A 45,434-nucleotide genomic window follows, 5' to 3' on the forward strand; every position below is an offset into this window, starting at 1 on the left:
ACGGCCGGCCGGATCGCCCCGGGCCACCGCGCCGACCTCACGGCCCTCGGCATCGACCCGGCGGCGGCCCCGGCCGACGAACTGGCCGAGGCCCCGGTCCGGCTGACTGTGACGGGTGGTCATGTGGTCCACCACGAACAGTGACACGGCCTCGCCCCGACAGACGCGTGCACGCGCACCAGCATGACCAGGATGTCGACGACCCCGCCGTCGCTGACGACGGCGAGGGCTGCGCCGGGGCCGCGCGGCGCGCTGCCGCCGGCGGCTGAGCGATCGCGGTCAGCCCATCGGGGGTGGCTCCTCCGGGACCGTGAGCAGCGTCAGATGGGCCAGGTCTCCCGGTGGTGGCGTCGTCACCGACCACAGCGGCGCGGGGGTTCCGTCGGCGACCGCGGCCGGGGCGTCGGTCAGCCTCATCCGCTCGCGCAGCCGGCCGTAGAAGTCCATCGGGCCCAGCCGGACGGCCCGCAGCCGGTGCGGAGCGGCGTACACGCCGATCCAGTCCCCGGGGTTGAGCACCCCCCGCACCTGACCGTCGATGCTGACCGCGGCCTGGCCCGACCCTTCGAGCACGCGCAGGCCGACCGGCTCGTCGGGGGCCGTGACGACCGAGCGGTTGAACGCCATGTGCGGCGCCACCGGCGTGAACACCAGGGCGTCCGCGCGGGGCGAGACGACGGGTCCGCCGGCGGCGAAGCTGTAGGCGGTCGAGCCGGTCGGCGTGGCGACCAGCAGGGCGTCGGCGGAGTAGGACGCCAGGAGCCGGCCCGAGACGTAGACGCCGACGGAGACCTGGCGGTCCCTGGAGAGCTTCTCCAGCACGACGTCGTTGAGGGCGACGACCTTCAGGGGGATGCCCCACTCGTCGTCGACCTGGCAGTCGGGGACCACCTGCGGAGACGGCAGGAGCGGCCCGCGGCCGTACTGCATCAGGGCCTCCATGCTCGCCGGCACTCGCAGACGGCAGGAGGCGCGCAGGGTGAGCAGCATACGGCTGTCGATCCTGAACCGGTCTTCCCGCACCGCGTCCAGCGCCGAGCGCACCGTGGCGGCGGAGACCTCCGTCAGGAAACCGACCCTGCCCAGGTCGACCCCGAGGACCAGGGCGTCGTGCTCCGCGGCCAGCCGGGCGCCGCGCAGAAAGGTGCCGTCGCCGCCCAGGGTGACGATGAGGTCGGGGTCGCCCGCGGCATCGACCTCATCCTGGGCGCTGCGCCGCCGTCCTTCGGCCCAGACATCGATGTCCGTGCACCGTACGGCGTGCTCCTCGCACCACGCCCGGACCGCACGGGCCGCCTCCACGGCCTCCGCACGCCCGCCGTGCACGACCAGGCCGAGCCGGCTCACCGTCATCTCTGCCTCCTCGACGTCACGTCACTCGCTCCGGCACGGGGACGTCTCATCGAGTCGATCACAACATCACACTCCATGCGCGGTCGTGCGGCACATGGATGCCCTCTCCGGGGGACCTGCCGTCATTCTCCGTTCATACGGGCTTTGTTGTGACATGTACTGACTAAGTCGAAGAATGATGCCATGAGCGAATCCGAGCAGCCCCGCCACCATCACGGCGCCCGCGGCATCGTCGAGCGGATCACCGAGCACCACGAGCAGGCCGTAAGGCGCCGCGAGGAGGAGGCCCTCGCCGAGGCCGCCGAGAGCGCCGCTTTCGATCTCGGCGCCGACATCGCGCTGCCCACGGCGGGGCACGGCCCCGTGGGCTACGACATCGAAGCAGACCTCGGCACCGACAAGGAGCCCCCGGAGCTCCGTTCCTAGGGGCTCCTCAAGGGAGGAGGGGCGACCGCTCAGGCACGGACCAGGGGCGTGTCGACCAGGTGCTCGGCCAGGAACCACGCCTGCAGTTCGCCGGTCCGGATCACCTGGGAGACGAGCAGGTCGTTGGTGCCGTCGTCGCCCAGCTCGCCGGTGCGGGACGCCGCGTCATGGACGTCCGCGAGAATGGTCTCGTGGGCCTCCAGCAGCCGGGACAGCATGGCGGGCACCTCCTCCACCCCGTCCGGCGGGCGCGGAATCGACGTGATCTCCGCGACGTGCCGGGGATCTCCCACCGCGACACCGCCGAGGGTCTGGACCCGCTCGGCGAGGGCGTCGACGAGGGCGAGCTGTTCCCCCGCGTGCTTGTCCAGCACCAGGTGCAGCTGGTAGAAGGTCGCCCCGCGCATCAGCCAGTGGTGCTTCTTGTAGAGGCCGTAGAGGATCTGCGTGTCCGCCAGGACCTTGTTCAGCCGCTGGCAGGAGTACATGCGTGTCTCGTAGGACAGGCCGAGCGGGAACTGCTTGACGGTTCCGAACTCCTGGATGATCTCGCCCTTCTGATGCAGCCACGGCTGGCTGCTCACGTGCGGGGAGCTGGTGGTCATGGGTCCGCCTCCTGCGGTTCGGGGGTTCGTCGTACATAGGTGACCGTGCGGACGTGATCGGCGATCGCGTCCGCACGGCCAGAGGTGGCACCCGGTCAGCTCGTCGCGCGCACCGCGTCGAGGATCACGCCGGCGGTCTTCTTCGGCTGGGAGACCGCGATGGCGTGCGAGGCGCCCTCGATCTCGACGACGGTGGCCCCGGCCCGCTTCGCGCCGAACAGCTGGACCTCGGCATCGATGGCCTGGTCGGCCCCGGCCACGACCGCCCAGGACGGCTTGGTCTTCCACGCCGCCGCAGCCGCGGTCTCGGTGAAGGCCGAGGCGGCGAGCGGACGCTGCGCCACCGCGAGCACCTTGGTGACGGCCTCGGGGACGTCGGCCGCGAAGATGGCGGGGAACGCCTCGGGGGTGATGGTGACCTCGACGGCCGGGTCCGCGCCCTCGACGGGGTACGTGGCCTGCTTGAGGTTGCTGACCAGCGGCGAGTCGGGGAACCTGCCCTGCAGCTCGCCGAGGCTCTCGCCCTCCTCCAGGACGTAGGCCGCGACGTAGACCAGCCCGACGACGTTCTCCGTGACACCGGCCACGGTGATCAGCGCACCGCCGTAGGAGTGGCCGACCAGGACGACGGGACCGTCGATCTGGGCGGCGACAGAGGCGATGTAGGCGGCGTCGGACGCCAGGCCCCGCAGCGGGTTGGGCGGAGCCACCACGGGAACGCCCTCCTTCTGCAGTTCCTCGATGACCCCGGTCCAGCTCGCCGCGTCGGCGAACGCGCCGTGGACGAGGACCACCGTGGGTGTGGACGTGCTCATGTCTGTATCTCCTCGGATGCTCGGAACTGCCCGCTTCAGGCCGTGTGCAGCGCGGCGCGCAGAGTGGTGACGGACATGGTGATGGCGGCTTCGGCGGCGTGGGTCCCGCGCAGGGCGTTGAGCATCACGAAGTCGTGGATGATGCCCTGGAAGCGCACCGCGGTGACCGGAACGCCGGCCTCGCGCAGCTTGTTCGCGTACGCCTCGCCCTCGTCCCGCAGCACGTCCGCCTCGCCGGTGATGACCAGGGCCGGGGGCAGGCCCGTGAGCTGGTCGGTGGTGGCGCGCAGCGGCGACGCGGTGATCTGGGCGCGTTCGGCCTCGTCGGTCGTGTACTGGTCCCAGAACCACTGCATGCCGTCACGGCGCAGGAAGTAGCCTTCTGCGAACTGGTGGTACGAACCGGTGTCGAAGGCGGCGTCCGTGACCGGGTAGAACAGCACCTGCTGCACCAACGGGACGTCACCGCGCTGCTTGGCCATCAGCGTCAGCGCGGCGGACATGTTGCCGCCCACGGAGTCGCCGGCGACGGCCAGCCGGGAGCCGTCGAGCCCCTTGCTCGCACCCTGCTGGACGACCCACTGGGCGACGGCGTAGTTCTGCTCGATGGCGACGGGATAGCGGGCCTCGGGAGAGAGGTCGTATTCGGGGAAGACCACGGCGGCGCCGGCGCCGACGGCGAGTTCCCGGACCAGGCGGTCATGGGTATGGGCGTTGCCGAACACCCAGCCCGCGCCGTGGATGTAGAGGATCACCGGCAGGGTGTCCGCGGCGCCGGCGGGCTTGACGATACGCGCCCGGACGCTGCCCGTCGGACCGCCCGGGACGGTGATCCACTCCTCGTCGACCGCCGGCTTCTCGATCGGGCCGGACTGCACCTCGTCGACGGCCTTGCGCCCCTCCGCCGGGGGCAGGTCGAACAGGTACGGAGGGTTGGCTGTGGCCTCCGCGAAGGCGGCTGCCGCGGGTTCCAGTACCGGCTGGACCGGCTCGACGGCATCGGACATGTGTGTCTCCTGGTGTGTCGTGCGCTGCGCCGGGCTTTCCGGCGTGAAACGACCCCGGGCCGTGCGCAGAGCACTCCGGTGCCGCCGCTCGCCACGCTAAATCCGTCGGGCGGTGGGGAATTGTCCGCCAGCGCACCACGACTGGTCCCACAACGCACGGATCCTTCCGCCGGTCCGGGTAACGGCGGTGAGGGGGACGGCCTGTGCGCTCTGAGGACGAATCGAGTGCACGGACAGGACACAGGAGTCCCTTTTCCCGGGGCAGGCTGAGCGCCGGTGGGAAACCGAATTCTTACGTCCCCAAGGGGGTTGCGAAAGGTGTCACCCATACCCGTCGGCGGGCTGGTTCCGCACGCCGTCGACGATGCCGCGGACCTCGTCGTCCGCAACGCGAAGGTCCACACCGGTGACCCGCACCGCCCGCAGGCCGAGGCGCTCGCCGTGCGCGCCGGCGTCATCACGGTCGTCGGGGACGACAAGGACGTCGCCCCGCACATCGGCGCGGGCACGAAGGTGGTCGACGCGCTCGGCCGCCGGATGGTGCCCGGCCTCAACGACGCCCATCTGCATGTGATCCGGGGCGGCCTGAACTACGTGCTGGAACTGCGCTGGGACGGCGTTCCCACGCTGCGGCAGGGCCTGGCGATGCTGCGTGAGCAGGCGGCCCGGACCCCGAAGGGCCAGTGGGTGCGTGTGGTGGGTGGCTGGTCGGCCGAGCAGTTCGCCGAACGGCGTCTGCCGACCGTCGCCGAACTGAACGCCGCAGCCCCGGACACCCCCGTGTTCGTCCTGCACCTGTACCAGTCGGCCGTGCTCAACCGGGCGGCGCTGAAGGCCGCCGGGTTCACGAAGGACACCCCCGATCCCAAGGGCGGCCAGATCGTGCGCGGCCGGGACGGGGAGCCGACGGGCATGCTGCTGGCCGCGCCCAGCGCCCTCATCCTGTACTCGACCCTGGCCAAGGCGCCGGTGCTGGACGGCGAGCACCGGAAGACCTCGACCCGGCATTTCCTGCGCGAACTCAACCGGTTCGGACTGACCTCGGCCATCGACGCCGCCGGCGGATTCCAGAACTTCCCCGACAACTACGCCACCGTCATCGAACTGGCCGAGGCCGGTGAGTTGTCGCTGCGTATCGCCTATCACCTTTTCCCCCAGACGCCCGGCCAGGAGATCGACGACCTCGCCCGCTGGATCGAAATGGCCCGCCCCGAGGACGGGGACGCATGGCTGCGGCTCAACGGCGCGGGCGAGAACCTCACGTGGGCGGCGGCGGATTTCGAGAACTTCACGCAGCCCCGTCCGGAACTCACCCCCGACTACGAGGCGGAGTTCGAGAAGGCGGTGCGTCTCCTCATGGAGAACGGCTGGGGATTCCGGCTGCATGCCACGTATGACGAGACCATTCGCCGCGACCTCGCGGTCTTCGAGAAACTGGCCGCGGAAGGGCTTTTCCCGGCCGGAAACCGCTGGCTCTTCGACCATGCGGAAACCGTGTCCGCGGACAGCCTCGACCGCATCGCCGCCCTCGGCGGGGCGATGTCCGTGCAGAACCGGCTGTCCTTCCAGGGCGAGGCGTTCCTGCGCCGCTACGGACCCGGCGCCGCCGCGGACGCCCCGCCCGTCCGGGCCATGCTGGAGCGCGGACTGACCGTCGGCGGCGGCACGGACGCCACCCGGGTCTCCACGTACAACCCCTGGGTGGCCCTGCACTGGCTGGTCAGCGGCCGCACCGCCGGCGATCTCGCCCTCCGTCCGCCGGAGAACCGCGTCGACCGGCAGACCGCACTGGCGATGTTCACCCGGGCGGGCGCCGCGCTGACCGGCGAGGAGGACGTCAAGGGCGTCCTGCGCCCCGGCTGCTACGCCGACCTGGCGGTCCTGTCGGACGACTACTTCACGGTCGCGGAACCGGACATCGCCCACATCGAGTCCCTGCTGACGGTCACCGGCGGCCGGATCGTGTACGCCGCCGCCGAGTACGAGGGCCTCGACGAGGAACTGCCTCCCGTCAGCCCCGAGTGGAGCCCGGTCGCCCACTTCGGCGGCTATCAGGCGTCCCGGCGGTCGGCCCGTCCCGGCGCCCGTCAGGCCGAACTGCTCGGTCAGGCAATCGCCGAGTCGGAGCGGCACCGTCAGTGGCGCGCCCGGCGCGGCCTCACCCCCGAGACCGCCGTCCCGCTGACGGATCCCTGCTTCGTTCTCTGACTCCTGCGAACTCCCGGCAGGGGCCGGGCGCTTGGGCCGCCCCGGCCGGGACACCACCCCAGGCTCCGTCCACCGGACGGTTCTTCACCACGGCGCGGGCGGCCGTCCGCGCCGGCACTCACACCGAAAGGCTCACTTCTCATGGTCGACATCGCCGAGGTCACCGCGGCTCCCAGCCCCGACCTGCTCACCCCCGACAACTGCGCGGTGCTGTTCGTGGACCACCAGCCGCAGATGTTCTTCGGCACCGGCAGCGGCGACCGCTCCGCGATCATCAACTCCACCGTGGGCCTGGCCAAGGCCGCCAGGACGTTCGACGTGCCGGTCGTGCTGAGCACCGTGGCCGCCGAGTCCTTCTCCGGCCCGATCATGCCCCAGCTGGCCGCGGTCTTCCCCGACCAGAAGATCATCGACCGTTCCACCATGAACGCCTGGGAGGACGTCGCCTTCGTCGAGGCCGTCAAGGCGACCGGGCGCAAGAAGCTCGTCATCGCCGGCCTGTGGACCGAGGTCTGCGTCGTCCTGCCCACGCTGTCCGCGATCGCCCAGGGCTACGAGGTGTACGTGGTCACCGACGCGTCCGGCGGTGTCAGCCCGCAGGCCCACGAACACGCCGTGCAGCGCATGGTCCAGGGCGGTGCGATTCCGGTGACGTGGGTGCAGGTGCTGCTGGAGCTCCAGCGGGACTGGGCCCGTACGGAGACGTACGGGGCCGTCACCGACGTGGTGAAGGAGCACGGCGGGGCGTACGGCCTCGGCATCGTCTACGCCCAGGCCGTCATCGGCGCCCACGCCGCCGGCTGACGCACGGCACACGACGGAACGTCAGGAACAGGCAGGAACACGATGGATGCTGGACTGCTGGTCCTCCGCCTGGTGGTGGGGCTGCTCATCGCCGGGCACGGCGTGCAGAAGGTGAGCTTCCGGCTCGGAGGCAACGGATTGGCGGGCGGGACCGAGGAGTTCCGCCGCGACGGATTCCGCGGCGGCCCGCTGACCGCGCTCGCCGCGGGCGGCAGTCAGATCGGTGCCGGCCTGTTCCTGACGGCCGGGCTGCTGACGCCCCTGGCGGCGATGGCCGCGATGGGCGTGATGACGGTCGCCGGCACCGTCAAGTGGCCCAAGGGGCTGTGGGTGCAGAACGACGGTTACGAGTACCCCCTGGTCCTCGTCGCCGTCTGCGCGGCGCTGGCCCTGACCGGGCCGGGCCGCTGGTCCGTGGACGACGCGCTCGGTCTGACGCCCTGGCCGGTGTGGCTCGCGGTGGCCGCGATCCTGGTAGGACCGCTGAGCGGCCTGCTCACCCGCCTGGTGCTGCACCGTCCGGCCGCCGCTGCGGAAGGGAACCGGTATGCGCGCGCTGCTGACTGACGCCTTCCGCACGATCGTGCCGCGCGCAGGCGACCGGCACGGTCCGCTGCCTCCGCTGATGCTGGCCCTGACCGTGGTCACCGGGGTGGTCGACGCGGTGAGCTACCTGGCCCTCGGGCACGTCTTCGTGGCCAACATGACCGGCAACGTGGTCTTTCTGGGCTTCGCGCTGGCGGGCGCCGACGGTCTGTCCGCACCCGCCTCCGTCGTCTCGCTCGTGGCGTTCCTCCTCGGCGCGCTGGCGGGCGGACGGCTGGGCACGCGGTTCGCCGCCCACCGCGGCCACCTGCTGGGGGCGGCCACGGCCCTCCAGACGGTTCTGGTCGCCGTGCCCCTGGTCGTCGCCGCGGTGACGGACGGCAGGGTCGGCACCGGCGTCCAGTACACCCTGATCGTGTTCCTGGGCCTCGCCATGGGCCTGCAGAACGCGGTCGCCCGGCGCCTGGGCGTCCCGGACCTCACCACCACCGTCCTGACACTGACCCTGACGGGGCTGGCCGCGGACTCCCACCCGGCCGGCGGCGCGGCACCCCGGCCCGGGCGCCGGATCGTGTCCGTGCTGGCGATGTTCCTCGGGGCGCTGGTCGGCGGCCTGCTCCTGGTGCACGACCAACTGGTGCTCGCGCTGGGTCTGTCGCTGCTGCTGATCGCGGTCACCTCGGTGACCGCCTACCGCCTCTCGGCCTCCGGTCCCGCCTGGACCCGGCCGCCGTCCTGAGGCGCGGGCGCCGCCGGTTGCGGGGCGCACCGGTCCGCGGTGTCCTGTCCGTCACGGTCGATCCGCTCGACCGTGACGGCTTCGTCGTACCCGGCGTCGTACCCGGCCCGGCGGATCAGCGTCGGCCGGCCCGCGCGGCCCGGCCTGCCGTGTCCCGCCACTCGCTGGGAGACATGCCGTAGGCGGCGCGGAAGACCCTGCTGAAGTGCGCGGCGCTCAGGAAGCCCCAGCGGTTGGCGATCGCCGCGATGGTCCGGTGTCCCCGGGTGTGCAGCATGAGTTCACGTCGGCACTCCTCGAGCCGGCGGCGCTGGATCCACCGGCCGACCGTCGTGCCCTCGTCCTTGAACAGCTTGTGCAGGTACCGGACGGATATGTAGTGGGCGCCGGCGATCGTCTCCGGTGACAGGTCGGGGTCCGCCAGATGCAGCTCGACGTACTCCCGGATCCGCGTCATCAGCGGTGACGGGGCGTCGGGTGTGCCCGGCCCGTCCCCGCCCAGCTGCTCCACGGCGAGGGTGGCCAGGAGGTTCACGGCGTTCCGGGCGAGCATCTCGCCGACCGGAGGGCGGGACGCGGCGGCGGTGTCGGCGAGGTCGGACAGGAACGGCGACAGCAGGGCGCCCAGCCGGGAGGTGCGGGCCACCGGCGTACTCATGAGCCGGTGCACGTCGGGCTCCTCCAGCCCGAGCGATTCGCGCGACACGAGGAACACCTTGGTGCGGAACCGCTCCGGGAAGTCCAGCGTCGTCGGGTGGTGGAGGTCGTAGAAGCAGATGTCTCCCGGGCCGAGGGAGACGTCCACGGGTTCCTGCGGGGTGGGTGTGCCGTGGCCGCCGCGAATGCCCACGAAGAGATACTCGCCGCCGGCCCGGGCGGTCAGCCGGAGCGGCCGCCGGGCCGGGCGGGGACCGTCGCCCGCCGGGCCGGGCGACGGGTGCGGCCGCTTCTCCCTGGGCAGGTCCGTGGCCGGCGCGTCGGTGACGACGATGTCGAGGCCCCCGGGCATCCGGCACACCGTGTCCTGCCTGTCCTGCTGCAGCGGCGTCCGCCGTGGCGCGCCCTTCTCCTCGTTCCGAGCCTCGATGGTGCTGGTATGGGACATCATCCGCCGTCGCCTCCGAGGCCAGCCGAAACCGTCTGTGCGTGAAGCGGCGACGGTGTCGCGGGCCGGGGTTGCCCCGTGCCCTGGTCAGGCCGTCATCCGCTCGGTTCGGAGCGTAGGTCGGCCGGTGTGCAAAAGAAGTGACAAGGAAGTGACACGGCCTCTTTCGGCGGACTCTTCCGGACTTGCCCCGGGCTCGGCGCGCGACCGGCGGCGTCGTACGTCTCGGTGAGTTCGGCGGCGAAGGCGCGCAGCAGGTCGTGCAGGACGTAGCGGCCGGGCAGATGCTCGGTGACGAGGTGGGCGTCGGCGAGTTCGCCGAGGACCAGCCGGACCCGGCGGGCCGGGAGGCCGGCCAGGGTGGCGGCGGCGGCCGGGGCGATGTCGGGGCCGGGGTGCAGCGACAGCAGCCGGAACAGCCGGGCGCTCTCGGGCGGCAGAAGCCGGTAGGAGCACAGAAAGGCGGCCCTGAGGTCGGTGGCGCCGTCGACGGCGGAGAAGGCGTCGAGGCTGCCATGGAAGGCACGGAGTTCGGCGGCGATGGCGGACAGCGGGAAATCCGGGCGGCCGGCAGCGCGTGCGGCGACCACGGCCAGCGCCAGGGGCAGGCGGCCGCACCGGGCGACGATCTCGTCGGCCGCCTCGGGCTCGGCGGCCAGGCGGGCGGGTCCGATCCGCAGGCCCAGCGTGCAGCGGGCGTCCGCCGGGGACGGCGGTTCCAGGCGCAGCGGGTGGGCGCCGGAGGCGATCAGGCCAGCGAGTGCGTTACGGCTGGTGACCACGGCCAGGCAGCCCGGCGAGGCGGGCAGCAGCGGGCGTATCTGTTCGGCGTCGGCGGCGTCGTCGAGGACGATGAGGATCCGCCGGTCCGCCAGCACACTGCGGTACAGGCCGCCGAGCGCGTCCACGCAGTCCTCCTCCGGGACGCGGTCCGGGGGCACGCCCAGCGCTCCGAGCATCATGCGCAGCGCCTGCGGGGGGTGCAGCGCCGGCCGGGCGGGGTCGAAACCGCGCAGCTCGATGTGGAGTTGGCCGTCCGGGAACCGTTCGGCGACCTGGTGGGCCCAGTGCACCGCCAGTGCGGTCTTGCCGATGCCCGCCATTCCGCTGATCAGGATCGTCGCGGGTGCTCCGACGGAGGTCGCCGCAACGTCGGTGAGGGCGGCGAGTTCGGCTCGTCGGCCGGCGAACACGGTGAGGTCGGGCGGCAACTGGGCGGGCCGTGCGTACGGCTCGACCGGGTCCGGCCGCGCCGTGCCGGGCGCCGGGCCGGCCGTCCGCGCCGGCCGCTCGAGCGGCCGCACCTGCTGACGGAGCACCCGGGTGTGGGCCGCGCCGAGCTCGGGACCGGGAGAGACGCCGAGTTCCTCGTCCAGCCGGCGGCGGACGTCGTCGTACGCCGCCAGTGCCTCCGCCTGCAGTCCGCATGCCGCCAGCGACAGGACCAGCCTGGCGTGCAACGACTCGTTGAGCGGGTCGAGTTCGACGGCCTGGCGGAGGCTGGGCAGAACGCGCTCCGTGCGGCCGCACAGCAGTGCCGCGTCGGCCGCCATCTGCGTGGTGTGCGCCAGCTCGCGCTCCACGTCGGCGAACGGCGCGTGCTCGCGCATGGCCGCGGGCACGCCCATCGCCACCCGCCCCTGCCACAGGCTGAGCGCGTCGGCGAAGTGCCGCGCCGCCACCTCGGGCCGTCCGGTGACGGCGGCCCGCTTGCCCCGCCGGGTGAGGTCGCGGAACCGCAGCAGATCGACCTCGTCGGTCTCCGCCTCCAGCACATAGCCGCCGGTGCGGCGCAGCAGGCGCCGTCCGGGCGCCCGCGGCGGCAGTCCCGGTTCGAGCAGCCGCCGCAGCGAACCGGCGTAACGGCGCACCACGTTCCGTGCGGTGGCCGGCGGCCTGCCCGCCCACAGCGCGTCGACGATCTCGCTCAACTGCACCGGGCGGCCGGCCTGCACCAGCAGCAGACCGAGCAGGGCGCGCTGTTGGGGATACCCGAGATCCAGCTCCCGCTCCCCGTGCCACGCCCGTAGGGGCCCCAGCACCTCGAACCGCATCATCGTTGTGAGCCCCGCCTTGCCGCCGCGCACCATCGGGCGCCGGACGGGCCGCGCCCCCGCACAGCGTAGAAGCGCCCGCCGTCACGCGGGGCCGACATGTTCCTCCTGCTCGTGGCCCTGCTGCCCGGCCAGCCGGGCGGCGACCCGGTCGGCGCCGGGGTGTCCGAGGGCGGTGAAGAGGTCGCGGGCCTGCTGCCAGGAGGCGCGGGCTCCCGGGAGGTCGCCGGTCGCGAGATGGGTGTCGCCCATGTGACTGAGGGTCTCGGCCTCCATGTACGGCACCCCGAGTTCCCGGTAGAGCGTGAGCGCGTTGCGGTAGCCGAGGAGGGCCTGCGGGTGGCGGCCCAGGTGGTGGTAGGCGTAGGCGATGCTGTCCCAGGTGGCGGCCTGTCCGTAGCGGTCGCCCAGTTCCTGCAGGAGGGTCAGGGCCCGGAAGCAGTGGCGCAGCGCCTCACGGTGCTCCCCGAGCTGGGAGTGGTACCAGCCGACGGAGTTGAGGACACTGGCCTCCGCCGCCTGGTGGCCGGCGGCCCGGAAGAGGTCCAGGGCCAGCTGGTTGTGCCGGAGGGCACCGGCGAGATCGCCCTGCTGCTCGCTCTCCCAGCCCAGGCTGCGGTGGGTGTGCGCGCGGCCGACGGCGTCGCCCAGTTCGGTGGCCATGGCCAGGGCACGGTCGAGGCGTGGGCGGCACAGGTCGTACAGGCCCAGTCGGCCCTCGGCCCGGGCCAGTCCGCGCATGCCCCGGGCCTCCAGGGCACGGTCGGCCAGCCGGAGGGCGGCGTCGAGCGCGGTGCGCTGCGCGGCCAGCCCGTCGTGCCAGTGGCCCCGCCGGTCGAAGTACGGCTCGAGCGACCAGGCCAGCAGGCAGGCGAGCCGGTCGTGACCGGAGCCGGCGGCCGCGTCGAGGACGGCGAGCAGCACGGGGTGTTCGGCGGTGAGCCAGGCCAGGGCGTGGTGGTCGTCGGCGAGCGGGTCGGGGGGTACGTCCTGCACGTCTGCCGGGGTCGGCCGGGGCACGGGATCACCGTTCGGCGCGAGCAGCGCACCGGCGGTGTGGGCGGTGTGGGCGTAGTGCCGGTAGAGGCGGTGCGCGGCCGTGCGGCGCTCGGCCTCCGGGTGCTCGGCGTGCACGAGTTCGGCGGCGTGGGCGCGCAGCAGGTCGTGGAAGGTGTGGCGGCCGGGGGCGTGCTCGCTGATGAGGTGGGCACCGGAGAGCTCGGCCAGCAGCAGCCGTGCCCGCCGCACCGGAAGGCCGGCCAGGGCGGCCGCGGCCGGTGCCGTGAAGTCCGGGCCGGGGTGCAGGGCGAGCAGCCGGAAGAGCCGGGCGGCTTCCGGCGTCAGGACACGGGAGGACCAGGAGAACACCGTGCCGACGTCCGCGGAGGTGTCGGTTCTGGCGAAGGCGTCGAGGCTGCCGTGGGCCTCGCGCAGTTCGGCGGCGACGGCGGACAGCGGGAAGTGCGGGTGGGCGGCGGCGCGCGCGGCGACGCAGGCCAGCGCGAGCGGCAGTCCGGCGCACAGCCGGGTGATCTCGTTCACCGCCCCGGGCTCGGCCGTGACGCGCTCGGATCCCAGTCGGCGGACGAGGAAGGCCCGTGCCTGGTCGGCGTCGAACGGACGCAGGGTCAGCCGATGGGCCGCGTGCGCGGCCACCAGGCCGGACAGTTCGTTGCGGCTGGTGACGATGGTGAGACAGCCGGGGGTGCCGGGCAGCAGCGGCCGTACCTGGTCGGTGTCGCGCGCGTTGTCCAGCAGGACGAGGACCCGGCGTCCGGCCAGCACGCTGCGGTAGAGCGCGCTCTGCGCGTCCACGTGGCGTGGAATGCGTTCGGGCGGCACGCCCAGGGCGTCCAGGAAGCCTCGTACCGCCTCGCTCGGTTCCATGATCGCCCCGGAGGGGTCGAAGCCCCGCAGGTTGACGTAGAGCTGACCGTCGGGAAACCGGTCGGCGATCCGGTGTGCGAGATGCACGGCGAGCGTGGTCTTGCCGACACCCGCCATCCCGCCGATCGCCCCGATCACCACCGTCCCGGCCGTCCGCGCGTCGTCGGCGAACAGCGCGAGCGCCTGGTCCAGCTCGGCCCGCCGGCCGGTGAAGACCGGCAGTTCGTGCGGCAGTTGTACGGGGACGGGAGGGGCGGCCGTCCGCGCGGCGGGGCGAGGCCCGGCCCCGGCGGCCGGGGCGGGTGCGCCGGCCAGGACCGCCCGGTGGGCGTCGCGCAGTTCCGGACCGGGGTCGATCCCCAGCTCGTCCGCGAGCCGTGCGCTGACGGCCTGGTAGGTGCTCAGCGCCTCGGGCCGCAGACCGGTGCCGGCCAGGGAGAGGATCAGCCTGGCCAGCAGGGGTTCGTCCAGCGGGTGGTCGGCGGCGGCACTGCGGAGTACGGGCAGGACCGCGTCCGGCACACCGGCGTGCAGGGCGGCGTCGGCGGCCTCCCGCACGGCCGTGAGGTACTCGTGTTCCAGTGCGTCGAGCGCCAGGTGCGCACGTGTCTCCGGGGGGATTCCGGAGGCGACCGGCCTCTGCCAGAGGGCCAGTGCCTGCGTGAGGAGCTCCACAGCCCCTGGGTACGCCCCGTCCGCGGCGGCCTGCCGGGCCTCTTCGCGCAGCCTGCGGAAGTGGAGGAGGTCCAGTGAGTCGCTGTCGGTGACGAGTCGGTAGCCGCCGGCGCCCCGGTGCAGCCAGCGGCCCTCCGAGCGGGTCGGCAGTCCCGGCTCCAGCAGGCGGCGCAGCGTTCCGACATGGCGGCGGACCACATTGACCGCGCTGTGCGGTGGGTTCGGACCCCACAGTGCGGTGACGATGTCGTGGACGGCGGCGGGCTGACCTGCCCGAACCAGCAGCAGGGCCAGCAGAGCCCGTTCCTGGGGGCGCCCGAGCCTAAGCTCCTGCCCCGCACGCCAGACGCGGACCGGCCCCAGGATCGCGAACCGCACCGACTCCAACGGCACGTCATCCCCCTCCGGTCGCCGCGTCCAGGGCTCAACTGTACGTCACCCAAAGCATTACCCAGAGTTACGGATCGGACGTGGCACCCTGCCGCGAACCGACAGAGCGGCTTGCCTAAAGGTATTAGGCAATTGCATAATCAAGCCTGTCGAACGATGGGAAGGCTATGGCACGTGCAGGACTGACCCCGGAACGCCTGGCCCTGGCCGGGGCGGAACTGGCCGACGAGGTCGGCTTCGACGAGGTGACCGTCTCGGCGCTGGCCAGACGGTTCGATGTCAAGGTCGCGAGTCTGTACTCGCATCTGAAGAACTCCCAGGACCTCAGGACCAGGATCGCCCTGCTCGCCCTGGAGGAACTCGCCGACCGAGCCGCCGACGCCCTCGCCGGGCGGGCCGGCAAGGACGCCCTGATCGCCTTCGCCGACGTCTACCGCGACTACGCCCGGGAGCACCCCGGGCGCTACGCCGCGGCACAGCTCAGGCTCGACCCCGAAACGGCCGCGGCCGGCGCCGGCGTCAGACACGCACAGATGACGCGGGCGATCCTGCGCGGCTACGACCTGACGGAGCCGGACCAGACCCATGCGGTCCGCCTGCTGGGCAGCGTCTTCCACGGCTACGTCAGCCTGGAGACGGCAGGCGGATTCAGCCACAGCGCCCCCGACGCGCAGGAGTCCTGGACACGGATCCTGGACGCCCTCGACGCCCTTCTGCGCAACTGGCCGCCCACGCCCTGACCCGGAACCTCCCGAAAACCTCGATCCGAGCAGAAGACCCTCGATCCGAGCGCCCCTCTCCATCAACAGGCCGAGGCCATGCACCCCCACCCCACCTGGATCACCACGCCCATCACCGCGGACCTCCTGCGCGGTGCCCTCGAACTGGAACACACCGCGCACGGTGTGCTGCCGCACCGGCTGCCCGCCCGGGCCCGCGCCCAGTGCGCCGACGGACAGCTCGCCATGGCGGAGTCCCAGCCCTCCGGCGTACGGCTGGTCCTCCGCACCGAGGCCACCGCCGTCGAACTGGACACGCTGCCCACCAAACGGGTCTACGCGGGCGCCCCGCCGCGCCCGGACGGCATCTACGACCTGCTCGTCGACGGCCGCCTGGCCGGCCAGGGCAGCGTGAGCGGCGGCAACACCCTGACCATCGACATGGCCACCGGCACCACCGAGAGCCGGCCCGGCCCGCCCGGCACCCTCCGCTTCACCGGCCTGCCCGACGGGATGAAGGACGTCGAGATCTGGCTGCCGCACAACGAGACCACCGAACTCGTCACCCTGCGCACCGACGCACCCGTCGAGCCCGCAGCGGACCGGGGCCGCAAGGTGTGGCTGCACCACGGCAGTTCGATCAGCCACGGCTCCGACGCCGCAAGCCCCACCGCCACCTGGCCGGCCCGCGCCGCCGCACTGGCCGGCGTGGAACTGATCAACCTCGGTCTCGGCGGCAGCGCCCTGCTCGACCCGTTCACCGCGCGCGCCCTGCGGGACACCCCCGCCGACCTGATCAGCGTCAAGATCGGCATCAACCTGGTCAACACCGACCTGATGCGCCTGCGTGCCTTCACCCCGGCCGTCCACGGCTTCCTCGACACCGTCCGCGAAGGCCACCCCACCACGCCGCTGCTGGTCGTCTCGCCCATCCTGTGCCCCATCCACGAGGACACGCCCGGCCCCAGCGCCCCGGACTTCACTGCCCTCAGCGCCGGGCGACTGCGGTTCCGGGCCGCGGGCGACCCGGCGGAGCGCGCGAGCGGGAAACTCACGCTGGGCGTCATCCGGGACGAGCTGGCCCGGATCGTGGAGCAGCGATCGGCCGACGACCCGAACCTGCACCACCTCGACGGGCGCGCACTCTACGGCGAAGCCGACCACGCCGAACTCCCCCTGCCGGACGACCTCCATCCGGACGCCGCCACCCATCGCCGCATGGGCGAACGGTTCGCGGAGCTCGCCTTCACCGCCGACGGCCCGTTCGTGAGCCACAGCTCGTCAACCACCTGCGCTGAAGCGTCGGAAAGGTTCCCGGGCCGGTCTGCCTAGGATCTTCCCGTGGCCACCTTCCTCCTCGAACGCACAGCGCCCCTCCCCCTGCCCGAGGCGTGGCACCGGCTCACCGACTGGCCCCGCCACGGCGAGGTGGTCCCGATGACCCGCGTCACCGTGACGACGCCCCCACCGACACACGAGGGCACGGTCCTCGTCGCCCGCTCCGGCATCGGCCCGTTCGCCTTCGCCGACCGGATGGAGGTCACTGTCTGGCAGCCGCCGACCGACGACGACACCCCCGGTCTGTGCCGTCTGGAGAAACGCGGCCGGGTCGTGCGGGGCTGGGCGGAGATCGAGGTCCGTCCGGGCCCCGGCGGCCGTACGCGCGTGCTCTGGCGGGAGGAACTCCGGCTCCGCCTCCTGCCCGGCATGTTCGACCCGGCCCTGGAGCGGGCGGCACGTGCGGTGTTCGGCCGGGCGGTGAACCGGCTGCTGCGGCGGCCGTGACGGCGTCCGACAACCGGTCAGGGCACCGGCCGGACGGCCGCTCAGGCCACCGACCCGATCCGCCCCGCCGACGCCGACGGCACGTCGTGGTGGATCGGGGTGTGCGCGCCGGTCAGTGAAACCCCGCTGCCGCCGCGCCGGTCGGCGACGATCTCCGAGGCGATGGACAGGGCCGTCTCCTCCGGTGTACGGGCGCCCAGGTCGAGGCCGATGGGTGAGCGCAGGCGCGCCAACTCCAGCTCGGTGACGCCGACTTCGCGCAGGCGTGCGGTGCGGTCCAGGTGGGTGCGGCGGGAGCCCATCGCGCCGACGTACGCCACCGGCAGGCGCAGCGCGAGCTTGAGCAGGGGTACGTCGAACTTGGCGTCGTGGGTGAGAACGCACAGGACCGTGCGGGCGTCGACGTCGGTGCGCTCCAGGTACGTGTGGGGCCACTCGACGACGATCTCGTCGGCCTCGGGGAAGCGGGTGCGGGTCGCGAAGACGGGGCGGGCGTCGCACACCGTGACGTGGTAGCCGAGGAACTTGCCGATGCGGACCAGTGCCGACGCGAAGTCGATCGCCCCGAAGACGATCATCCGGGGGGCGGGGACCGACGACTCGACCAGAACCGTGAGCGGTGCTCCACAGCGAGAGCCCTGCTCTCCGAGCTCCAGGGTGCCGGTGCGGCCGGCCTCCAGGAAGGCGCCCGCCTCGGCCGCGACCGTGCGGTCCAGTTCCGGGTGGGCGCCGAAGCCGCCGTCGTACGAGCCGTCGGGGCGGACCAGCAGCGCACGGCCCGTCAGCTCCGCCGGGCCGGTCACGATCCGCGCCACCGCCGCCGCCTCCCCTCGCGCGGCGGCGGACAGTGCGGACGCGAACACCGGCCGGACGGGATCGCCCGCCCGTACCGGTGTGACCAGGATGTCGATGATGCCGCCGCAGGTCAGCCCGACGGCGAAGGCGTCCTCGTCGCTGTAGCCGAAGCGCTCCAGGACCGGCTCGCCGTCCTGCAACGCCTGCCCGCACAGCTCGTAGACCGCGCCCTCCACACACCCGCCGGAGACCGAACCGATCGCCGTGCCGTCGGCGTCCACCGCGAGGGCGGCGCCGGGCTGACGCGGGGCGCTGCCGCCGACGGCCACCACGGTGGCCACCGCGAAGTCGCGCCCCTGCTCGACCCACCGGTGCAGCTCTTCGGCGATGTCCAGCATCTCTCGGTCTCCTTAACGGCGGTTGTGTGAAGGGCGCTTGGATGAGCGGCTAGTGGACGCCCAGCCAGCTCTCGATCGGGTTGAGGGCGAAGTAGACGACGAAGATCACGGTCAGCGCCCACATGAAGGCGCCGATCTCGCGTGCCTTGCCCTGGGCGACCTTGATGGCGACGTACGAGATGACACCGGCGGCGACGCCCGCGGTGATCGAGTACGTGAACGGCATGATCACGACGGTCAGGAAGACCGGGATCGCGGTGGCGCGGTCGGACCAGTCCACATGCCGGGCGTTCATCATCATCATGGCGCCGATCACCACCAGCGCGGCGGCCGCGACCTCGCCCGGCACGATCGCCGTCAGCGGGGTGAAGAACAGGCAGGCCGCGAAGAACAGACCGGTGACCACGGACGACAGGCCCGTACGGGCGCCCTCGCCGACACCGGTCGCCGACTCCACGAACACCGTCTGCCCCGAGGCGCCCGAGACGCCGCCGATCGCGCCGCCCGCGCCGTCGATGAACAGCGCCTTCGACAGACCCGGCATCCGGCCCTGCGCGTCCGCCAGCCTGGCCTCGGTGCCGACGCCGATGATCGTCGCCATCGCGTCGAAGAAACCGGCCAGCACGAGCGTGAACACGATCATGCCGACGGTCATCGCGCCGACCTCGCCCCAGCCGCCGAACTCGACGTTGCCGAAGATCGAGAAGTCCGGCATCGAGACCGCGCTGCCGTGCAGTTCGGGGGCACCGCTCGCCCACTGCCCGGGATCGATGACGTCCAGCGCGTTGAGGAGCACCGCGAGCAGGGTGCCGCCGACGATGCCGATCAGGATCGCGCCCGGGATGCCGCGCGCCTGGAGCATGAAGATCGCGAGCAGGGTCACGGCGAAGAGCAGGACCGGCCAGCCGGCGAGTTCACCGGCCGGGCCGAGGGTGACCGGGGTCGCCTCGCCCTGGTGCACGAAGCCGGCCTTGTAGAAGCCGATCAGGGCGACGAACAGGCCGATGCCCATCGTGATCGCGTGCTTCAGCGGCAGCGGGATCGCATTCATGATCATCTCGCGTAGGCCGGTGACGACCAGCAGCATGATGACCACGCCGTACATCACGCACATGCCCATCGCCTGCGGCCAGGTCATCTGGGGGGCGACCTGGGAGGCGAGGACTCCGGAGACGGAGAGGCCGGCGGCGAGTGCGAGGGGGACCTTGCCGAAGAGGCCCATCAGCAGTGTGGTGAGGGCCGCCGCGAACGCGGTCGCGGTGATCAGGGCTTTCTGGGCCAGCGTGTCCCCGGCTGCGTCCTTGCCGGACAGGATCAGGGGGTTGAGGAGGAGGATGTACGCCATCGCCATGAAGGTGGTGATGCCGCCGCGGACTTCGCGCGCGAGCGTGGATCCTCGGTGGGATATGTGAAAGTACCGGTCCAGCCAGGACCTGCCGGCCGGGATGCGGGTGCCGTTGCCCGCGTCTTCGGCTGTGGTCCTGGGCTGCACTGACTGCTGGGTCATGGTGCCGTCTCCCAAGGTTCATAGGGGGTTGGGATGTGCACGACCCGGGGGACGGCCCGAGACGAACGTGGTACTGGACTTGCTGACCGGCGCCGGGGTGGCCGTGGTTGAGCTGTTGCCCGGCGTCGGGGTGCCGCTGCGCCCACCCGTGCCGCCCGTGGGGGTCCCCCCAGGCCCTTGAGGCACTGGGGGAGGCACGACTGCCCGCAGCGGCGGCGGACGTTACGCGGTTCCCGTCAGGTGTTCGGGGCGTACCGGCGTCCTGTTCAGCTCCAGGCCGGTCGCATTGCGGATCGCCGCAAGTACGGCCGGAGTTGACGACAAGGTGGGGGCCTCGCCGATGCCGCGCAGGCCGTACGGGGCGTGGGTGTCGGCGAGTTCGAGGACGTCGACCGGGATGGTCGGGGTGTCGAGGATGGTGGGGATCAGGTAGTCCGTGAAGGAGGGGTTCCTGACCTTGGCCGTCTTCGGGTCGACGATGATCTCCTCCATCACCGCCACGCCCAGGCCCTGGGTCGTACCGCCCTGGATCTGGCCGATGACGGACAGCGGGTTGAGTGCCTTGCCGACATCCTGGGCGCAGGCCAGCTCGATCACCTTGACCAGGCCGAGCTCGGTGTCGACCTCGACGACGGCGCGGTGCGCGGCGAAGGAGTACTGGACGTGGCCGTTGCCCTGGCCGGTGCGCAGGTCGAAGGCCTCGGTCGGACGGTGCCGCCACTCCTCCTCGACCTCCACGGCCTCGTCCTCGAGGACGTCCACCAGGTCGGCCAGTACCTCGCCGCCGTCGGTGACGACCTTGCCGCCCTCGAGCAACAGCTCCGCCGTCGCCCAGGCCGGGTGGTACGGACCGAACTTGCGGCGGCCGATGTCCAGGACCTGCTCGCGGACGAGCTCGCAGGCGTTCTTCACCGCGCCACCCGTGACGTACGTCTGCCGCGAGGCCGACGTCGAACCGGCGCTGCCCACCTGCGTGTCCGCCGGGTGGATGGTCACCTGGGTGACGCCCAGCTCGGTGCGGGCGATCTGCGCGTGGACGGTGACGCCGCCCTGGCCGACCTCCGCCATCGCCGTGTGCACGGTGGCGACGGGCTCTCCACCCACCACCTCCATGCGCACCCTGGCGGTGGAGTAGTCGTCGAAGCCCTCGGAGAAGCCGACGTTCTTGATGCCGACCGCGTAGCCGACACCGCGTACGACGCCTTCACCGTGCGTGGTGTTGGACAGACCGCCGGGCAGCTGCCGTACGTCCACGCCCTCGGAGCTCTCCCACTCGCGCTCCGGCGGCATCGGCATCGCCTTGACGCGGCGCAGGAGTTCGGCGACCGGCGCCGGGGAGTCGACGGGCTGCCCGGTCGGCATGATGGTGCCCTGTTCCATGGCGTTCAGCTGCCGGAACTCCACCGGGTCCAGGCCGAGTTGCTTGGCCACCTTGTCCATCTGCGCCTCGTAGGCGAAGCACGCCTGGACCGCGCCGAAGCCGCGCATCGCCCCGCACGGCGGGTTGTTGGTGTAGAGGGCGAGGGCCTCGATCTCGACGTCGTCGACGACGTACGGCCCGATGCCGAGGGAGGCGGCGTTGCCGACGACCGCCGGGGAGGCGGAGGCGTACGCACCGCCGTCGAGCACGATGCGGCACTTCACATGGGTGAGCTTGCCGTCCTTCGTCGCCCCGTGCTCGTAGTGGAGCTTCGCCGGGTGGCGGTGGACGTGTCCGAAGAAGGACTCGAAGCGGTTGTAGACGATCTTGACGGGCTTGCCGGTGCGCAGCGCGAGCAGACAGGCGTGGATCTGCATCGACAGGTCCTCGCGTCCGCCGAAAGCACCGCCGACGCCAGCCAGCGTCATACGCACCTTGCTCTCGGGCAGGCCGAGCACGGGCGCGATCTGGCGCAGGTCGGAGTGCAGCCACTGGGTGGCGATGTAGAGGTGGACGCCGCCGTCCTCGTCGGGGACCGCGAGGCCGGACTCGGGGCCGAGGAAGGCCTGGTCCTGCATGCCGAAGGTGTACTCGCCCTCGACGATGACGTCGGCGCGCTCCCGGGCCGCCCGGACGTCCCCTCGGACGATCGGCTGGCGGTGCACGATGTTCGGGTGCGGGACGTGGCCGATGTGGTGGTCGTCGCGGTTCTCGTGGACGAGGATCGCGTCCGGCGCGAGCGCGGACGCCTCGTCGGTGACGACCGGAAGCTCCTTGTACTCCACCCTGATCTTCGCGGCGGCGCGGCGGGCGGTCTCCGGGTGGTCGGCGGCGACGATCGCGACGGGCTCGCCGTGGTGGCGTACTTTGCCGTGGGCGAGCACCGGGGTGTCCTGGATCTCCAGGCCGTAGTTCTTCACCTCGGTCGGCAGGTCGTCGTACGTCATGACGGCGTAGACGCCCGGCGTCGCGAGGGCCTCGCTCGTGTCGATGGAGACGATCTCGGCGTGGGCGACGGTGGAGCGCAGGATCTGGCCCCAGAGCATGTCCTCGTGCCACATGTCGGACGAGTACGCGAACTCGCCGGTGACCTTGAGGGTGCCGTCCGGGCGGAGCGTGGACTCGCCGATGCCGCCCTTGGTCCGGGAGCCCTGGGTGATCTTTGTGGGTGCGCCGTTGGTGGGCATCGTCAGACCGCCTCTCCCTGCCGGGCGGCCGCCAGGCGGACCGCGTCCATGATCTTCTCGTAGCCGGTGCAGCGGCACAGGTTGCCCGAGAGCGCCTCGCGGATGTCCGCGTCGGTCGGGTTCGGGTTGCGCTCCAGCATCTCGTCGGCGGCGACCAGCAGGCCCGGGGTGCAGAAGCCGCACTGGACGGCGCCGGCGTCGATGAACGCCTGCTGGACCGGGGAGAGTTGGGTGCCCTCGCCGGTCTGGGAGTCGCTGGGCTTGGCCTGCCACCCCTTGGCCTCATCCAAAGATGTGCCACATTCCGCAGAAGTGTCACATTCTTCGGAACCACAGGTCCGCTGCCGGGCATACTCCGCGAGCCCCTCGACGGTGACGACCTCCCGGCCCTCCACCTGACCGGCGGCGACCAGACACGAACACACCGGCACGCCGTCCAGCCGGACCGTGCACGACCCGCACTCACCCTGCTCGCAGGCGTTCTTCGAACCCGGCAGTCCGAGCCGCTCGCGCAGCACGTACAGCAGGGACTCGCCCTCCCACACGTCGTCGGCTTCCTGCGGGCGGCCGTTGACCGTGAAACTGACGCGCATCACGCGACTCCCTCCGTGCGTGCGGCGGTGCCGCGGTACGACTCCCAGGTCCAGGTGAGCGTCCGGCGGGCCATCACGCCCACCGCGTGCCGGCGGTAGCTCGCGGTGCCCCGGACGTCGTCGATCGGGTTGCAGGCGGCGGAACACAGGTCCGCGAACTGCTTGGCGACCGACGGGGTGATGATCTTTCCGTTGTCCCAGAAGCCGCCCTCTTCGAGCGCCGCGTTCAGGAACTCCTCGGCGGCCGTGGCCCGGATGGGCGTCGGGGCGGCCGAGCCGATCCCCGTACGGACGGTCCGCGTCTGCGGATGCAGCGCGAGCCCGAAGGCACACACGGCGATGACCATCGCGTTGCGCGTGCCCACCTTCGAGAACTGCTGCGGCCCGTCGGCCTTCTTGATGTGCACGGCGCGGATCAGCTCGTCGGGCGCCAGGGCGTTCCGCTTGACGCCCTGGTAGAACTCGTCGATGGGGATCAGGCGGATGCCGCGCACCGACTCGACCTCGACCTCGGCGCCGGCCGCGAGGAGGGCGGGGTGGGCGTCGCCGGCCGGGGAGGCGGTGCCGAGGTTGCCGCCGACGCCGCCGCGGTTGCGGATCTGCGGGGAGGCGACCGTGTGCGAGGCGAGGGCGAGGCCCGGCAGCTCGGCGCGCAGGCTCTCCATGATCTGGGAGTACGGGACGGAGGCACCCAGGCGCACGGAGTCCTCGCCGACCTCCCACTCGGAGAGGTCGCCGATGCGGTTGAGGTCCATGAGGTACTCGGGCCGGCGGTGGTCGAAGTTGATCTCGACCATCACATCGGTGCCGCCCGCAATCGGCACAGCGGTGGGGTGCTCGGCCTTCACGGCGAGCGCCTCCTCCCAGCTGGCGGGGCGAAGGAAGTCCATGACCGGCTCTCTTCTTCGTCTCGTGAGTCGTACAGATTGAGCCAATCCGTGTGCGGCGGGCCCGGCTCGTTCATGTGCTCTTAACGCGGATCGACGTCAGTACACAGCGCCGTACTCCGGCAGGGTCAGTCACCGAAACCATGAAGGAGTTGGCTGGCCAGGGCGGTCATCTTGTAGATTCGTATGAATGGAGGTCATCAGTAACCTCCTGGTTTTCCTGTGGAAACGTGCAGGAACAGTCACGTGACCAGGGACACAGCGCGGGAGACGGCGAGCACCGCTCGACCGCCCACCGAACGGGCCTCTCACCGGCGGACCCGTCAAGATCCATCGTAGTTTTCGAGACAAAGAACGGCGGCGACGAGAATGCGGCTGCGCGCACTGCTGGACACCGACGCGCTGGGCCTCAAGCTGCTCGGCGGCGAGGACGAGCTGGACCGCACCGTGCGGGGCGTGATGACCACCGACCTGCGGGACCCCAGCCGTTACCTCTCCGGTGGTGAGCTGGTGCTGACGGGTCTGGCCTGGCGCCGGGGCGCCGCCGACTCGGAGCCTTTCGTACGGATCCTGGTGCAGGCCGGCGTGGCCGCCCTCGCGGCCGGTGAGGCCGAGCTGGGTGATGTGCCCGAGGACCTCGTCCAGGCCTGCGCCCGGCACCGGCTCCCCCTCTTCGCCGTGCACGAGTCGGTGGCCTTCGCGACGATCACCGAGCACGTCGTACGGCAGGTCTCCGGCGAGCGTGCCGGAGACCTGGCGGCCGTGGTGGACCGGCACCGGCGGATGATGACCTCGGGCCCGGCGGGTGGTGGCCCGGACGTGGTCCTGGACCTGCTCGGCTCGGACCTGGACCTGCGTGCCTGGGTGCTGTCGCCGACGGGTCGGCTGATCGCCGGCCCGAAGGCCGGGGGGCCCGGGCTGTCCGCGGAGGCGTGCGCGAAGCTGGCGGCCGAGCACCTGGCGGCCGCCCGCACCGGCCGCCGCGGCCCGCACCGGATGATCCTCGGCAGTACGACGTACTCCCTCTTCCCCATCCGCAGCAGCGGCCGCTCCCCGCAGGGCTCCCGGGACGTGCGCGAGACGGTGCTCTCCGACTGGCTGCTCGCCGTGGAGGCGGACGCCGGTGACTGGGCGGAGGAGCGGCTCGACCTGCTGCACGGCGTCACCCAGCTGATCGCGGTCGAACGGGACCGCCGGGACGCAGCCCGCACGGTACGGCGACGGCTGGCCCAGGAGGTGCTGGAACTGGTCCAGACAGGCGCCGCACCCGCCGAGATCGCCGCCCGTCTGCGCGTCGCCGCCCCGGTCCTGCTGCCCGGCCTCGGCACCGCCCCGCACTGGCAGGTGGTCGTCGCACGGGTCGAGTGGGACGGTGAAGGGATCGAGGCGGGCCCGGTGGCTCAGTCCCTCCTGGAGGAGATCCTGGTCGACCCGCTCGCCACCGGCCCCGAGCCGTCCGACCGCATAGCCGTGGCGCACACGGGCGACGAGGCGATCGCGCTCGTCCCCCTCCCGGCGGTGTCGACGGAGCACGACGGCTCCGAGACCGGCGTCCTGGCGGACGCGCTCCTGGCCTCCGTACGTGACCCCCTGTCGGCGGGCCTCGACGACGACGGCCGGGTCACGCTCGGCGTCAGCGCGGCGGTCCACTCGGCCGAAGGCCTGCGCGGGGCGCTGGAGGAGGCCCGGCACGCCCGCCGGGTGGCGGCGGCCCGCCCCGGCCGGGTCTGCGCGGCCGGCCACCACGAGCTGGCCTCGCACGTCCTGCTGCTCCCCTTCGTCCCCGACGACGTACGCCGCGCCTTCACCGCCCGCCTCCTGGACCCGCTGCGTGACTACGACCGCCGGCACCGCGCCGAACTGATCCCGACCTTGGAGGCGTTCCTGGAGTGCGACGGCTCCTGGACGCGCTGCGCGTCCCGCCTGCACCTGCACGTCAACACACTGCGCTACCGGGTCGGACGAATCGAGCAGTTGACGAGCCGCGACCTGTCCCGCCTGGAGGACAAGCTCGATTTCTTCCTGGCGTTGCGGATGAGCTGAAACCCGAGGGGCCGAGGAACCCCACTACTTTGTGAATTCCTTCACCCGCCCCCTTGGCCGGGCAGCTGAATTGGTGCTGAAATGCGGCCACCACTCAACAGCTCAATGGCGTGCTCGGGGAGGGCAACGTGGCGCATACCGCCATGTCTGGTACCGGAACGACCTCAGACGACGATCCCCTCCAGACCGCGGTGTGGCGGTTGCGCTCGCGGGCGTGCTGGGCCGACGCGGCGGCCCTGCTGCCGCCGACCACCGCGGCCGCAGCGCTCCAGCGGGCCGCGCTGCTGGTCGAACGGTGCCTGTACACCGAGCAGGGGTGGGAGGAGGCCGAGGACGCGCTGCGGACGGCGGAGGCTCTGGCCCACACCGACGAGGAGCGGGGGGCGGCCGCTTGTGAACGCGGGCAACTTGCCTACGCGGCAACGCTGCACGGGGTGCGGGACCGGGCCGACGAGGCGCGGGCCGCGCTGGGGCGGGCGGCGGCGCTGATCCCTCCGGGGGCCACGGGGCGGGCGCTGCTGGACTTCCGGCGCGGGCTGCTCGCCGAGAACCTGGCGCACGCGCCGCAGGCCGCGCGGGCGGCGTACCGGCGGGCGCATGCGGGGGCGGCGGCGCATGCCGACGCGTTGCTGCTCTCCTTCACCTGGCGGCACCTTGCCGGACTCGCCCTGCGGGACGGGGAGTTGGCCGAGGCCCGGAACGGCTTCGCCGAGTCCCTGCGGATCCGGGAGGAGTTGGGCTACCTGGTCGGTACGGCGCCGGCGCTGGTGTCCCTGGCCGACGCGGAGACGGAGCCGGAGGCGTCCCGGCTGCGGGAGGAGGCCCGTCGGCTGTTCCGGCTGCTCGGGGGCGTACCGACGTGGCTGGAGCCCCGGTTGGCACCGCCGGCGGCGACGGCGTAGGCATCAGACGGGGCACCGGACGTGGGTGGGCCGCGCGGTCCGGTGCCGCCGCGCTCTCACCGCGTACCGGCGAAGTGCACCCGCACCAGTGCCCGTACGGCGTCCAGGTCCCGTGCGATCAGGGCGTCCAGCAGGGCCGCGTGCTCGGCCGCATCGGCGACCAGGTCCGACCGGCCGGGGGAGGTCGCGGCTCCCACCAGCGGCCACTGCGTCCGGCGGTGCAGGTCGTCGGCGATACGCACCAACTGCTCGTTCCCCGCGAGCGACAGCACGGCCCGGTGAAAGGCCCGGTCGGCCTCCGCGTACGTCGCCCGGCAGCCGGACGACGCCGCGCGGACCGTTGTCTCGGCCGACGGCCTGAGCTCCGCCCAGCGTTCCGCGGGAACCGTACGCGCCAGCCGCAGGATGACGGGGACCTCGATCAGCCCCCGGACCTCGGCCAGTTCGGCCAGTTCCCGGGCGTCCCGCTGGACCACCCGGAAGCCGCGGTTGGGCACGACCTCGACGGCGCCCTCCAGGGCGAGCTGCTGCATCGCCTCGCGGACGGGTGTCGCGGACACCCCGAACCGTTCGCCGAGCGCCGGCGCCGAGTACACCTCGCCGGGCCGCAGCTCCGCCGTCACCAGCGCGGTCCGCAGGGCATCGAGGATCTGCCCGCGCACGGAGGCCCGCTGGACCACGGGCCGTGGGATGGGCTGCTCACTGTGCGTGTGTTCACCGCGCACCGCACCGGCCGAGTCGGCCCGTTCCCGGTCGACGTCCGCGGCCCCGGGCTGCGACGGCATCCGCACCGCCGGGGCCGGAAACTCCGGAACGCCCGTCTCGGCGGAGCCCTGCGTGCCCTGCTTCACGGGGTCCTCCTCCGGACGTTTCGGTACTTGCTTCGGTACTCGGGTCATTACGGCGGCTTGTTACTCGTCCGTCAAGCACCTTAGGCGCAGAAGCCACCGGTTCAAACCCGGACTGGGGTTCGGTAAGGTAAGGCTTACCTTCAACCCACTGGGAATCGGTGATCCCGTATGCCTGTGCCCCGTTCGGCCGTCGCGGACGCGTACGCCCGTCTGACCGAGGTCCTCCCCGGGCTCGCCATCACGGAGCCGGACACCGGTGACCCCCTCCCGAGCGGTGACGGATGGATCACCGCCGCCTCGCTCGCAACAGGCGGGACCGGCCTCGACGCCTTCCTGGCCTGGGACGACGCACAGGTACAGAGAGACTACGGACAGCAGGCCCGCCCGGATGTGGTCGCAAGTTTCGGCCTGCACCGGTACGCCTGGCCGGCCTGCCTGCTGATCACCGTGCCATGGTTCCTGCACCGACGCGTCCCCCGCTTTCCCGTGACGCATGTCTCGTACAACCGGACCGTCCCCGGCCTCTCCATGGGCCGCCTGGCGGCCCGCCCGGACGGCTTCGCCTGTCTGCCCGGCGACCCGGCCGCCGCCCTGCCCGGCGCCACCGTGGTCGCCGACGAGGAGGCGCTGCGGGCCGAGCTGCGGGCGGCGGTCGCCGAGCACTTCGAACCGGTCCTCGCCGCCTTCGGCCCGCGCATGCGGCGACGCGGACGCGCGCTGTGGGCCACGGCGACCGACGAGATCGTGGAGGGGCTCTGGTACGTCGCCGATCTCCTCGGCGAGCGGGAGCGGGCGAAGCGCGAGCTGGAGCTGCTGCTGCCGGGTGCCACCAAGCCGTACGTCGGTTCGGCGGCGTTCCGCGAGCTGACCGGGCCGAACGGCGAGTCGCTGCCCACCCGGGACCGGGCGAGCTGCTGCATGTTCTACACCCTCCGCCCCGAGGACACGTGCACCACCTGCCCGCGCACCTGCGACGCGGAACGGGTCGTCAAACTGGTGGCGGCCGTGGCGGGTTGAGGCCGCGCCCACAACTCCTCAATCGAACTCAACTCCCATCTTTCAAGCGGCAGTTCGAGCTGAACGCCGCCGCAGGCATCCCCTTGCACTTCGTTGGCGGCCTCTTGCCCCGAAACCCCCTGAGGACCGGCGGGTTTGGGCCACCATGGCGGGCGTTACGCCCTATCCCAATGCAAGGGACCCCCAGATGAGATTGACCGACATATCGCTGAACTGGCTGCTTCCGGGCGCCGTACTGCTCCTGGGCATGCTGGCGGCGGTGGCGGTGCTCCGGCGCGGCAAAACGGCCGCGGGGAAGGACACGAGCGCGGACGACTCGTGGGAGCGTGCCGAAGAGCGCCGCAGGCGCAAGGAGGCCATCTACGGCACGGCCTCCTATGTGCTGCTGTTCTGCTGCGCCGCGGTCGCTGCGGCCCTGTCCTTCCACGGCCTCGTCGGCTTCGGCCAGCAGAACCTCGGCCTGACCGGCGGCTGGGAGTATCTGGTGCCGTTCGGCCTGGACGGCGCGGCGATGTTCTGCTCCGTGCTCGCGGTGCGCGAGGCCAGCCACGGTGACGCGGCGCTCGGCTCCCGGATACTCGTATGGACGTTCGCGGGCGCCGCGGCCTGGTTCAACTGGGTGCATGCGCCCCGGGGCGCCGGCCACGCGGGTGCCCCGCACTTCTTCGCCGGCATGTCCCTGTCGGCCGCCGTGCTCTTCGACCGAGCGTTGAAACAGACCCGCCGGGCCGCCCTGCGCGAACAGGGACTGGTCCCGCGTCCGCTGCCGCAGATCCGGGTGGTCCGCTGGCTGCGGGCGCCCCGCGAGACGTACAAGGCCTGGTCGCTGATGCTTCTGGAAGGCGTGCGCACCCTCGACGAGGCGGTCGACGAGGTGCGCGAGGACAGGCGGCAGAAGGAGGAGGCCCGGCTGCGGCGGCGCGAGCAGCAGCGGCTGGAGCGGGCCCACCTCAAGGCGATCAGCCGGGGCCACGGCCGGGGTTTCGTCGGCCGCGGCGGTGGCCGGCAGGTGGAACTGCCCGCCGTGGAGCAGGGCGCCGAGCGGCTCTCCGCGGAGCCTGCCATATCGGCGCCGGAGCAACTGCCCGTCCGCGCACGGCCCTCGCTCCAGCCCGTGCGCAGCGGTTCTGAGACAGTCACCGTGGACCTCACCGCGGAGGACGACACCATGGCCCTGCCACGCCTGGACTCCCTGGAGCGCAAGCTCAAGGACCTCGAGCAGCAGTTCGGCTAGAACGCCGCACCTAGGAGCGCAGGAACGGGGGCGCGGCACACCGACGTGGCCGCGCCCCCGTCCCGTTCGTCATGCGGCGTCCGCGTCGAGCTCGAACCACACCGACTTGCCCACCGCGTGCGGCCGTACGCCCCACGCGTCCGCGAGGGACTGCACCAGCACCAGGCCCCTTCCGTGCGTCGCCTCGTCGGCCTTCGGTGCGCACAGCCGGGGCCGGCAGGCCATGAAGTCCCGTACCTCCACTCGCAGTCCACCGGGTCCGACGGTGGCCGTCAGGACCGCGTCGTGGTCGGTGTGGACGATCGCGTTGGTGACGAGCTCGCTGGTGAGCAGCTCCGCCGTCTCGGACCGGCCGGGCCCTCCCCAGTGTCGTAACAGTTCACGTAGTTCCCTGCGGGCCTGTGGGACCGCCCGCAGGTCCGCCCGGCCGAGTCTGCGCCTCAGTTGGGGCGTCTGCGCCCGCCCCTTGGCGGCGCCCCGTCGTGCCTGCCTCTCCATGTCCCCCGCCCGCGTGCCGATGTCGGTTCCCCTCCTGCTCGAACACGTTCACGGAGATCCATGCCCCGTCGGCAACGGGCCAGTCATGCGGAGTCGTCAACGACCAGGTGTTCGGGGAGACTGGCCGATTTCGTACGCCGTGGCGCCGCCGGACAGGCCCTAGAGCGCCTCCCAGACGGCCGCCGCCGTACGGTCGTCGGCGTAGCCCTTGACTCTCACCTGGGTGTCGGCGAGGAAGGCGGCGAGGCCCGGCGGCTCCGGGTGGGACCACCGCTGAGTGAGATGGGCGGGCAGCTCCGGCTCGCCGCGCAGCGGGTCGGCGAGGCCGCCGGTGCACATCAGGAGCGTGTCGCCCGGCCGGGCGACGGAGGCGCGGAAGCGGAAGGGTTCACGGGGTGGCTCGGGGGGCGGGTCGTACGGGGTCGGCGGTGTCGGGATGCCGAGGTCCATGGTGAGCCGGTCGCCCTCCGGTGTCTCGGACGGCAGCGATCCGAAACCCACCACGGGCTCGCCGGTCACCTCGGTGACCTGGGGTTCTATGTCCTGCCAGGCACCGTCACGCAGCCGGAACAGTCCGCCCGCGCCGACGCCGAAGAAGACGCGGGTACGGCACTCGGGGTCGGCGGGCAGGAGCAGACAGCGCAGGGTGGCGGCGTACTCGTCGGGCTTCAGGCCCTGTTCGGCGGCGCCGGCGCGGAGTCTGCCGAGGCTGCGGTCGGTCAGACGGTGCAGTCCGGACTTCAGGTCGCCGCGCCGGCCGGCCCGGATGTCCTCGGTGAGCCGCGGATGGCTGCGGCCGACCGCCCGGCCGATCCACCGGCACAGCTCGGCGGCCGCGCGGTGTGCCCCGGCCGTGGCCCGCGCGCCGGTCGCCATCGCCACCAGCACCAGCGCCTCGTCGCCGCTGCCGAAGCGGGCGGTGAGCAGCGAGTCGCGACGCGGTTCGCCCCGGTACCGCGCGGAGTCCCCACGCACCGAGGCCGCGCGCAGGGTGCAGGCCCCGTACCGGGCGCCGTCCAGCACGGTGTCGGCCACCAGATCGCCGAGGTCGTCGGGATCGGCGGGAGGGAGGGCAGTGGGCTCGGCCTCGTAGGTGGGTGGGCCGGAGCCGACGTGATGCAGGGTCGGGGCGACGTGCCTGGCGGGGGCGGGCTGCTGCGGGGGCGTGTCGGAGAGTTCGCGGGGTGGGGGTGCGGCGGTGGTCGTGGACGGGGTGTCTGCCGAGGTACCGCCCCCGGTCGCCGAGGCGGTGGGGCCCTGGGGCGCGGACGGGAAGGTGTCCGGACCCGGCGGTGCGGCGGTCGGCGGCTCCCAGGGGGCACGCCGGCGTACGCCCGAGCCGTCCCTCGGTTCCGGGACGCGGGTGTCCGGATGGTGGGTGCGGTTGCCGTCGGTGTCGCCCACTGCTCCGGCCGCGGAGGCGAAGCGGTCGTCCAGCGAGTCCGGTGTGCGTGTGGGGCCCGTGTCCTCGGTGGAGTCGTCGTACAGCTGCCCCCACCAGTCGTCGGAGTGACCGGTGGGCCTTCCCCCCTGCTGGCTCATGCCCCCAATTGTCCACCGCACGGGCCGCATGAAAACGGGGCATCCGGAAAATGCGGCGCGACACTCCGCACCGAACCACGTGTCGGGTGAACTGTCGAACGGACACGCGGGAGAGGTCGCCAGGCGGCTCCACCCCCCACAGGAGAGCCGCCCGGCGACGTCGGGAGACCCGGCCCCCCGTCTGCGCCGGTGGCCCCACCTTGGCAGAGTTGCGGGAGGTACGGCGATGATGTGCCCAGGCGGTTTTGCGCCGTGGCCGGTTTCCGCCACGGACCGCACCGCGGGGTCTGGTTTCCGGGGAGGGACGACGGCTGATGCTGGCGGCGATAGGGCTGGACGAGACACACGAGGGGGCGTACCGGGCACTGGTGGCCGTGGGCGCTGCCGACGTACCCGATCTCGCCCGGCGGCTGACGCTCGGCGAGTACGACACCGAGCGGGCGCTGCGCCGGCTGGAGCGGCACGGGCTGGCGGCCCAGTCCTCCGGGCGGCCCGGACGCTGGGTGGCGGCCCCGCCGGGGGTGGCGCTCGGGGCGCTGCTCGCCCAGCAGCGGCACGAACTGGAGAAGGCGGAACTGGCCGCTGCCCTGCTCGCCGAGGAGTACCGGGCGGCGGCGGCCGAGCCGGCCGTGCACGACCTGGTCGAGGTGGTGATCGGCGCGGCCGCGGTCACGCAGCGGTTCCTGCAGTTGCAGCTCGGCGCTAGTGACGAGGTGTGCGCGCTGGTCACCGGCAACCCGGTGGCCGTGACCGGGATGGAGAACCACGCCGAGGAGCAGGCGGCCGGCCGGGGAGTGCGCTACCGGGTCGTGGTCGAGCGCTCGGTACTCGACCAGCCGCACGGACTCACCGAGTTGGGCGCGGCGCTCGGCCGGGACGAGCAGGTGCGGGTGGTGGACCAGGTGCCGACGAAGCTGGTGGTCGCCGACCGGGCGCTCGCGCTGGTGCCGCTCACCTCGCCGACCGCGGAACCGGCCGCGCTGGTGGTGCACGCCAGCGGGCTGCTGGAGCTGCTGTCCGGACTGTTCGAGTCGGTGTGGCGGGACGCGCTGCCGCTGCGGATGGGCAGGTCCGGCGTCACCGTGCAGGACCCGGACGGTCCCGACGGCACCGATCTGGAAGTCCTGTCGCTGCTGCTCGCCGGGCTGACCGACGCGAGCGTCGCGAAGCAGCTCGACCTGGGCCTGCGGACCGTGCAGCGCCGGGTGAAGCGGCTGATGGAGCTGACCGGGGTGACGACCTGGCTGCAGCTGGGCTGGCATGCGTACGAGCGGGGCTGGGTGGTGCGGGACCGATAAAGGTCCTGTCCGGGGACCTGCGAGTTCGGGCCGGCTCCGGCACGCTGGGCAGATGGGAGTGTGGGAGCTCCTGCTGGCCGGGCTGGTCATGCTGCTCGGCCTGTGCGGAGTGCTGGTGCCTGGCGTGCCCGGGTCGTGGCTGGTGTGGGCCGCCGTCATGTGGTGGGCGTTGCTGGATCCGCGGCCGGCCGCCTGGTTCGTGCTCGTCGGCGCCACCGTCGCACTGCTTCTGTCGCAGGTGGTGCGCTGGGCGCTGCCGCCCCGCCGGCTGCGGACGAGCGGCGCCACACCGCGGATGGCGGTGTACGCCGGAGTCGGCGCGTTCCTCGGTTTCTTCCTCGTCCCCGTGGTCGGCGCGATCCCCGGCTTCATGGCCGGCATCTACGTCTGCGAACGGCTCCGCCTGGGCCGGCACGGCGAGGCGCGCGCGGCCCTGCGCACGGCGATGCGCTCGGGCGGCTCCAGTGTGCTGGCGGAGCTGTTCACCTGCCTGCTGATCATGGGCGCGTGGCTGGGCGTGGTGATCTGGGCCTGACCCGAACCAGGTCCTGCGTCCTAGGTCCGCGAGCCGATGTACCCGGTGCGAAGGCATGGTTGGCTGCGGGTATGACCGAGTTCAGCGAGGCCGAGTGGGCGTATCTGAAGTCGCAGCGGCTGGGGCGGCTGGCCACCGTCGACCCCCGGGGGGCAGCCGCAGGCGAACCCCGTCGGGTTCTTCCCGCAGGACGACGGGACGATCCTGATCGGCGGCCTGGCCATGGGCCGCACCAAGAAGTGGCGCAACCTGCAGCGCAACCCGAGGCTCGCCCTGGTCGTCGACGACCTGGTCAGCGAGCGGCCGTGGCGGGTGCGCGGCGTCGAGATCCGCGGGGAGGCGGAGCTCCTGACCGGCCCGCACGGGCTGGGCCCGCACTTCAGCGAGGAGGTGATCCGCATCCGTCCGGAGTGGGTCCACAGCTGGGGGCTGGAGGAGGACGACCGGAGCACGTCCCCTCAGCCACGCGTCAGAGCACGCCCTCCAGCGTGAGCAGTTGCACCTTTCGGTCGAGGCCGCCCGCGTAGCCGGTCAGTGAGCCGTCGGCGCCGATCACGCGGTGGCAGGGGCGGAGGATCAGCAGCGGGTTGGCACCGATCGCGCCGCCGACAGCCCGTACGGCGGCCCTGGGGGCACCGATCCGGGCCGCGATCTCGCCGTACGTGGTGGTGGCGCCGTACGGCAGTGAGTCCAGGGCGGCCCACACCCGCTGCCGGAACGTGGTGCCGTCGGTGTGCGCCGGCAGCCGGAACTCCTTGAGCTCGCCGGCGAAGTACGCGGCGAGCTGCTCCTCGGCCTCGCGAAACAGCCCGGGGTCGTGCAGCCAGCCGTCCTGGACGGTGCGGCCGCCCTTCTGGCCGGGCACGGACAGGGATGTCAGTGTGCCGCTCGGGTCGGCGGTGAGGAGCAGCTCGCCGAGCGGGCTGTCGACGGTGGTCCAGTGGGTCGGGGTGGTCATCGGTACTCCAACTCCCCTGCTGTGCACAGGTGTTGTACGGCGTACGAGCGCCAGGGGCGGCAACTGTCGGGAACGTCCATGTCGGGCGGTGCCGCATCGGGGTCACCCAGGGCGCGGGTGCGGATGGCGACGACGGTGGCGCCGTCCAGGCCGGGCAGGGCGAGCAGTGCCGCCTGTGCGTCGTCCCGGTCGGCGCCCGGGTCGAGCCGTACGGCGCCGTCGGCGAGGGCGGCGGTGAGCGCGCCCAGGGTGCCGCCGGGCTCGGCCTCCGCGAGGACGGCCGGTTCGGGGAAGATGTGGGTGAGGGTGCCGCACGGGACGTCGAGGGCCTTGCCGTACCGCTGTACGAGCTGCTCTGCCGCCGGTCCCACCAGCGCGCGGATCGCCAGCTCCTCCGGGTCGGCGGCGCCCGGCGAACGCAGTCCGGGCCGCGCGGCGACCAGCGGCGCGAGCCGCGGGTCGGAGCCGAGCCGTTCGTCGACGGCGTACGGATCGGCGTCGAGGTCGAACAGCCGCCGCAGCCGCTGCACGGCGGTGGTGAGGTCGCGCAGGTCGGTGAGGTGCAGCCGCGCGTCGAGCCAGCCGCCCCGGTGGCGGGCCGAGCCGGAACTCCCCGGCCGCTCGTCGACCGCGACGATTCCCGTGCCGTAGGGCAGGCGGAGCGTACGGCGGTAGGTGCGGCCGCCGGGCGCCCCGCTCGCCTCCTCGATGCCGGGCACCGCCTCGCGGGCCAGCAGGTCGAAGACGGCACCGGCGTGGTACGGGCCCCGGTGGGCGAGCCGCAGCAGGATCCCGGCGCTCGGGGTGTCCGCCCGCCGGGCCGGGCGGCGCTGGGGTGCGGCGGCGCGCAGTTCGCTCGGTGTCGACGCGTACACGGCGCGGATCGTGTCGTTGAACTGGCGCACGCTGGCGAACCCGGACGCGAACGCGATCTGGGTGATGGGCAGATCGGTGGTCTGGAGCAGCACCCGCGCGGTGTGCGCCCGCTGGGCCCGGGCCAGCGCGACGGGGCCGGCGCCGAGCTCGGCGGTGAGCTGGCGCTGCACCTGCCGGGCGCTGTAGCCGAGCCGCGCGGCAAGGCCGGCGACGCCTTCCCGGTCGACGACGCCGTCGCCGATCAGCCGCATGGCCCGCCCCACGACGTCGGCCCGCGCATTCCAGTCGGCCGAGCCCGGCACCGCGTCCGGCCGGCACCGCCGGCAGGCCCGGAACCCCGAGCCCTGCGCGGCGGCGGCCGTCGCGAAGAACCGCACGTTGTGCCGTTTGGGCGTCACGGCGGGACAGCTCGGCCGGCAGTAGATGCCGGTCGTCTCGACGGCGAAGAAGAACGCCCCGTCGAATCGCCCGTCCCTGCTGCGCACGGCCTCGTACCTGCTGTCTTCGTCCATCACGCTGTCCAGTCTCCGCCGTGGGGAGCGGAGCCGCTGGCGGAAATCGGACGTGACGTTGGTCTACATCCAGCGCCCCCGCTTCGCCTCCATCGCGGCGCGCCCCTGCGCACCTTTCCTCTTCCAGTCCTTGCGGATCTCCGCACGCAGCCGCGCGTCGGTCTTGGCCACGATCCGCTGGTTCTCCCTCAGGAGCTTGCGGTAGCTCTCCAACCGTCGCACGGGCAGTTCCCCGGAGTCGATGGCGCCCAGCACCGCGCACCCGGGCTCGGACTCGTGGGCGCAGTCGTGGAAGCGGCAGCGTTCGGCGAGCTCCTCGATCTCGGAGAACACCTGCCCGACCCCGGTCTCGGCGTCCCAGAGACCCACACCCCTGAGCCCCGGTGTGTCGATCAGCACACCGCCGGCCGGCAGCAGGAGCAGGTTGCGCGTGGTGGTGGTGTGCCGGCCCTTGCCGTCCACGTCCCGCGTGGCCTGCACGTCCATCACGTCCTCGCCGAGCAGCGCGTTCGCGAGCGTCGACTTGCCCGCGCCGGACTGCCCGAGCAGTACGGACGTACCCCCGGAGACGACCGCTGCGAGGACCTCGAGCCCGTCCCCGTCGAGCGCGCTGACCGCGAGCACCGGCACGCCCGGCGCCGTCGTCTCCACGTCCTGCACGAGGTGCGCGAGCGTCGCCGCGTCCGGCACCAGGTCGGCCTTGGTCAGGACGACGACCGGCTGCGCCCCGGATTCCCAGGCGAGCGCAAGGAAGCGTTCGATACGGCCGAGGTCGAGGTCGACGGCGAGCGACACGGCGACGATCGCGTGGTCGACGTTGGCCGCGAGGATCTGCCCCTCGGACCGCTTGGAGGAGGTGGAGCGCACGAAGGCGGTACGGCGTGGCAGATACGTCCGTACGTAGCGGGGGTTGCCCGCGGGTTCGACGGCGACCCAGTCGCCGGTGCACACGACCCGCAGGGGGTCGTGCGGGGTGACGAAAGCGGTGTCGGCCCGCAGGACGCCGTCGGCGGTGACCACGTCGCACTGACCGCGGTCCACCCGGAGCACACGTCCGGGCAGCAGCCCTTCGGAGTCGTACGGGGCGAACGTCTCCGCCCATGCCTCGTCCCAGCCGTAGGGAGCGAGCGCGGCGGAAGCAGAAGTGGAAGTCAAGGGTGACCCTTCACAAGGGTGGCCCCGGCGGGCGCGCGGATGTGCGGCGCGCGAAAGATGTCGGGTGTCAGCCGGTGGCCACGGAGGTGGACTTGATGAACTTCTGGATGCGGGCAGCGCCCATCGCAGTGACAGCCATCGGTCGACACCTCCTCAACGCACACTCGACGGTACGGCGGCGGCCGCGGGGCCACCGCCTGATGCGGCGTAACTCTAGCCGGGCACGGGGACGGCCCGTCAAAGCATTTTCAGGCCTTGGCGCAGTCCTCCCCGTTCAGCGTGAACCCGTACGCCGGTGAGTTCTTGCCGCGCCAGGACGACAGGAAGCCGAAGGAGATGTTGCCGTCGGCGGGGACGGACCTGTTGTAGTCGGCGGCGTCGACGACGACGCGCGCGCCGTTCTGGGTGAAGCTCGCGTCCCACATCTGGCCGATCCGCTGGCCGTCCCGGAAGGACCAGGCGACCCGCCAGTCGTCGAGGGCGTGCTCGGTGGTGACGGTGACGGTGGCCTGGAAGCCGTCGGGCCACTGGCCGACGAGGTCGTACCGGACCTGGCAGGCGGCCGGTTCGTCATCGGCCGGGCCGGTGTCCGCCGGAGTGGTGGAGGTGGAGGTGCCCTGGGGTTCCGGGTCGGGGTCCTCGTGCCGTGTCGGCTGGTCGGACCCCTCGCGGTCCGACGGCTCGGGCGACGCGGACGCCGGGTCGGAGGGGCGGGGGTCGGCGGACGGTACGGAGGGGCGCGGGTCGGCGACGGGCTGGCGGTCGGCGCCGTCACCGGATGCCGCGGCGTTGTCGCCGGTGCCGCCGCGGGGCATCAGGGTGACGGCGAGGGCGAGCAGGGAGACGAGAGCGGCGGCGACGAGGAGTCCGTTGCGCAGGACGCGTGCCTTGTCGGCACCGGCCCGCGCGGCCTCGTCGTCCGGGTCGCCCGCGTCGGGGCGGCCGGAACCGAGGCGCACCTCGGCGGCCCTGCGGCGGCGTTCGAGGTAGGCGAGGCCGCCCCAGCCGATGACTCCGCCGGCCAGGGCGCCGGGCAGTCCGCCGCCGTGCAGCCGCAGGCAGGCCGCGGCCTCCGCGCACTGCACACAGCGGGCGAGGTGCCGGGAGAGGTCGTCGGGGGTGTCGGCGATCGGCGAGCGGGTGATCGCGTCGAGCAGCCGGGCGTAGCTGCGGCACTGCGGGCTCAGCGGCGTGTCGAGGTGGTTGCGCAGGCAGCGGTCCCGGAACAGGCCGCGTACCTCGGCGAGTTCCTCGGCGACGCCGGACGGGTCGAGGCCGAGCCGGCGGGCCACCACCGGCAGCGGCAGCGCCTCCACCTCGGCCAGCCACAGCAGTTCCGCGTCGGGTCCCTGCATGTCGCGCAAGGCGCGCAGGGCGAGCGGGCGGCCGAGCGGGGGTCCGGTGTAGCGGGCGGCCTGCTCGGAGTTGAGCCACAGGCGCAGTTCGGGGTCGAGGCGGTGGCCGTCGCCCTGGCTCTCCCAGTCGGCCGCCGTGGTGCGGACGGCGGTCAGCAGCAGGGCGATCCGCGGCAGTCGGGGGGCCCGCCGACCACCGCTCCGGTGCGTTCCGGAGTCGGCGGAGCGGGCCTCACGTATACCGTGTGCGAACGCCTCCCGGGCGAGCTGTGTCGCCGCCGCGGAGCCGGACGTGCACAGGTCGGCGTACGAGAGCACCGTGTCCCAGCACTCGGAGAACAGCGCGGCCTCGGCGGCGTCCTGGGGGGTCGGCAGGTCGGGCATGAGTCTCCTGCATCCACATGCGAGGTCAACTCACCATATTGGAAAGGGAGTTGGGGGGAACCTCGGGGCGGGTCAAGAGCTTTTCACGGTTCCGACACAACTGACAAGCCGCGTATTCAAATCCCCCCTGCGTTCCGCCGTCCACGCATCGGCGCTCTGTGACTCATACGGATGGGAGGCCGGAACGTCTCGATCCGGCCTCAGGGTATGTCCGTCCTACACCTCTGCCGGCTCCTGCGCGGGCAGGCTGTCCATGAAGGAGCTCACCGAGAAGACCGCACGGCCGGGTCCGGGCGGGCCGTAGCCGGGGGGTGAGGAGAGACCGAAGTCGTCCATGGTGGCGCGGTAGGCCTCCAGCAGCCGGATGTGGTACTCCAGCGGCGCGCCCTGCGGGTTGGCCTTGCCGAGCGGTGTCGTGGGCTCGGGACACCAGGTGGTGAACCGGGGCGTGATGCCGTGCGACATGAAGAAGCGCAGGCCCTCGGTGGTCGACTCGATCGCCTCGTCGACCGTCGTGAAGCCGAAGGGCTCCGCCATCTCCACGCCCGCGACGAAGTTGGGGATGACGTTGCGCGCGCCGAAGATCTCCGCCGAGTCGAGGATGCGCTTGTGCCACTCGTCGCGGCCGACGTAGCGCTCCTTGCCTGGGCAGTACAGCTCGAACAGACGCCGGTCCCACACCTCGAAGTTGGGGTGGTAGATCTGCACGCCGTAGTCCTTGAAGCGCTGCACGTCGTCCTTCGGCAGCGCCTGGGCCACGACCTTGCCGATCCACCGCCCCGGGAAGCGTTCCTCGATGGCCTTGGCGTAGTGGCCGTAGAAGTCGGCCTCGTCGCGTCCGGCGACCGTCTTGGTGATCGCGCCGCCGGTGAGCGTGTAGGCGGTGGACGCCTTCGCGGTGTCGTACCGGTCGATGATCTCCAGGGCCTCGAGGACCTCCTCGACGTCCTTCACGCCCGTGTACGGCCGTCCGGCGGCCTTGTGCTGGCGCCAGTTGTGGTTGATGTCGCAGTACTGGCACTCCTCCTTGGCGCCGAAGTACTGGCAGACCCGGAAGACGGTGAGGTAGATCAGGTAGCCCCACTGGATGGTCGGCGCGACCTCCATGACGGACTTTCCGTTGGAGAGCGTGTGCCGGTAGTACTCGGGCATCGGCGGCACACCGACGTCGGCGATGCGCTTGCCGTCGAGGTAGAGCCCGAGCAGGCCCTCGTCGTCGGCGGCGACGTGGTACGGCGAGGACGGGTTCACGCGCACGGACACGACGGTCCGCCGCAGGTCGTACGGGCCGCCGGTGAGGATGATCTCCTCCGGCGGACGCCGCAGCGCGGCCTCGCCCAGCTCGGGCAGGGTGCCGTGGTCGAAGGAGAAGATGAAGTACGACTTCGGCTTGACCTCGCCGCCCTCGTTGTCGCTGAGCGCGGACGGGTCGAAGGCCACACCTCCGCGGAGCAGGTCCTCTTTGAAGACGGCCTCCCGCGGCACATGCGGGAAGCGCTCCATCAGATCCTCGACGAGCGCGGTGCGGCTGCCCATCCCGTGTCTCCTCCCTATGGCGATTCCCTGGTGCGACGTTCGACTCCTCACGGTATGCCCCCTGCCTCCTCAGGTGTGCAGCCGGGTCCGGCAAGGCATGGACGTGTCCGACATTTCGGGGACCTCGCGACCCCTGACCGGCGCCCACCGCATCAGCGCCGGTCACGGCAGTGATGTGATGGCCCCGACGTTCTCGACACCTCGGGGAGGGGCCGCCGTATGACCGGGACCGTGACCAACTGGGCCGGCAACATCACGTACACCGCCAAGGAGCTGCACCGCCCGCGCACGCTGGACGCGTTGCGCTCGCTCGTCACGGACAGTGCGCGGGTGCGGGTGCTGGGCAGCGGGCACTCCTTCAACGAGATCGCCGATCCCGGCGCCGAGGGCGCGCTGGTGTCCCTGACCGCGCTGCCGCCTGAGATCGACGTCGACACGACGGCCCGTACGGTACGGGTCTCCGGTGGCGTCCGGTACGCGGAACTGGCCCGCCGGGTGCACGACCACGGTCTCGCCCTGCCCAACATGGCGTCCCTGCCGCACATCTCGGTGGCCGGCTCGGTGGCCACCGGCACCCATGGCTCGGGCGTCGGCAACGCACCGCTGGCGGCCGCCGTACGGGAGGTGGAGCTGGTCACCGGCGACGGTACGACGGTGACGATCGGCCGGGGTGAGGAGCGGTTCGGCGGTGCGGTCACCTCGCTCGGCGCGCTCGGCGTCGTCACCGCGCTCACCCTCGACCTGGAGCCGGCGTTCGAGGTCGAGCAGCATCTGTTCACCGAACTGCCGCTGGCCGGTCTGGACTTCGAGTCGGTGATGGCGGTGGCGTACAGCGTGAGCCTGTTCACCGACTGGCGGGAGCCGGGGTTCCGGCAGGTGTGGGTCAAGCGGCGCACGGACCAGCCGCTGCCCGGCTTCCCCTGGGCGGCGCCCGCGACCGAGGCGCTGCACCCGGTGCCGGGGATGCCCGCCGTCAACTGCACCGGGCAGTTCGGCGTGCCCGGGCCGTGGCACGAGCGACTGCCGCACTTCAGGGCGGAGTTCACGCCGAGCAGCGGCGCCGAGTTGCAGTCGGAGTACCTGATGCCGCGCGCGTACGCCGTCGACGCCCTGGACGCGCTCGACGCGATCCGTACGGTCATGGCGCCGGTGGTGCAGACCTGCGAGGTGCGGACGGTCGCCGCCGACGATCAGTGGCTGAGCCCGGCGTACGGACGGGACACCGTGGCCGTGCACTTCACCTGGGTCGAGGACATGGCGGCCGTGCTGCCGGTGGTGCGGCGGGTGGAGGAGGCGCTGGAGGCGTTCGAGGCCCGGCCGCACTGGGGGAAGGTGTTCGCGGCGCCGGGGGCGCAGTTGCGGGAACTGTATCCGCGGCTGGGGGACTTCCGGGCGCTCGTGAAGGACCTGGATCCGGCGGGGAAGTTCACCAACGCGTTCGTGCGTGACTTTCTCTTGAGCTGACTTTCTCCACCCCCTTTCCTAACCCCTTGTCGAAAGGCGCCGCAGCCCATAGCCTTGCGCCGCGCCGGTGCCGACGTCGTCCCGGCCTGGCCTGGAAAGGATGGGGGCAGCTCCGGTGAGAACTCCGGTGAAGCGCACGTCACGCGACATCCGCACCGCGAACCGCTACGAGGTGCTGCGCCAGATCATCGCCGCGTCCCCCACCTCCCGGCAGGAGCTCGCCGCCGCGACCGGCCTGAGCCTCGCCACGGTCGCCACGCTCGTCGGGGAGCTGCTCGACCTCGGGATGATCACCGAGGTCGGGTTCGAGGACTCGGCGGGGGGCCGGCCGCGCGGGCTCGTGGCCGTCAACGCGGCGGGCGGCGCGCTGATCGGCGTCGACATCGCGGAGACGTACGTCCATGTCGAGCTGTTCGACCTCGCGCTGAACGTGCTGGCCCGCGCCGACGAGGACATGCGGCCCGGCGAGAGCCGCCCGGAGCAGGTGGTCAGCCATGTCGCCGCCGCCGTCGGCTCGGTGGTCGCGCAGGCCGGGATCGAGGGCGCCCGGGTGCTCGGTGTCGGGGTGAGCGTGCCGGGGCAGGTGGACCGCGACACCGGCATCTCCGAGTACGCGCCCAACTGGGACTGGCACGACGTGCCTCTGCTGGACCTGCTCGCCGAGCACATCGCCTACCCCCTCTACCTGGACAACCCGCTGCGCGCCTGCGCGGTGGCCGAGCTGTGGTTCGGGGCCGCGCGGGGCCGCGGCGACGCCGTCGTGGTCAACCTCGGGACCGGGGTGGGCGCCGGGCTCGTGCTGGGCGGCGGGCTGCACCGGGGCGTGAGCAACAGCGCCGGCGAATGGGGCCACACCACCCTGGTGCTGGACGGCCGGCTCTGCCACTGCGGCAACCACGGCTGCGTGGAGACCTATGTCGGCGCGCCCGGAATCATGCAGCATCTGCGGGAGTTGAGCCCCGGCAGCACCCTGCTGCACCCCGAGGACCAGACCGCCACCATCGACGCCCTCGCCCGCGCGGTCACCGCGAACGACCCGGTCGCCGTCAAGGTCGTCCGGGACACCGCCCGTTATCTGGCCGCCGGCATCGCCGACCTGGTCAACCTGTTCAACCCCGAAGTGGTCGTGCTCAGCAGCTGGGTCGCGGCCACCCTCGGCGAACCGCTGCTCGCCGAAGTGCGCGAGGCCGTCGCCCGGCATGCGCTGCGCCGGCCGCTGGCCGCCACCGAGATCGTCCTCTCCCCGATCCCCACCGACCCGGTCTCCCTCGGCGCGGCGACGTTCGCGCTCGAAGGGGCCCTCCAGTCCGTCGGGCAGAGGACCGCACGACGCACCACCCCCGCAAGGAGCCGTACCGCACCACCTTCATGACGACGGAAGGGATGCACGTTGCGCACCAGCAGATCGATCCTCACGACAGCCGCGGCCGCACTGGCTGTCTCCGGAGCCCTGATATCCGCACCCCCCGCAGGCGCCGCCGACTCCACACCCGCCCAGGTCTCCCCCCACGCCGCCCAGACCATCGACAACATCGGCGCCTCGGGCGCCTGGTGGGTCAACGACCTCAAGAACTTCGACCCGGCCGTCCAGGCCCGGGTGGCGAAGCTGCTGTTCTCCTCGAAGGGCCTGGACCTGAGCAGCTACCGCTACAACATCGGCGGCGGTGGTACGGCGGTCACCACACCGTCGCGCGCCCCCGAGGACTTCCGTAACGACGACGGAACGTACGACTGGAGCAAGGACAAGGGCGGCCGTACGTTCCTCAAGTACGCCGCCGCTTACGGCGTCGAGGATCTGATCGCCTTCGTCAACAGCGCGCCCGCCGAGTGGAAGACCAACGGCAAGAGCTGCGGCGGCTATCTGAAGGCGGAGAACGAGCAGGACTTCGCGGACTACATCGCCGACGTCACCGACCACTTCGCCACGCAGGGCGCGAAGTTCGACTACATCAGCCCCTTCAACGAGCCGACCAACAGCTTCGACAGCTGCGGCCAGGAGGGCATGCTCGTCGACGTCCCGCAGCGCGACGACATCGTGCGGGCGCTCGGCGCCGAGCAGCAGGCCCGGCACCAGAAGACCGGCATCATCGCCGACGAGTCCACCAGCACGGTGAAGTTCAACGACGAGGTCCCGCAGTGGATCTCGCAGCCGGGCACGGCGCAGTACGTCGACAAGCTGGCCCACCACACATACGACAACCCCTCCGACGCCAACCGGGCGAGGGTCTACGAGACGTCGAAGTCGGTCGGCAAGTCGTCCTGGTCCACGGAGATCTGCTGCTTCGGCAAGGGCGGCACGGGCTGGGCGCAGGAGTACGACCCGACGATCGACGGCGGCCTGAACCTCTCCCGCATCATCCACAAGGACTTCGCCGTCGCCCACGACTCGGCGTTCCACTGGTGGGTCGCCCTGTCGGAGATGATCGGCACCGACCCGTACGCGAAGAACGACCAGGGCTGGAACGACGGCCTGATCTACTACGACCCGAACTACGCCACCAGCGGTAACCAGACCCTGTACTTCACGAAGCGGTACTACGCGCTGGGCCAGTACAGCAAGTTCGTGAAGCCGGGTGCGGTCGCGCACAACGTCACCGGCGCGCCGAGCGGCGTCGAGGTGAGCGCCTATGACAGCAAGGGCAAGTGGGTGGTCGTGGTCAACAACCACAACGCCACGGAAACCGCCCTCGATCTGAACTTCAACAGCAGGACACCGCTGCGGGCGAGCAAGGCCGTGCGCACCTCGGCGGACGAGAACTGGGCGAACGTGGAGAAGCCGGCGGTGAGCGGTTCGACCGTTTCGACAACGCTTCCCGCCCGTTCCGTCACAACGTACGTGCTCGACCAGAAGGGCCGCGGCAGTTCGGCCGTCACCGGCGCCTGGCAGGGCGAGCAGTCCGACAAGTGCCTGACGGCGGACGCCTCCGGGGCCGCGATCGGTACGTGCACGGGCGGTGCGGAGCAGTCGTGGTCGTACGACGCGAAGGGTGCCCTGAAGGGCGCGGGCGGGTATCTGACGGCCGGGACCTCTGGCCTCACGACCGCCGCCGAGTTCACCGGAGACGCCACGCAGCGCTGGCTGCTGAACGGCAACGGGCAGATCGTGAGCGAGGCGTCCGGGAAGTGCCTGGACGTCAGCGGGCAGTCGACCGCCGACGGCAGCCGGGTGATCCTCTACAGCTGCACGGGCGGCACCAACCAGGCCTGGTTCCGGCAGTAGTTCATCCCTTGTGAGGACCGGCGGGGCCCCCCGGGGGGGGGGGCCCCCCCCCCCGGACCGTGGGGCGTAACCAACGGTAAAAAACCAAAGAAAAAGCGTAGGGCGGCCCCCATGCCCAACCAAAAACCAAAGGTTAAAAACCCCCCCCC

The 45,434-nt window shown here is 72.2% G+C and carries 38 protein-coding genes and 1 pseudogene; 19 read left to right on the forward strand and 20 right to left on the reverse strand.

What is annotated here, in order from left to right; translation table 11 throughout:
- On the forward strand, window positions 1-144 hold a 144-nt coding region (locus ACFVJQ_RS40200), incomplete at its 5' end, for an amidohydrolase family protein (protein ID WP_385790836.1).
- Between the two features lie 135 nt (window positions 145-279).
- Here the strand turns inward: ACFVJQ_RS40200 and ACFVJQ_RS40205 are convergent.
- The gene (locus ACFVJQ_RS40205; RefSeq protein WP_385790788.1) at window positions 280-1,353 is read right to left on the reverse strand and encodes an NAD(+)/NADH kinase; all 1,074 of its coding nucleotides are present in this window, start codon (window positions 1,351-1,353) and stop codon (window positions 280-282) included.
- 183 nt (window positions 1,354-1,536) lie between these two features.
- Here ACFVJQ_RS40205 and ACFVJQ_RS40210 point away from each other — a divergent pair, with 183 nt between their 5' ends.
- On the forward strand, window positions 1,537-1,779 hold the full coding sequence (locus ACFVJQ_RS40210; protein WP_385509770.1) for a hypothetical protein: 243 nt from the start codon (window positions 1,537-1,539) through the stop codon (window positions 1,777-1,779).
- 29 nt (window positions 1,780-1,808) lie between these two features.
- On the opposite strand, the gene ACFVJQ_RS40215 is transcribed toward ACFVJQ_RS40210, so the two are convergent.
- The 3 genes from ACFVJQ_RS40215 to ACFVJQ_RS40225 all read right to left on the reverse strand — a co-directional run bounded on the left by ACFVJQ_RS40215 (window position 1,809) and on the right by ACFVJQ_RS40225 (window position 4,206).
- Window positions 1,809-2,384 carry a Dps family protein gene (locus ACFVJQ_RS40215; protein ID WP_129801498.1) on the reverse strand — a complete coding sequence of 192 codons (576 nt, stop codon included), beginning with the start codon at window positions 2,382-2,384 and terminating at the stop codon, window positions 1,809-1,811.
- Between the two features lie 95 nt (window positions 2,385-2,479).
- Window positions 2,480-3,199, reverse strand: coding sequence for an alpha/beta fold hydrolase (locus ACFVJQ_RS40220; protein ID WP_385509768.1), 720 nt, complete (start codon window positions 3,197-3,199; stop codon window positions 2,480-2,482).
- A gap of 35 nt (window positions 3,200-3,234) precedes the next feature.
- On the reverse strand, window positions 3,235-4,206 hold the full coding sequence (locus tag ACFVJQ_RS40225) for an alpha/beta hydrolase (protein ID WP_385790791.1): 972 nt from the start codon (window positions 4,204-4,206) through the stop codon (window positions 3,235-3,237).
- A gap of 318 nt (window positions 4,207-4,524) precedes the next feature.
- Between ACFVJQ_RS40225 and ACFVJQ_RS40230 the strand changes: the two genes are divergently transcribed.
- The 4 genes from ACFVJQ_RS40230 (at window position 4,525) to ACFVJQ_RS40245 (ending at window position 8,503) form a co-directional block, all read left to right on the forward strand.
- On the forward strand, window positions 4,525-6,414 hold the full coding sequence (locus ACFVJQ_RS40230; RefSeq protein WP_385790793.1) for an amidohydrolase: 1,890 nt from the start codon (window positions 4,525-4,527) through the stop codon (window positions 6,412-6,414).
- A gap of 141 nt (window positions 6,415-6,555) precedes the next feature.
- On the forward strand, window positions 6,556-7,218 hold the full coding sequence (locus tag ACFVJQ_RS40235; protein WP_224739430.1) for a hydrolase: 663 nt from the start codon (window positions 6,556-6,558) through the stop codon (window positions 7,216-7,218).
- A gap of 42 nt (window positions 7,219-7,260) precedes the next feature.
- Window positions 7,261-7,785, forward strand: a complete 525-nt coding sequence (locus tag ACFVJQ_RS40240) for a DoxX family protein (RefSeq protein ID WP_385790795.1) — start codon at window positions 7,261-7,263, stop codon at window positions 7,783-7,785.
- On the forward strand, window positions 7,766-8,503 hold the full coding sequence (locus ACFVJQ_RS40245) for a YoaK family protein (protein ID WP_385509763.1): 738 nt from the start codon (window positions 7,766-7,768) through the stop codon (window positions 8,501-8,503). The genes ACFVJQ_RS40240 and ACFVJQ_RS40245 overlap by 20 nt, the downstream gene beginning before the upstream one ends.
- Before the next feature lie 115 nt (window positions 8,504-8,618).
- Here the strand turns inward: ACFVJQ_RS40245 and ACFVJQ_RS40250 are convergent, their stop codons facing one another.
- From ACFVJQ_RS40250 to ACFVJQ_RS40260, 3 genes are all read right to left on the reverse strand, one after another.
- Window positions 8,619-9,611 carry a helix-turn-helix domain-containing protein gene (locus ACFVJQ_RS40250; protein WP_385790797.1) on the reverse strand — a complete coding sequence of 331 codons (993 nt, stop codon included), beginning with the start codon at window positions 9,609-9,611 and terminating at the stop codon, window positions 8,619-8,621.
- 92 nt (window positions 9,612-9,703) lie between these two features.
- Complete coding sequence (locus ACFVJQ_RS40255) at window positions 9,704-11,665, reverse strand: BTAD domain-containing putative transcriptional regulator (protein WP_385790799.1); 1,962 nt, start codon at window positions 11,663-11,665, stop codon at window positions 9,704-9,706.
- An 81-nt stretch (window positions 11,666-11,746) separates the two neighbouring features.
- Complete coding sequence (locus ACFVJQ_RS40260) at window positions 11,747-14,617, reverse strand: BTAD domain-containing putative transcriptional regulator (protein WP_385790801.1); 2,871 nt, start codon at window positions 14,615-14,617, stop codon at window positions 11,747-11,749.
- 164 nt (window positions 14,618-14,781) lie between these two features.
- On the opposite strand from ACFVJQ_RS40260, the gene ACFVJQ_RS40265 reads away from it, so the two are divergent.
- The 3 genes from ACFVJQ_RS40265 to ACFVJQ_RS40275 all read left to right on the forward strand — a co-directional run bounded on the left by ACFVJQ_RS40265 (window position 14,782) and on the right by ACFVJQ_RS40275 (window position 17,118).
- On the forward strand, window positions 14,782-15,354 hold the full coding sequence (locus ACFVJQ_RS40265; protein WP_224739424.1) for a TetR/AcrR family transcriptional regulator: 573 nt from the start codon (window positions 14,782-14,784) through the stop codon (window positions 15,352-15,354).
- A gap of 78 nt (window positions 15,355-15,432) precedes the next feature.
- On the forward strand, window positions 15,433-16,665 hold the full coding sequence (locus ACFVJQ_RS40270) for a GDSL-type esterase/lipase family protein (RefSeq protein WP_385509757.1): 1,233 nt from the start codon (window positions 15,433-15,435) through the stop codon (window positions 16,663-16,665).
- A 9-nt stretch (window positions 16,666-16,674) separates the two neighbouring features.
- A complete protein-coding gene (locus tag ACFVJQ_RS40275) occupies window positions 16,675-17,118 on the forward strand; it encodes an SRPBCC family protein (protein ID WP_385790804.1) in 444 nt (147 codons plus the stop codon).
- A 41-nt stretch (window positions 17,119-17,159) separates the two neighbouring features.
- Here the strand turns inward: ACFVJQ_RS40275 and ACFVJQ_RS40280 are convergent, their stop codons facing one another.
- The 5 genes from ACFVJQ_RS40280 to ACFVJQ_RS40300 form a co-directional block, all read right to left on the reverse strand.
- A complete protein-coding gene (locus ACFVJQ_RS40280; RefSeq protein ID WP_385790806.1) occupies window positions 17,160-18,311 on the reverse strand; it encodes an XdhC family protein in 1,152 nt (383 codons plus the stop codon).
- A gap of 49 nt (window positions 18,312-18,360) precedes the next feature.
- Complete coding sequence (locus ACFVJQ_RS40285; protein WP_385509754.1) at window positions 18,361-19,818, reverse strand: NCS2 family permease; 1,458 nt, start codon at window positions 19,816-19,818, stop codon at window positions 18,361-18,363.
- Between the two features lie 222 nt (window positions 19,819-20,040).
- Entirely contained in the window at window positions 20,041-22,425 is a 2,385-nt protein-coding gene (locus ACFVJQ_RS40290) for a xanthine dehydrogenase family protein molybdopterin-binding subunit (protein WP_385509753.1), read from the reverse strand.
- A 2-nt stretch (window positions 22,426-22,427) separates the two neighbouring features.
- Window positions 22,428-23,018: a (2Fe-2S)-binding protein gene (locus ACFVJQ_RS40295; RefSeq protein ID WP_385790808.1), complete on the reverse strand. Its 591-nt coding sequence runs from the start codon at window positions 23,016-23,018 to the stop codon at window positions 22,428-22,430.
- Window positions 23,018-23,908, reverse strand: a complete 891-nt coding sequence (locus ACFVJQ_RS40300) for an FAD binding domain-containing protein (RefSeq protein WP_385790810.1) — start codon at window positions 23,906-23,908, stop codon at window positions 23,018-23,020. The genes ACFVJQ_RS40295 and ACFVJQ_RS40300 overlap by 1 nt, the downstream gene beginning before the upstream one ends.
- A 366-nt stretch (window positions 23,909-24,274) precedes the next feature.
- On the opposite strand from ACFVJQ_RS40300, the gene ACFVJQ_RS40305 reads away from it, so the two are divergent.
- Both ACFVJQ_RS40305 and ACFVJQ_RS40310 read left to right on the forward strand, forming a co-directional pair.
- A complete protein-coding gene (locus ACFVJQ_RS40305) occupies window positions 24,275-25,948 on the forward strand; it encodes a PucR family transcriptional regulator (protein ID WP_385509749.1) in 1,674 nt (557 codons plus the stop codon).
- Between the two features lie 128 nt (window positions 25,949-26,076).
- Window positions 26,077-26,850, forward strand: a complete 774-nt coding sequence (locus ACFVJQ_RS40310; protein ID WP_385509748.1) for a hypothetical protein — start codon at window positions 26,077-26,079, stop codon at window positions 26,848-26,850.
- Between the two features lie 56 nt (window positions 26,851-26,906).
- Here ACFVJQ_RS40310 and ACFVJQ_RS40315 read toward each other — a convergent pair whose 3' ends face one another.
- Window positions 26,907-27,701: a GntR family transcriptional regulator gene (locus ACFVJQ_RS40315; RefSeq protein WP_385790813.1), complete on the reverse strand. Its 795-nt coding sequence runs from the start codon at window positions 27,699-27,701 to the stop codon at window positions 26,907-26,909.
- Between the two features lie 168 nt (window positions 27,702-27,869).
- Here ACFVJQ_RS40315 and ACFVJQ_RS40320 point away from each other — a divergent pair, with 168 nt between their 5' ends.
- Window positions 27,870-28,718, forward strand: a complete 849-nt coding sequence (locus ACFVJQ_RS40320) for a (2Fe-2S)-binding protein (protein WP_385790815.1) — start codon at window positions 27,870-27,872, stop codon at window positions 28,716-28,718.
- A 187-nt stretch (window positions 28,719-28,905) separates the two neighbouring features.
- Window positions 28,906-29,952 carry a DUF2637 domain-containing protein gene (locus tag ACFVJQ_RS40325; protein WP_385509745.1) on the forward strand — a complete coding sequence of 349 codons (1,047 nt, stop codon included), beginning with the start codon at window positions 28,906-28,908 and terminating at the stop codon, window positions 29,950-29,952.
- A gap of 69 nt (window positions 29,953-30,021) precedes the next feature.
- On the opposite strand, the gene ACFVJQ_RS40330 is transcribed toward ACFVJQ_RS40325, so the two are convergent.
- Together ACFVJQ_RS40330 and ACFVJQ_RS40335 are read right to left on the reverse strand one after the other, a co-directional pair.
- Window positions 30,022-30,450, reverse strand: coding sequence for an ATP-binding protein (locus ACFVJQ_RS40330; RefSeq protein WP_385790817.1), 429 nt, complete (start codon window positions 30,448-30,450; stop codon window positions 30,022-30,024).
- A 159-nt stretch (window positions 30,451-30,609) separates the two neighbouring features.
- Window positions 30,610-31,992 (reverse strand): protein phosphatase 2C domain-containing protein, encoded by a 1,383-nt coding sequence (locus ACFVJQ_RS40335; protein ID WP_385790819.1) that lies wholly within the window; start codon window positions 31,990-31,992, stop codon window positions 30,610-30,612.
- Window positions 31,993-32,306: 314 nt separating this feature from the next.
- On the opposite strand from ACFVJQ_RS40335, the gene ACFVJQ_RS40340 reads away from it, so the two are divergent.
- The 3 genes and pseudogenes from ACFVJQ_RS40340 to ACFVJQ_RS40350 all read left to right on the forward strand — a co-directional run bounded on the left by ACFVJQ_RS40340 (window position 32,307) and on the right by ACFVJQ_RS40350 (window position 34,317).
- A complete protein-coding gene (locus ACFVJQ_RS40340; protein ID WP_385790821.1) occupies window positions 32,307-33,290 on the forward strand; it encodes a helix-turn-helix domain-containing protein in 984 nt (327 codons plus the stop codon).
- A 52-nt stretch (window positions 33,291-33,342) separates the two neighbouring features.
- Window positions 33,343-33,825, forward strand: coding sequence for a DUF456 domain-containing protein (locus ACFVJQ_RS40345; protein ID WP_385790823.1), 483 nt, complete (start codon window positions 33,343-33,345; stop codon window positions 33,823-33,825).
- A gap of 71 nt (window positions 33,826-33,896) precedes the next feature.
- Window positions 33,897-34,317 (forward strand): annotated as a pseudogene (locus ACFVJQ_RS40350) (PPOX class F420-dependent oxidoreductase).
- Here the strand turns inward: ACFVJQ_RS40350 and ACFVJQ_RS40355 are convergent.
- From ACFVJQ_RS40355 to ACFVJQ_RS40375, 5 genes are all read right to left on the reverse strand, one after another.
- Window positions 34,295-34,783 carry a methylated-DNA--[protein]-cysteine S-methyltransferase gene (locus ACFVJQ_RS40355; RefSeq protein ID WP_385790825.1) on the reverse strand — a complete coding sequence of 163 codons (489 nt, stop codon included), beginning with the start codon at window positions 34,781-34,783 and terminating at the stop codon, window positions 34,295-34,297. The pseudogene ACFVJQ_RS40350 and the gene ACFVJQ_RS40355 overlap by 23 nt on opposite strands.
- The gene (locus ACFVJQ_RS40360; protein ID WP_385790838.1) at window positions 34,780-36,171 is read right to left on the reverse strand and encodes a DNA-3-methyladenine glycosylase 2 family protein; all 1,392 of its coding nucleotides are present in this window, start codon (window positions 36,169-36,171) and stop codon (window positions 34,780-34,782) included. The genes ACFVJQ_RS40355 and ACFVJQ_RS40360 overlap by 4 nt, the downstream gene beginning before the upstream one ends.
- Before the next feature lie 63 nt (window positions 36,172-36,234).
- Window positions 36,235-37,326 (reverse strand): ribosome small subunit-dependent GTPase A, encoded by a 1,092-nt coding sequence (gene rsgA, locus ACFVJQ_RS40365; RefSeq protein WP_385790827.1) that lies wholly within the window; start codon window positions 37,324-37,326, stop codon window positions 36,235-36,237.
- A gap of 248 nt (window positions 37,327-37,574) precedes the next feature.
- Entirely contained in the window at window positions 37,575-39,065 is a 1,491-nt protein-coding gene (locus ACFVJQ_RS40370) for a cellulose binding domain-containing protein (protein WP_385790829.1), read from the reverse strand.
- Between the two features lie 216 nt (window positions 39,066-39,281).
- Window positions 39,282-40,601, reverse strand: coding sequence for a radical SAM protein (locus tag ACFVJQ_RS40375; protein WP_385509736.1), 1,320 nt, complete (start codon window positions 40,599-40,601; stop codon window positions 39,282-39,284).
- Window positions 40,602-40,820: 219 nt separating this feature from the next.
- Here ACFVJQ_RS40375 and ACFVJQ_RS40380 point away from each other — a divergent pair, with 219 nt between their 5' ends.
- The 3 genes from ACFVJQ_RS40380 (at window position 40,821) to ACFVJQ_RS40390 (ending at window position 45,285) form a co-directional block, all read left to right on the forward strand.
- Window positions 40,821-42,065: a D-arabinono-1,4-lactone oxidase gene (locus ACFVJQ_RS40380; protein WP_385790832.1), complete on the forward strand. Its 1,245-nt coding sequence runs from the start codon at window positions 40,821-40,823 to the stop codon at window positions 42,063-42,065.
- Between the two features lie 127 nt (window positions 42,066-42,192).
- Window positions 42,193-43,437, forward strand: a complete 1,245-nt coding sequence (locus ACFVJQ_RS40385; RefSeq protein WP_385509733.1) for an ROK family transcriptional regulator — start codon at window positions 42,193-42,195, stop codon at window positions 43,435-43,437.
- An 18-nt stretch (window positions 43,438-43,455) separates the two neighbouring features.
- Window positions 43,456-45,285 (forward strand): glycoside hydrolase, encoded by a 1,830-nt coding sequence (locus ACFVJQ_RS40390; RefSeq protein WP_385790834.1) that lies wholly within the window; start codon window positions 43,456-43,458, stop codon window positions 45,283-45,285.
- The last annotated feature ends 149 nt before the right edge of the window (window positions 45,286-45,434 follow it).

Source organism: Streptomyces sp. NPDC127197 (assembly GCF_042672405.1).
GTDB classification, from domain to species: domain Bacteria; phylum Actinomycetota; class Actinomycetes; order Streptomycetales; family Streptomycetaceae; genus Streptomyces; species Streptomyces flavusporus.

Excerpts from the sequence above, each read along its gene's own strand:
- ACFVJQ_RS40205 (WP_385790788.1), bottom strand. The coding sequence starts at position 1,353 with ATGACGGTGAGCCGGCTCGGCCTGGTCGTGCACGGCGGGCGTGCGGAG.
- ACFVJQ_RS40210 (WP_385509770.1), top strand. The coding sequence starts at position 1,537 with ATGAGCGAATCCGAGCAGCCCCGCCACCATCACGGCGCCCGCGGCATC.
- ACFVJQ_RS40215 (WP_129801498.1), bottom strand. The coding sequence starts at position 2,384 with ATGACCACCAGCTCCCCGCACGTGAGCAGCCAGCCGTGGCTGCATCAG.
- ACFVJQ_RS40220 (WP_385509768.1), bottom strand. The coding sequence starts at position 3,199 with ATGAGCACGTCCACACCCACGGTGGTCCTCGTCCACGGCGCGTTCGCC.
- ACFVJQ_RS40225 (WP_385790791.1), bottom strand. The coding sequence starts at position 4,206 with ATGTCCGATGCCGTCGAGCCGGTCCAGCCGGTACTGGAACCCGCGGCA.
- ACFVJQ_RS40235 (WP_224739430.1), top strand. The coding sequence starts at position 6,556 with ATGGTCGACATCGCCGAGGTCACCGCGGCTCCCAGCCCCGACCTGCTC.
- ACFVJQ_RS40240 (WP_385790795.1), top strand. The coding sequence starts at position 7,261 with ATGGATGCTGGACTGCTGGTCCTCCGCCTGGTGGTGGGGCTGCTCATC.
- ACFVJQ_RS40245 (WP_385509763.1), top strand. The coding sequence starts at position 7,766 with ATGCGCGCGCTGCTGACTGACGCCTTCCGCACGATCGTGCCGCGCGCA.
- ACFVJQ_RS40250 (WP_385790797.1), bottom strand. The coding sequence starts at position 9,611 with ATGATGTCCCATACCAGCACCATCGAGGCTCGGAACGAGGAGAAGGGC.
- ACFVJQ_RS40255 (WP_385790799.1), bottom strand. The coding sequence starts at position 11,665 with ATGATGCGGTTCGAGGTGCTGGGGCCCCTACGGGCGTGGCACGGGGAG.
- ACFVJQ_RS40265 (WP_224739424.1), top strand. The coding sequence starts at position 14,782 with ATGGCACGTGCAGGACTGACCCCGGAACGCCTGGCCCTGGCCGGGGCG.
- ACFVJQ_RS40270 (WP_385509757.1), top strand. The coding sequence starts at position 15,433 with ATGCACCCCCACCCCACCTGGATCACCACGCCCATCACCGCGGACCTC.
- ACFVJQ_RS40280 (WP_385790806.1), bottom strand. The coding sequence starts at position 18,311 with ATGCTGGACATCGCCGAAGAGCTGCACCGGTGGGTCGAGCAGGGGCGC.
- ACFVJQ_RS40285 (WP_385509754.1), bottom strand. The coding sequence starts at position 19,818 with ATGACCCAGCAGTCAGTGCAGCCCAGGACCACAGCCGAAGACGCGGGC.
- ACFVJQ_RS40290 (WP_385509753.1), bottom strand. The coding sequence starts at position 22,425 with ATGCCCACCAACGGCGCACCCACAAAGATCACCCAGGGCTCCCGGACC.
- ACFVJQ_RS40295 (WP_385790808.1), bottom strand. The coding sequence starts at position 23,018 with ATGCGCGTCAGTTTCACGGTCAACGGCCGCCCGCAGGAAGCCGACGAC.
- ACFVJQ_RS40300 (WP_385790810.1), bottom strand. The coding sequence starts at position 23,908 with ATGGACTTCCTTCGCCCCGCCAGCTGGGAGGAGGCGCTCGCCGTGAAG.
- ACFVJQ_RS40305 (WP_385509749.1), top strand. The coding sequence starts at position 24,275 with ATGCGGCTGCGCGCACTGCTGGACACCGACGCGCTGGGCCTCAAGCTG.
- ACFVJQ_RS40320 (WP_385790815.1), top strand. The coding sequence starts at position 27,870 with ATGCCTGTGCCCCGTTCGGCCGTCGCGGACGCGTACGCCCGTCTGACC.
- ACFVJQ_RS40325 (WP_385509745.1), top strand. The coding sequence starts at position 28,906 with ATGAGATTGACCGACATATCGCTGAACTGGCTGCTTCCGGGCGCCGTA.
- ACFVJQ_RS40330 (WP_385790817.1), bottom strand. The coding sequence starts at position 30,450 with ATGGAGAGGCAGGCACGACGGGGCGCCGCCAAGGGGCGGGCGCAGACG.
- ACFVJQ_RS40335 (WP_385790819.1), bottom strand. The coding sequence starts at position 31,992 with ATGAGCCAGCAGGGGGGAAGGCCCACCGGTCACTCCGACGACTGGTGG.
- ACFVJQ_RS40340 (WP_385790821.1), top strand. The coding sequence starts at position 32,307 with ATGCTGGCGGCGATAGGGCTGGACGAGACACACGAGGGGGCGTACCGG.
- ACFVJQ_RS40345 (WP_385790823.1), top strand. The coding sequence starts at position 33,343 with ATGGGAGTGTGGGAGCTCCTGCTGGCCGGGCTGGTCATGCTGCTCGGC.
- ACFVJQ_RS40355 (WP_385790825.1), bottom strand. The coding sequence starts at position 34,783 with ATGACCACCCCGACCCACTGGACCACCGTCGACAGCCCGCTCGGCGAG.
- ACFVJQ_RS40360 (WP_385790838.1), bottom strand. The coding sequence starts at position 36,171 with ATGGACGAAGACAGCAGGTACGAGGCCGTGCGCAGCAGGGACGGGCGA.
- ACFVJQ_RS40370 (WP_385790829.1), bottom strand. The coding sequence starts at position 39,065 with ATGCCCGACCTGCCGACCCCCCAGGACGCCGCCGAGGCCGCGCTGTTC.
- ACFVJQ_RS40375 (WP_385509736.1), bottom strand. The coding sequence starts at position 40,601 with ATGGGCAGCCGCACCGCGCTCGTCGAGGATCTGATGGAGCGCTTCCCG.
- ACFVJQ_RS40380 (WP_385790832.1), top strand. The coding sequence starts at position 40,821 with ATGACCGGGACCGTGACCAACTGGGCCGGCAACATCACGTACACCGCC.